This window comes from Sphingobium estronivorans, from assembly GCF_008692605.1.
Classification (GTDB): Bacteria; Pseudomonadota; Alphaproteobacteria; order Sphingomonadales; family Sphingomonadaceae; genus Sphingobium; species Sphingobium estronivorans.
Genome location: NZ_LFCT01000023.1, coordinates 57,672 through 102,435, shown reverse-complemented (window position 1 = coordinate 102,435; position 44,764 = coordinate 57,672). Strand labels below are relative to the sequence as shown.

Here is a 44,764-nt window from a genome sequence, read left to right as displayed (position 1 = left end):
GTGCCATGGGCGCTGACGGCGGACATCCCGCACCGGCCCGCTTCTGATGGTGATGGATAACTGACGCCGTGGGGTGGGGGGAATGCGGCCGCTGGAGCTTTCGCCTTCCCCCGCTTTCATCGCACAGCCCGCGTCACGGACCCCGGCCAGCGCCTCATTCAGCGGAACACATGTTCCAGCAGCGGCAGTGTGCCCGCCCATGAAATGTCGCTCGACAATTCATGATAACTCAACCCCTCCAGCTGTTGTTCATGGGCATATTTATCCGTGAAGCCATGATCCGCAGCCCCGAACAGCGTGATCTGATAGTCACGATGCCGCGCATCGATCATTTCCTGCCGAAGCGCCGCGACATCCGCATCCGGCGCCCAGGGGTCGCCCCCGCCGGTGTAGATGACGATCTGGCCTTTGATGCTGCCGGGTTGGGCCTTCTGATAGGTCGTCAGAATACCATGGTAGCTGATCGCGGCGCGCAAATCCGCGCCGCTGCGCGCCAGTTCCAGCGACGTGGTGCCGCCATAGCAGAAACCAAGAGCCGCGATGCGCCTTTCATCGACATAGGGCAGACCCTTCGCGGCATCGAACCATGCGACAGTGCGCGCGCGTTGCTTCGACGGGTTGTCCAGGAACTCCTGATAGGCAGGTCCAAAGCCTTCCGGGCCTGCGCCTTCCAGATGCGCGCCATACATGTCGGTGCAGATCGCAACATAGCCCAGAGCTGCCAGCTTCTTCGCGGCAGGCTCCACGACTTCCTTGTGCGCGATCCCCATGCCGCTGTGCATGACCAGAACAGTCGGGCGGGGTTGATCGCCATCGGGGCGCGCAATATAGCCGCGAAGCAGCGTTCCAGCATGTTCCAGTTCGATCGGCTCCATTGTCTCGAACATCTTCTTCCTTTCCGTTATTATTGTCAGTTTGGCCTACCGGACCGTCGCTCTGCCGCAGTCCGGACCGGTAAGTCGAGACACAACTGCGGCCGCGACCGCCAGGGAAAATGGCTGGGTCGGCCATTCCACGACATTGTGGGCAGGGTTAGCATCGCATGATCCTCGTTCGCACCGCATCCAGAAAGGTCAACCGCGACAGTACGGATGCTCCATTGTGCTCACAGCACTGCGCCCGAAGCCTTCACGAAGGAGGAAAGCATGAAACCTATCTTGCGAAGGGATGCTGCCCCAACGCCGTCAATACATTTGCACCGTTTCCAGTAGATTACCTTCCAAGTCGTGCCAGAACGCAATCAGGGCGCGATGCTGCCTGTCATTCCGCTGTTCGGCGATCTGCCCTCCATTCTGCACCACGCGTTCGATCAGGCCATCAATGTCGTCGGTGAAGAACACATGCACAGTCTGGTCATGCGAAACCGCCCCATCATCCAGGAACTTTATCAGAACGAGAGGGACATGGCCGCCATCGGGGAATTTGAAAAGTATTTCCTCCATCGGCCGGTGATTCATGACGGACTTGAAGCGCATCGCCGGAACAATTCCGAACACATGCTGATAGAAGGCGGCACTACGGTCGAGGTCGCGCACAATCTGCTTGGCCTGGAAGGTCCCGGGCGGCAGGCTCTCCGCGGTTGCGGCGTGCTTGCCTGCCAGATGGCCTTGCCGATCGGGTGGCGCTGTATTCCGTCCCCCATCCTCGGCCTGAGCGGACACGCCGCCAAGGCCCGCGATGGCGACCACGGGCAGGACAAGCCGGCAAGCGTCTGACAACATATTGGCGGTAATCATTTTCTCCTCCTCTTCTTCGGCATACAGGCGCATCGGCCGCAACGGGTGCCTGGTGATGCTCGCCGCCCGGCACACGGTCGAGCCGACAAAAGCCTCCACTGCACCCGATGCCGATTATCGAAAGACAGGTGCCGTAGCTTCAACGGGGTCGAAGCTTTGCTCCCCAATAGTTGAAGGGAAGGTCGGACAAGTGCCGTTGCAATCCCGTCATAAAATCAGGAGGATGAATGATTGGCTTGAACGATGATGAACTCCTCGCGGCCATGCGGCCCGATCTCCGCAATGTCGTCCGGTCCCTGGCAAACCGCCCTGGGGCACGAATGACCCCGCTGGAGATGATCGAATTTAATTGCGAACATGCCAAACGCTTCATGGCCGGTGATTTCGAAGGCATCATGAATCATTCGCTGATCGATGAGCCGGTCTATGAGTTCTATCCCAGCCGTATCCGCGTGAGCGGCAAGGAGGCTGTTCATCGCTATCACGAACTGAACTACAACATCGTGATCGCGCAGGTCGATCCGAAGCGCCGCGTGACACCCGCCGAAGAAAGCGTGACATATACGCGAACCTTTGGTGAAAACAGCTATGGTACCGAGGTCAGCGGTTTGTTCAGGCTTGGCGACGGCGACTATCAGCGCTGCTTCTTTAATGCGGTAATTCCCTTCCAGGATGGCAAGATGGTCGGTGAGCGGGTCTGGAAAGACCAGAAGCTCAGCAATTTCTTCGTCAGCGCGCTGGAAGCGGATGGGACGTTTTTCGATCTGCCCGGCGTGCAGCGATTCTAGACGTAAAAACCAGACGATGAAGGAGAGCCAACATGTCCACAATGACTTTGGAAGCCCGTTCCACGCTCAGGATCATCGATGCGGATACCCATTATACTGAACCCCATGATCTGTGGACCAGCCGCGCGCCCGCATCGTTGCGAGCCCGTGTGCCGCAGGTGAAAGTACATAATGGCGAAAAGGCATGGGTGATCGATGGCGACAAGCTGATCGGTTTTGGCGCCAATCCCGCCAGCGTCATCATGAAGGACGGCAGCAAGCTGAATTCCATGCACAGCTTCCTCGCCACCCAGATCGAGGACGTGCACCCCAGTTCCTACGACATGAAGGCGCGGGTCGCGATGATGGACAGTCAGGGCATCTATGCGCAGGTGGCCTATCCCAACATCATGGGTTTTGGCGGCAGCCGGGCGTCCGACATCGATCCGCAGCTCCGCCTTGCAACGATCCAGATGTATAATGACGCGGTCGCCGAAGCGCAGGCCGAGTCAGGGGACAGGTTCTTCCCGATGTGCATCATACCCTGGTGGGACATGAAAGCTGCACTGGCTGAGATCGAGCGGGCGGCGGAGCTTGGCCTGCGCGGCATCGCGATGGGTTCGGACCCGCACGAGCAGAGGGCCAGCAACGGCGACCAGCTTCCCGACCTGGGTGATCCGCACTGGAATCCGCTGTGGGAGATATGCGAGTCGCTCAATTTTCCGATCAACTTTCACGTCGGCGCCAACGACTCCTCCATGCTCTGGATTGGTGATCTAGGCTGGCCGTCTATGGCTGACAATCTGAAGGCCGCCCTGCAACAGCCTATGCTCAGCATGCAGAACGGGCGCGTTGTCGGAAACATCATATGCTCCGGCCTACTGGACCGCTACACGAAACTGACGTTCGTATCCGTTGAAAGCGGGATTGGATGGATTCCGTTCCTGCTGGAATGCATGGAATTCCAGTTCCACGAAACAGCGAGCGAGTTCAAATTCGACCTGACGCCCGCCGAGTATTTCAGGCGCAATTTCTTGGGCTCATTCTGGTTGGAGAACCGCAATCTTGCCAACGACATCAGGGCGGTAGGCGTCGACAGCGTCATGTTCCAGACCGACTTTCCGCATCCCACATGCCTGTATCCGGTGGGAGACGTCGAAGGCCGGGTTTCGGAACTAACGGCGGAAGAACGCGCCAAAGTGCTCAGCCTGAATGCCGCACGCGTCTATAATATTCCTCTGTCCTGACAAACCGGCGCCGGGCAGTCGGCTCTGCCGTCGCCTCCCCGGCGCCCGCTCAGGCGACCTGTTGCCCTGCATTTGGCAACGGCGGCATGGCGGGTCGCGCCGCAGAAAGCATGACCACGACCACCGCCTGCACCACTGCGAAGGCGACGAACATCATGTCGTAACTGCCCCAGATGTCGTGAATTTCACCCGCTCCAACCGCGCCAAGGGCGACGAATGCCGACTGGATCGGGATCATCAGCCCGCGCAATGTACCGTAGGAAGCGAGGCCGAAGACGTCCGCTTGCAACACCGGAAATAGTGCCGCAAATCCCCCGACTGAAAGGCCGAGCAGGGTGACGAAAATGAATAGCTGCACCGGACTGTGGATCAGGAGGAACGTCGCCGACAGAGGAATACCCACCACCAGCAATCCGATTATGAGGTTGAAGCGGTCGATGCGATCGGCAAAGACCGCCAGCAGCAGCTTGGCCGCGACGGCCGCTCCGGCGTAAGCGGACGCCATGAACGCGCCCTGCGTCATCGTCAGCCCATAGTCCAGGCCCAGCGGCACCACGGAAATGGCAAAGGTCGCCGAAATGCCGAAGGTCAGGGCGATGCTAACGGCGATCAGCCAAAACTGCGGCATCTTCAGGAAGTATCCGACGCTCGCGGGTCGCTCCGCAACGGCCGCGGCCTGATCCGTCGCTCCCGGTTCCAGTTCACCAGGGCGCGGACGTTCGCGCACGAGGATCGCTACCAGCATCAGGAAGATGATGAGGACAAGGCCGGTCACGAACAGCGCGGTCCGCCATCCGAACGCTTCCATGAGCAGCACCGTGGGCACTGGCACGATGACCTTGCCCATCGCCTGTCCGGTGACGGCGAGCGTCATGGCGCGCGCCCGATGAACCTTAAACCATCGCGCAACCAGCACGGTCATCGTCAACATGGCCGCACCGTCCAGACCGATGGCAATGCCGATCGCCAGCGCCATCATGCTGAGCCAGATCCAGTGCGACAAGGACAGGGTGATGAAACCCGCGCCGATCAGAAGGGCGGACACGCCCAGTATCAGTTTCAGGGGAAAGCGATCGAGCGCCCGACCGATAAAGGGCGCCCATATGGCGCTGCCCACATTTATCAGGACGAACGCGCTGTTCATTTCTGCGCGGGACAGACCGAATTCGGCGGACACGGGCACGACATAAAGAGAAAAAGAAGAAACTGTGGAGCCAAATACAAGAATATATATGACCGCAGCCAATATCACGATACGCCAGCCATAATATAATCGCATCCACCCCTCTCCCATATTTTCGAATAATGCATCCTGAAAATCTTATATTTATACAGGAAGCGCTCGCCAGCCATGCAGCGAACGCGTCCTTACATTACATTATTGTATCTTAGGGTTCACCGATGATTGGGAAGTTCGGGTGATCGAACGGTTCGTTGACGCCAATACCCAATCCATCGAAGGAGCGGTGCGGCGCGCCGGTATAAAGCGCATCCGACGGGAAATAGGTCATGGCAAGGCCCCAGCGAACATTATCAGTAAGGTTCGGACCGGCTGAATGCGGTGTCAGCGCATCGTGAATGGTCGCGTCACCCGCATTCAGGTGCAGCGGCGGGCTGACCCCGCACTGCTCCTCTATCCCCGGATAGGCTTCCACCATGTCCTGATCCTCGATATGTGAGTAACGGCCCATCATGCCTAGCCGGTGCCCGCGATCGATGAAACGCAGCGAACCCATTTCCGGGCTGACCGGTGCGAGCGCGAGCCAGAGCATCACCATCGATTCACGATCGAACGGAAAATAGGGGCGGTCCTGATGCCAGCCCGTCGAACCTGATCCGGCCGACGCCTGACGCCCTTTCACGAACAGCGTGTTGCCGATGCGCCGCGCCTTGCGCGGACCCGTGAACGGATTACTCATCAAACGCGCCGCCACATGACCCAGGCTGCGGGAATCGTAAAGGCGCTGGAACGCCTCGCTGGCCTTCGACGGTTCGTTATAAATGTGGAACTGCGCCATCTGGTGACCGCGTAGCCCCTTATCGGCGGCGTTGCCCACGCGACTGACATTTGATTGCAGTTCGCCGTCGGCATCACCCATCATCAGCCGCTGCGCTTCCGACCGCAACAACTCAGCATCTTCCGCGCTGATGAGCTGCGGCAGCTTGACCCAGCCATGCTCGTAAAAAAATTCGCGCTCTGCCTCCGTGACATCGCGCGCCACGATCGTCCGATCCTCCACCATCAACTCTGCCATATCGAAAATATCCTCATCCTTGTTCAGATTACACGCGCACGGCGATGCGACAGAACAGATGCCCAGCTTATGATTGCCAAAACATCTGATAGCACTCAAATTTCATATATTACATGTAATTTTATGTCAATATCTCGCCAGAATCTCCAACACCAGGAGGGCATTATTCCAGCCAGGCCCGCGTTCAGATCAGGTGGACTGGCCGCGCGTCACGGGGAGCAACGCTCCACTGATCGAACGGGCCGCAGGCGAGGCAAGGAACAGGATCACATCCGCTATCGCCTGTGGCTGCACCTATTGTGCGGTATCCGCATCTGGCATGTCGGCCCGATTGACTGGTGTATCGATGATGCTGGGCAGTATCGCATTGGCCGTGATGTTGCTGCCCGCCAGTTCAGCCGCCAGCGCTTCGGTCAACCGATGTACGCCAGCCTTGGACGCGGCGTAGGCGCCCATGCCGGCCCCCGCCTGAACGGCTGCCTGAGCGCCGATATTTACGATCCGACCTGCGGGCGAGCGTTTTAGCGCAGGAAGCGCCGCCCTGGTGATCGTCATGTTGGAGAGAAGGTTCATGGCGAACATCTTCTCCCAGGCGTCAACCCCACCATCTTCAACCGTCTGCCATGTGAAACCTCCAGCAACATTCACGAGGACGTCAACGCCGCCGTGCGCATTCGCCGCGTCAGCCACTGCGCGCTCAGCCATAGCGGTGTCGGTCAGGTCGATCCCTGCAAAATCCATCCCCCGCGCAATGCTGTCCGGGGCAACAGGCGCGAAATCGACTCGCGCAACCCTGTCGCCCTGATCGGCGAAGGCTGCTGCCACGACGCGGCCCAAAACCCCAAAACCACCCGTTACCATGATACTACGTTCACTCACGAATCAGCTCCCATCTTAAAAGTTGTGATAGATAACAGTCGACATCGTCTCCCTGTTCAATCCAAATTGCCGACGGCCGCACCGCACTTATCGACTGTCGACATCGCTCGCACAACTGCTGTTGCTCTCGATCAGCACTTTGGAACCCTCGCTTGGTCCGGTGATGAATGAAGCATCTGGCCGAAACGCTCGCAGCCAACGATCCCCGATTGACTCACCTCCGATTACATGTAATATTTGATATGTGCTACCGATGATAGGAGAGAAATCTTGCCTGAACTGATCACCCCCAAGAATCCCGCGGCCGCGCCGGCAGGCGAGCGCCCCAAAATCAAGCTTTTCCGCTTCGCGGACACCTTCCCCGTGCAGTGGCACGAAAACAAGATCGGTGCGACGCACCGCCCCTGGTGGTTCTACGACGTTCGCGACTCATCGGACTGGTTCAACATTTTCTGCATTTCCTGCCTCCAGCCGGGCCAGTCGGAAGGCTTCCACAGCCACCTGCCCGAGAATGAGGGCCCGTATGAGTGCTGGTACTTGGTCTATCAGGGCAAGGGCCAGGTGCGGACGGAATTTGCCGACTATAATGTCGAAAAGTTCGATGCTGCCTTCATTCCACCGCACGCTTCGCACCAGATGCGCAACAATTCGGACGAACCGCTCTGGTATGCCACACTGTCGTCGCGCGGCGGCCATCCGCTGCGGGTTGATACCTATCAGATGGAATGTTCCGAAGCGCGTCCGGGCTATATGGAAGAATATGAGCGCATCATGGCGGTCCGCCGCGAGAATGGCCTGCCCGTTCCATAAGCGGACCCCCCTCCAACCATAAACAAATCGAAAAGCCACTGAAAAATAACGACGCAGGAGTGGATATGGCCGGGGAACCGAACGCGATTTTCAGGGGCGTCGTGCGCAGCGCGCGACGCACACCCGGCGCAGTGGCTATTCGTTTTGTTGATCGCAGCTGGACATATGCGCAGCTGATTGCGGCCGCGGTCGCCTTTGCCGATGAACTGACCCGCCAGGGCGTTCATGCAGGCGACCGCGTCGCATTTCTGGGGCGCAACAGCGACGCCTATGCAATCGGCTATCTCGCCGTCCAATATCTGGGTGCGATCCACGTACCGATAAACTTCATGCTGCGGGAACATGAGGTCGCCTATATCCTCAATCACAGCGCGCCGCGGCTGTTGTTCACGGACGATGAATTTTCAGCCGTCGCGCGGGCCGCCGTCACGGCCACCGGCCCGCACATCGATTGCCTGCCGCTGCAGGCGCCACAGTCATTCGAGCCCTTCGACTTTGCCGAAGATCAGCGCGAACCGCCAGAACTACCGCAACCGGCGCAGATCGCCTATACCAGCGGCACAGAATCCGCACCCAAGGGCGCGTTGCTCTCGGACCAGGGGCTGGTCCATCAATATCTGAGCTGCATCGCCGTGGGTGAATATCTGGAGAGCGATGTCGTCGTCCACGCGCTGCCACTCTACCATTGCGCCCAGCTTCATTGTTTCCTGATACCGTCGCTGTTCCTGGGCAACGAAAGCATCATTCTCGATCGCGTCGACATTGGCGAAGTCATCGAAACCATCCGGTCGACAGGCGCCACTTCCTTCTTCGCGCCGCCGACGGTCTGGATCGGCATATTGGGTCATCCCGGTTTCGATCCGCAGAAATTGTCCACGCTGCGCAAGGGCTATTATGGCGCCTCGATCATGCCGACGGAGGTCATCCATCGGATGCGGGAGCAACTGCCCTGGCTGCGCTTCTGGAACTATTATGGCCAGACCGAGATCGGCCCGTTGGCGACCGCGCTTCGACCCGAAGAGCATGAAGAGCGGCCCGCTTCCGCCGGCCGGCCGGTGCTGTTCGTCGAAACCCGCGTGGTCGACGACGATATGCGCGACGTGGCACCGGGCGCGGTGGGCGAGATCGTCCATCGCTCCCCGCAACTGCTGATGCGCTATTATCGCGACCCGGAAAAGACCACGGCGGCCTTCGAAGGGGGCTGGTTCCACAGCGGCGATCTGGGAGTGATGGATGACAAGGGCTATATCACGATCGTCGATCGTAAGAAGGACATGATCAATTCGGGCGGCGAGAATGTCGCATCACGCGAGGTGGAAGAAGCCATCTACAAGCATCCCGCTGTGGATGAAGTCGCAGTTGTCGGCCTGCCCGATCCCAAATGGGTAGAGCGGGTCTGCGCAGCCATCGTATTGAAGGCTGGCAGTTCCGCGACCAGCGACGACATATTGCGTGCCTGCGAGAACATGGCCCCGTTCAAGCGCCCGAAGGACATCGCCTTTGTCGCAAGCCTGCCAAAAAATCCGTCGGGGAAGATCTTGAAGCGTGAACTGCGCCAGTTGCTTTCCGACGCGGCGAATATCTGAACAACTTAGTTTTGGGAGATCGACGATGAGTATTCATGCAAAGCCGCTTTCATCATCGTTCGGCGTCGAGATCATTGGACTCGACCCGCGCAATCTGGACGACGAAGGCAAGGAGGCCGTCAAGCTGCTGTTCGACAATCATCATTTCATTCTCTTCCGCAATGCCGGCGTGGACGAGGACCAGCATCTCAACATCGTCAAGGCGATCGGCCCGATTTCCGGCGGCGACGCGCTGATGAAGGACGGCAAACAGTTCACTTACATTTCCAACGTCCATACCGACGGCCGCCTGCCCAATGGCGAGCTTTTCTATCATTCGGACCACATGTTCCTGGAAAAGCCGCTCAAGGGCATCTCGCTCTATTCGATCGAAGCACCCAGGCAGGGCGGTGAAACCCGCTTCTTCAACGCGGCGGCCGCTTATCAGGGCCTGCCGGCCGATCTCAAGGAACGGATCAAGGTTCTGTCGGCCCGGCACGTCTACGACTACAGCGTAAACCGCGGTGACAAGCGGCCAGATGCCGAGCATCTGAGCGACAATGCCGACACCTTCATTCACCCGCTTGTCTGGCATCACCCCGAAAGCGGCACGCCGCTGCTGTTCCTGAGCCGCCTGTTCACAACCGACATCATCGGCCTGGACAAGCAGGAAAGCGACGAACTGCTGGACCAGTTGCTGGACTATGTCGATAGCCGCGGCGACGACTATGTGCACAAATGGGAAGCAGGCGACCTCATCATCTGGGACAATCTGCATCTCCAGCATGCACGCAACGACTTCCCTGCCGGGGAACGCCGCGCACTGCGACGCGTGCCGATCGCCCTGGCCGCGTAAATGACAGGTGGGGAGGGACGGATGGCCCTCCCCCGCTTATGCGGCGCAGATGTGGTCAGGCCCGGATCTGGCATAATATTTTTGTGAATCCTGCATATCGGAAATGGCCGTGCTGTCATGCGCGGCAAACAACGGTGCGCGATTAGCGTCGACTGAATACTGGCTGAAAGATAGGTTCAGCTATTTGGCATGCGCAATACCGTCAAGCGGTAGTCAAGCCGAAAGCGGCGATAAGCAGGCCATAAAAGGAGCAGATGATGATTGAACTATTTGGTGGCGATACGCCCAATGTTATGAAGGTTGTCATTGCTCTGGAGGAACTAGGTCTAGAGTATAAACACAATTATTTCGATATCGTCAACGACAAGGACGATCCGAAATTTCGTGCGGTAAACCCGAACGGCCGGATTCCAGCGATTATCGATAGCGAAGGTATTGACGGCACCCCGCTACCATTGGCCGAGTCTGGTGCAATTCTTTATTATTTGGCAGAAAAGCACGGAGCATTCTACCCTACCGATCTCAAGAAACGCTATGCCACCATGCAGTGGCTGATGTTTCAGATGTCGGGTATCGGCCCGATGTTCGGTCAGTATGTCTATTTCAGCCGTCGTGTTCAGAACCAGCAGCACGGCCACGATCGCTATGCAACAGAAGTGCTTCGCCTTTATGACGTTGTGGAAAAGCGTCTCGGCGAAAGCCGCTTCCTGGCATGCGACGAATATACGATCGCGGACATGGCGACTTTCCCGACGCTTCACTATGTCAAGGTAACGGGCATGAATCGCGCCGATTATCCCAATATCGGCCGTTGGATGGAAGAGATCGCCGCTCGGCCGGCCGTGGATCGCTCATTCAAGGCGATGGGCGATATAGACCTGGAGGCTCCCATGAGCAGCTATCCTTTGACCGAGGATCAGTGGGATCGCATGTTTGGTCGAGGCAAATATTCCCGAGCAAATACCCTCCGAGACGCCTGAACCTCTCGGTCTCGCCGGTTGTGTGGAAATGTCCGGATCACCAGAGGAGCGGTCGTCAAACTGTCGCCAGACGGTTTGGGGGCCGCCACATCATGTTATGAAGAAGGAAGGGTGCTTCCATGACTGTTTCAGGACTGACCGATCGAGAACAGATATACGACCTTAAAGTCCGCTATGGTCGCGCCGTCGATACTTACGACACGGACCTGATGCGTTCCTGCTTCACCGAAGATGCCACCTGGCGCTATGATCCGATCGGCGGCGAGGGCCAGCTCATGCGGGGCTGGGACGAGTTTTCGATCTTCTGGGCCCAGATGCAGGAACCGATGCAATGCACGCATCAGTTTACCAATTTCACCTTCGACATACAGGGCGATGACGCGGCCTATTCCTGCCTGCTGCTGGCGCAGCACTGGCCACGCGGTGCGGATTTTGCCGGCCGCAAGGTGCCTCTTTTCACTGTCGGAGGACGCTATGACAGCCGCGCCCGACGGACGAAAAGCGGATGGCGCATCTATGAGCATCGCGAGACGACGCTGTGGGAATGTGGCGATGCGGGCGCAATATGGGGTCAGCCCGGTCAGGATTCTGCCTGACCTCGCAGACAGTCCCGAGCGCAGCGTGCCGAGCGCGATATGACCGCGAGGGCGCAGCGTCCCTCGCCTTTCATTCGCGACGCCGCATAGTCATCAGGCATCCCAAGAGGAAGGTGCGCCGATGAAACGATATTCGCGGGCGTACAATGCGTCGCCAGCATCCGCACCCACGCTCTCCATGTCGGCGAACCAGGACATGCGGATGATCCGGGCAGCCGATTCCACCTTTTCCCAGTCATAGCTTTCGGTCATGACAAGCTGGTGGGCGACCATATTGTCCACGACCCTGCGTGCGGGGGGAAGCGGCGGCGGCACATTGCCCGCGTCGGCAAAGGTCTGGATCAGCTTGATGCCGGGCGTCCGCTGCTCCAGCGCGGAATCGATCGGCGGTCCGGCAACAATGATTTTCTCCGCGGTGACGACATAAAGTTCGAAACCGCTGAACAGCGACTGGTCGTCCACCAGAACCTGCTGGAAATCCTCCATCGACTTATAGGCTTGAGCGGGCGTCAATAGATGCATGACATCGGGCACGACCCAATGTTCCGTGACGGCAGCGGGAAACCCGTCACCGTCGACGATGTTGACGGTGTAACCGCGCAGCCCTTGCGTCAGCTTTTTCCCCAGTGGCGCATGATTGGTGATATAGTGATGGGCAAAGTTTTCAGTCGTCCTATCGGGATGTCTCTTGAAAAAAAAGATGCTCTTTTCCATGATAATCCTGCTCCTTTTCTGTCATTTGATTTTCCATGGACCTTCCCGGAAAATCATATTGTCGAGCGCGTAGTTACTTCCTTCCCATATAAGCCAGGATATCGATCTTTCCTTCTGGTATGAAGCTCTCGGCCAGTTTGAACTTCTGGATTTTGGTCGCGCTCATCGGCCATTCGTTGACGAAACGGACATAGCGGGGGACTTTGTAGCTCGCGATATTGCCCGCACAATATTCGATGACTTCGGCCTCCGACATGGTTTCGCCGAATTTGAGCTCGATATAGGCGGCTACAACTTCGACCAACCGGTCATCCGGTGCGCCAATGATCTGGGCCATCTTGATCTTGGGATGGCGGGACAGGAAGCCCTCCACCTCAACTGCCGCAACATTTTCGCCGCCGATCTTCAGCATGTCCTTGATGCGGCCGCCATAGGCAAGCTGGCCGTCCTCATCGATCCAGCCGGTGTCGCCGCTACGGAGCCACCCGCCGGGCAGCATCGTCTTGGCCGTCTGCTCCTCATCCTTGAAATAGCCGGAAAAGAGAGGTCCCGCGATCTGGATTTCGCCCTTTACCCCGGTGGGCAATTCTTCGAGCGTTTCCGGGTCGACGATGCGGATTCGATGCGTGCGCAGCGGCTTGCCGACACGCTCGACCCGCTGGTCCAGCGTATCGTGCGGACTTGCCATGGTGCTGATGCCCCCGCTTTCGGTGAGGCCATAGCAGGCAATCTGCGTCGCCTGCGGAATGTCCGCGGCGAATTTGCGGAGCAGGTCGGGCGCGCCGATGTTGATCATCAGGCGCAGGCGCGAAAGGTCACGACGCTTGAAGTCACGATGGTCCGTCATGGCCGCAGTCAGCGCCGGGAAAGCCGAATAGCAAATGGTCGCCCCGGTTCGTTCCATTTCCTCCAGTGCGGGACCGGCCTGGAAATGGGTCTGGCACACGAAGGTCGCGCCCACCTGGCGGCAGGCGTTGAGCGGCAGATGCGACGACAGGTGATAAAGCGGAAGCGGATCCCAGAAAACGTCCTCCTCTGCCAGTTCCAGACGTTCTGCAATCGCCCCCGCCACCTCCACAACGACGCGATGGCTGATCATGCACGCCTTGGGTTGGGCCGTGGTGCCCGATGAGAAGATGATCATCGCGGTGTCATCGGGCTGAACCGCTGCGACACGCTCGGCCAGCATCTCGTCCGAAATGTTGAGGCCACCCTTTTCGAATTCGGCTTCGGTCGGCCACCTGTCTTCATCATGCGCGTTAAAGTGAAAGACGCTGAGAAGCCGCGGCGCACCCTCCACACGCAATTCTTCGCCTGCGCGCCATTTGCCAAGTTCCGGGAACTGACTGCACAGCAGCGCACGCAGGTCGAGATGCGGGCGCGCGGCGCCGGTGATGAACAGTTCCGTGATTTCTGCGTGGCGCAGGACATATTGCAGGTCTTCGCCGCGATAGCGCGCATTGAGAACGACCGCGCACGCGCCGATCATGTTGATGGCGCCGACAAGGACGGCATATTCCCAACTGTTGGGCATCAGTATGCCGATATGTTCTCCCGGCTGGATCCCCAGTGCAAGCAGGTTTCGTGCGCAGGCGATCGTCTGGCGCGCGAATTCGGCATGGCTGGCCTGCCGGTCGCCCAGGATGAACGCGGTCCGATCAGGCCATTTTTGCGCGGCCTGCAAGATGGAATGGCCGATAGTATTGGGTCCCGCATGGAGATCCAGCGCAGAAGACATATTTTATTCCTTGGCTGCAAATATTGTGTCGCGATAGCCGATCTTCCATTCGCCATGCTCGACCACGAACTTGTCGACATATTTCGCGACGACATAGGGTGCTTCCAGCTTCGGCAGGCCGGTCGCATTTTCGCGATAGCTACGATAGACCGTCACATAGGACACCGCTTCGGCCGTTTCGGCGCCGGACACGGTTACCAGCAGATTGGTCGCCGCATGGATCAGCGGATCGGTCGTGAGCTTGTCGAAGAAGGCGCCGATCGCGGCATGGCCCTTGATCTCGCCCGTGTCGGTGCGGTTGAGTACCCCGTCCCGCGCGAACAGCGACACCAACCGTTCGAACTGGCGCGTGTCGACACATTCGCAATATTCCAGCATCAGCCTTTGGCACGCGCGTTCGGCCAGAAGTATGTTCAGATCAGTCATTATCTGTCTCCCAAGTTGCAAGAGCTCACCCCGAATGAGGTCACAGAGATAAACCACCGTCGGCGATGATTGTCTGCCCCGTGATAAAACTTGCCTCGCTCGAACACAGGAAGGCGGTGATGCCGGCGACATCGTCACCGGTGCCGAAACGGCGCAGCGGCGTATTTTTCCTGGACTGTTCCCAGATTTCGTCGCTGTAGATCGAGTCCATCAGCGCACCGCCGATGCCGACCTCCATAATGCCGGGCGCGACCGTGTTGGCGCGTACGCCGAACCGCCCTTCCTCCTTGGCGACGGCGCGGCAGAGCGTTTCCGATCCCGCCTTGGGTACGGCGGACAGGGCGTCGCCAACGACGAACCAGTGCGGCGCGACCGATCCGATATTGACGATGCTCCCGTGCGTCTCGCGCAGCACGGGAAGGACTTGCCGGACGAGGGCAATGAAACCCATCAGTTCCGCCTGCACGGCCTCATGCCACTGGTCAGGCTGCAATTTCGATACATGGATCTGAGGGATGTGAACGCCGGATGAGAAGATCACAGCTCGCAGCGCCCCGCTGCGCGCATGGGCGGCCCGGACGATCTCGGCCAACGCCTGCTCATCGGCGACATCGAGCCGGTGAGACGCAACATCGGCGATCCCACCAAGCTCCTCGCGCAGCGCCTTCGCCTTCGCCTCGTTGGAGCGATAGGTGAAGTCGACATGATCCCAGTCCTGGGCCAGACGCCGCACGATTGCGCTTCCCAGCCCCCCCGTGCCGCCCAGAACCAGAGCGCCGCCTTCCTCTTTGCTCACCCCTCACTTACCTTCCCGAGGGCGTGGGCCGCCCCCCCTTCCAAACCTTTGACGCCAATCTATCGCGATCGCCGCGTCCAAAACCTATCTTGCGACGAGTATCGGCGGGGGACGGCGAATCCGGCGCCCGCAATTCCTTCGTTTCACGGGCCGGGGTGAATGATGACCTTTCTTTGGGAAGGTCGCGCCAGGGAAACCATCGCCATTATGAGCGGATGAAAACGACTATGCCCCCTCACCAGCAAGTGCGCCTGCGCGGCGACGGTCTGTCGCTGGCGGCCGACATATATGGCCCGACATCGGGGCAGCCGGTGATGTTCTTTCACGGCGGCGGGCAGAGCCGCCGGTCCTGGCGCGGCCCGGCGCGCCGCCTGGGCGCGGCAGGATACCAAGCGATCACGGTCGACCTGCGCGGGCACGGCGAGAGCGATTGGGCGACGGACGGCGACTATCTGCTAGACGCCTATGCGCGCGACGTGGAGGCGTTGATCGATAGGCTGGAAGCGCCGGTCGTGCTTGTTGGCGCTTCGCGCGGCGGGCAGTCGGCGCTGGTCGGCGGGTCCCGCAGGCCGGGCCGCGTTGCGCTGATCATGCTGGCGGATGTCGCCCCAGCGATGCGCGACGAAGGGATTGACGAGATCCGCGCCTTTTTTGCCGCGAGCATGAAAGGATTTCGCAATGCCGATGCAGCGGCGGACGCACTCTCTCTTCATCTGGGCCGCGAACGGACCGCCGATACATCGGGCCTGCTGGCGGCGATGCGCCGGGGCGAGGATGGGCTGCTCTACTGGCGCTGGGACCCCGCGACGGTGCGGCCCGAATTCCTCCATCCGCCATCGGAGGGGGAGGCTCTGCTGGCCGCCGCCGGCCGGCTGCGCGATCCGGTCGTGCTGGTACGGGCGGAGCTTTCCAGCATCGTCACCGATGGAAGCGTCGCCCTGTTCCGCGAACTAACGCCGCAGCTCGAGGTCGTGGTCGCCCATGGTGTCGGCCATATGTTCACCGGCGACCAGAATGATGCCTTTGCCGAGACGCTGCTGGAGCGGTTACGGGGAATGGCTGGTGGCTGACGATTCTCTTCGCCTATCGTCGGAAAGGTGCGCGCGCGCCCTGCCCGGCGCCATGCCATCCGATGTTGAAATGCCCTTCGCTTCACTGGCGACGGCAGCAAGAAAATTACCCGAGATTTTTCTGATCACGAAGGGAATGTAAATTGGACCCCTTAAGCAAATTGATGCAGAGATACTGCTTCGCCTATACGGCCACCCATGACTTCAGCGTCGCCGACAAGATCATGGCCGACGACTACACATTCTATATGGGCGAGCACGTCTTCACCGGTCGTGAGGAAGCCTACAAGCCCGCCGCCGACCGCCAGTTCAAAGCCTATCCGGGCCTTGGCTTCACAGTGCATGATTTCTTTTCGAATGGTGATCGCTGCGCCATGTTCTTCAGCGAACATGGTCATTCGCTGCAATATGACACGCCGACCGCGTGGCACGGCGTCAGCCTGTATCGCTGGAATGGCGAGCGGCTGACGGAATGCCGGATCGAGCAGGATTACTATGGCCGCCGCCGTCAGTTGACCAGCAAGCTGCCCGACCCGATCGGCCAGGCCGCCTACGCGCCCTGGACCGTGCCGGTCGAAAAACCGAGCGCAGAAAATGAGCGGATCGTCACCGAATGGATCGAAAAGGGCGGCCTGCTGCGCAGCGCGATCGGCAGTCTGGACGATGAGAGCGTCGCGCCGTCCATCGACCGCGTGCTGTTCAGTGACGAAAGCGCCAGGGTCGTCGACATTCTCTCGGCGGGCAAGCGGGTCGCCTTCCAGGTCGCGATCGACGGTGCCTATGCTGGCGGCCTCCCGGCGCTGGCCGGCCATGAAGGCACCCGCGCGTCGCTCTATGCCACCGGCATCGCCTATGTCGAAAATGGCGCGATCACCAAGATCCGCGCCGTGACCGACCGCTATACGATGGAACGCCGGGTGCTGGCGGTGGCCAAAGGCTGAAAACGGGAAAAATGGGGCCGTCGCTGCGCAAATGGCGACGACCGTCGGGGAGAGTGACTATGTTCCAGCTGGACCTGATCGCGCCGATCGGCGATCTGCTCGGTCGGCAGGCGGCCAAGGCCGCGACCAAAATCGCCTATCAGGATGCGACGCGCGGCGTGACCTATGGCGACCTGCAACACCGGACCGGCAATCTGGCCGGACATCTCGCCGACAACGGCGTCGAGATGGGCGATTGCGTGGCAATCCTGCTGCCCAACTCGGTCAGCTGGGTTGAATCCTGTTTCGCCATCGTGCGCGCGGGGGGCATCGTCGTGCCGATCAGCGTCGAGGCCAGCCAGAGCGAAATCCTGTACCGGCTGACTGACGCGAAGTGCCGCGCCGTCATCACGACGGCGACGGTCGCCTCAACCGTCAGAGCGATCGCCGCAACCGCGAAGATCGACCTGCTCGTCGTTCCGACAGGCTCGACGGAAGCAGGCGACGCGTCCTTTGACAGCTGGAGCCAAAGCCCTGCACCCGCTCCCGCGCGCGACCCTGCAGACATCGACGCGACGACGTTCATCATCTACACCTCCGGCACCACCGGTCAGCCCAAGGGCGTGCAGTTGTCCCTGCGCAACATGCTGTGGGTCACTGCTGCCTGCTGGTCGCCGATCCTGGGGCTCAATGACCAGGACAAGCTGCTCTCGCCGCTGCCGCTCTATCATAGTTATGCGCTGAACCTGACCGTCATCTCCATCCTGGCAACGGGCGCGTCCATCCATCTGATGGAAAAATATTCGACCCGGGAAGCGGTAGACCTGCTTGCGAGCGGTGAATTCACCGTCTTTCCCGCCGTGCCGACGATTTTCCACTATCTGCTCGATACAGCGAAGAAGAACCCGGTCGCGCTGCCGGGCATCCGCGCTTGCGTGACGGCGGGGGCGATCATGGCCGGAACCGCCAATGCGGAGTTCGAGGCGATCTTCGGCGTGCCGCTCCTGGACGGATACGGCATCACCGAAACCGCGACGATGGTGACGATGAACAGCGCCTCGGGCGGACGGATCATGGGGTCGTGCGGCCTGCCCATTCACGGGCTGGCGGTGCGGGTCGTCGACCCCGTGAGCCTGAAGGACAGCGCGCCGGGCGAGGAAGGCGAACTGATCGTTCGCGGACCCAATGTCATGGCGGGCTATTTGAACAAGCCGGAGGAAACCGCCAAGGCCCTGCGAGACGGCTGGTATCATTCGGGCGACCTTGCCCGCGTGGACGCCAACGGCTTCCTGACGATCACAGGGCGGATCAAGGAGCTCATCATCCGGGGCGGCCAGAATATCGCGCCGGCCGAGATTGAGGAAGTCGTGCAGACGCTCGACATCGTACTGGACTGCGCCGTGGTCGGCCTGCCCCACGCGCATCTGGGTGAAGTGCCCGGCCTGTTCATCATCCCGCGAGACAAGGAATTCGACGAGGCAGTGGTTATCGACCATTGCCGGGCGCACCTGTCGTCCTACAAGGTGCCGCAGGTGATCCATATCGTTACGGAAATTCCCCGCACCGGATCGGGCAAGATCATTCGCTACAAGCTGAGAGAACTGGTTTCCTGACCGAAGCCGAACCGCCGCGGTGCGGGACCGAAAAATAACGCGCGATGCGCGACGGGAGAGGAATGACATATGCTGGGACGACTATCCCATACCGTCATCTGCGTTCGCGATCTGGATGTGTCGGTGGCCTTCTATGAAAAGCTTGGCCTGCACAAATTTTTCGAATTCACGCATGATGATCCGATCGCTGGTGCGGTCGTCGGAGTCGAAACGCGAAAGGTGCGGATGGCCTTCATGCGGCTGGGCGCCGACCCCCATGAACCGTTTCTGGACATTGTTCAGTTCGTTGATCCTCCGACGTTTGGCGAACCCTATCCGACGCTGAACAATGTCGGGATTTGCCGTGTCGCCTTCGCGGTCGACGATATCGATCCGGTTTATGAGCGGCTGAAGGCGATGGATGTCGAATTCGTGACACCGCTCCACCGGCTGACGACGCCAACTGGCGATCCGCTAGCCATGGTCTGCTTCAAGGATCCGGACGGAAGCTTCCTGGAGATCATTTCCGGACTCAAGGTCGAATAGTGCGGGATCAGCAGATCCGTACGCTGCATTCGGACGAAGCGGATATCCGCCGCCTGATAATCCTCTACGGCTTTCTGCTGGACGATCGCCGGTTCGATGAGTGGGCGGATCTGTTCACGCCGGATGCGACCTGCATGGGCCATGCGGGTCGCCAGGCCATCGTCGAGGCGATAGCGCACATGCAGACCTCCACCGGCAACAAGCATATCGCCTGTTCCAGCCTCATCAATCTATCAGGCGACAGGGCGCTGGCCTGGACTGATGGTTTTGGCCTGGTCGATGCAGGGCCAGGTGATGGCGATGCCCGAAACTACGCTTTCTTCCCGCTCCGCTACTATGACCAATTCGTGCGGGACAGGGATCGCTGGCGCTTTGCCCGGCGCGATGTACGCTTGGCCGGCCACCCCCCGCCCGAAGGGGCGGTGAAAGTGCCGGCGAGCTGACCGGCCGCGCTCTGCCCTATCTGATTGACGCGCGAAGTCCTGTGACGAAAATGGCCCGGCACCCCCCTTGCGTGCCGGGCCTGCTGCCGCATCGGCCGCCTCAGGCGATCGTCACGGCAGGCGACCGTCGCGTTACCACGGTCTGCGTATTGGTATATTCGGCAAGCCCCTCCAGCGAGTTTTCCACGCCTATGCCCGACTGTTTATGACCGCCGAAGGCCGCGTGCGGGGAGAAGGTGTGGATCTCGTTGATCCAGATCACGCCCGCCTCGATTCGCTCGCCGATGGAGCGGGCAAGATCAGCGTCCGCCGACCAGACCGACGCGGCCAGGCCCATGTCGGTGTCGTTGGCGCGGGCGACGACATCGTCGATATCGTTAAAGCGTAGCAGCGGCAGCACCGGACCGAACGCCTCTTCCTTAACGACGCGCGAGTCTTCGGGCGGGTTGTCGTAAATGGTGACCGGCACGAAATAGCCCTGCCCTTCGGGCACATCGCCGCCCAGCACGGCGTTGAGGCCGTTCGCCTTGGCGTCGGCCAGCAGGTCCTTCACCTTTTCGAACTGCATCTTGTTCTGGATCGGTCCCAGATCGGTGCCCTGCTGCAGGCCGTCGCCGACCTTCACCGTGCGCGCATAGGCAACCAGTTCGTCGCGCAGCGCATCATAGATGTCGTCATGGATGTAGAGCCGCTTGGCCGCGCAGCAGAATTGCGCACTGTTCTGAAACGCGGCCCAGAACAATTCCTTCGCCATCTGCTTGGGATCGACGTCGGGCAGGACGATAGCGGGATCGTTGCCGCCCAGTTCCAGCGTCACTCGCTTGAGGTTCGAGGCGGCGGACGCCATCACCTTCTTGCCCGTGGCGGTGGAGCCGGTGAAGGCGATCTTGGCGATACCGGAATGCTCGGTCATCCAGGCGCCAAGGTCATTGCCGCCCGATATGACGTTCAGCACGCCCACCGGCAGCACGTCGCGCAGCAGTTCGCCGAGCTTCAGCGTACAGAGCGGCGTGTAGGGCGAGGGCTTCAGCACCATCGTGTTACCCGCCACCAGCGCCGGCGCGATCTTCCAGATCGCCAGCAGGATCGGGAAGTTCCACGGCGTGATCGCACCGATGACACCCAGCGGCACATGCCGCATCTCGACCGTGCGCTCGTCATCCTTTTCGAGCACCGTCGTGGCAAGCGACTGGGTCGCGATGCCGCCGCACCAGGCGGCCGAACCACCGACTTCCCAATCGGCACCGGCCTTTGCCTTGCCCTGTTCCAGTGTCAGCAGGCGGGAAAATTCCTCCGCATGGGCGGTCAGCACGTCGCCGATCTTTGTCACCAGCGCCTGCCGTTCCTCGATCGGACGCGCGCTCCAAGCGGGAAAAGCGGCCTTGGCGGACGCCACCGCTTCGTCCAGTTGCGCTTTCGACGCGTCGGGCACGGTGGCGATGACGGCCTCGGTCGCGGGATTATAGGCTTCGAAGCTGGCCGAAGCGCCCACGGCCTTGCCATCGATCGTCATCGAATAATCGGAATAGAAATCGACAGACATCCTGCTGCTCCTATCAAATACGTCGCTTTTTCGGCCCCTGTTACGGCGCGCGCACGGGCAGTGCGCCTATCCTAAGGAGGGAACGGCCTTTGCACTGCGATTTCCTCGGCATGACGTTCCGTTGCGTGGGCAGATGCCGGGGCCGGGCGCCTTACGCGCCCCAGCGCGCAGCCGCCTCCGCCATGGACAGCAGCCCCGGCTCACTGATGGACGGCGGCGTGCCCAGAGTGCGGGGCGCGGGCGCGGGTTGCGCTATGCCGCCGCGCTGGACAAAGGTTTCCCGCGCACGGTTATGGGGATGCAGCGGCGCTTCCGCCATAGACAGAACCGGCGTCACGCAGGCATCGCTCTCCGCGAAAATATCCGCCCATTCGTCGCGCGTCCGGGTGGCGAAAACGGCTGCGAGTTCGGCCTCCATGGCGGGCCAACCGGAGCGGGCATTCTGGTCATAGCCACGATCCTCCAGTCCCAGTCCTCGCACCATCTGCGCGAAGAATTGCGGTTCCAGACAGGCCACGGCCACGTCCCGCCCATCCGCGCAGCGATAGCAGCGGTAAAAGGGTGCGGCGCCGTCCAGCAGGTTCGAAGCGGGCGCGTCCTGCCACAGGCCCTTGGGCGCCCAAGCGTAGAAGAGACTCAACAGCGAAGTAGCGCCATCGCTGATGCAGGCATCGACGATCTGCCCCATGCCCGTCCGCCGCGCCGAGAGGATCGCGCCCAGCACGCCCGCGATCAGGAACATCGCGCCCCCGCCATAGTCACCGACCAGATTGAGCGGCACCGGCGGCGGGGCATCCGGCGTGCCCATGGCGTGCAGCGCGCCCGTGATCGACAGATAGTTGAGGTCGTGCCCGGCGCGCAGGGCGAGCGGACCTGACTGGCCCCATCCGGTCATGCGGCCATAGACCAGCCGCGGATTGCGCGCCAGACATACGTCCGGCCCCACGCCCAGCCGCTCCATCACGCCGGGCCGGAACCCCTCGATCAGCGCGTCAGCCTGTTCGATCAGCTGGAGAAGGCTTTCAACATCACGCTCATCCTTAAGGTTCATGTGCACGACGTTACGGCTGCGGTGAAGAATGTCGCCGCCCACATCCTCCCATGCGCCCACACCAGCGCCGGCGGCACGCGCGACACGGATGATGTCCGCTCCCATGTCCGCCAAGATCATTGCCGCCAGCGGCACCGGACCGATCGCGTCAATCTCTATGATGCGGATGCCCGCCAGCGGTCCTTGGGCGCAGTGTATCACGGGCTATCCTCGCTTTATGGCAGATAGCGATGCTGCATGGGCGAGAGGGCGCGGACTAGAACCTGCTTTTCGATAGGCGCCCCTTCCCTCACACGAACAGGCCCATCCGCTTGGCCCGCAGTGCGGCCTGCGACCTGCGCCGGACGCCCAGCTTGTCGTAGACCTGTTGCAGATACCATTTGACCGTTCCCTCGGTCAGGCCCAGCCGTTCACCGATTTCCCGGTTGCGCAAACCGCCGGCGACCATCGTCAATATCTCCTTTTCCCTGTCCGCCATGCCGGACATCAGGCAAGAGTCGGATGCATCGTCATCATCATCCTCGGTTTCCAGGGCCGGTTCGCCATGGATGAACGACACAATGCGCGATGCGAAGACATCCGCCGGAGTTTCGATATCCGCCTTGCATCCATAGGTTTCGCTTAGGAGCGAGCAGATCACCTCTCCTTCGTCCAGGAAGATGCGGATCCAGCCACAGGGTTCGGCAAGCTCGATCGCGCCGCGAACCGCTCGCCGTGCCTTGAAACGGTCGCCCTGCTGAACCGCAATTTCCGCCAGCAGCAGATAGAATATGACCATGGAGCGTTTCGCGCCGTTGCGCTTCGCCAGTTCGAACCAGCGCGTCGCTACCTTCTGCGCGCGCGCCAGATGGTGACGCTGGATCTCTATCCTGATCCAAGCGATCGCTATCGCCTCGTTCTTCTTTGTCGGCGTCAGCGTGGGCACTGGTTCCTCATCCACCCGGATATCGCCGGCCAGCAGCGCCGCCTCGGCTGCGGCGACCTGCCCGGTCTTGACCAGCACCCGCACCTGTTCGGCAACGACCAGCGCCCGCAGCCTGTCGAGACCACATTCGATGGCAACGAGATGCGCTTCTTCCAGACCCGCCAGCGCTCCTGCCACATCGCTCCGTGCGCAGGCGAGGCGAGCCCGGACGATATATCCCGCCGCGACTTCGTCGACCAGGCCCCACTGGCGGATGACCGGCTGATACTGGTCGATCAGTTGAGCCGATCGGTCCAGGTCTCCCGCATCGTAGAGCAGTTCCGCCAACGGAAGCGCAGGGACTGCGGCAACGCTCGATCCGCGACCGACATGCTCCTCAGCGTAGGACAGCGCTTCTTCCAGGAATTGGCGCGCCACGGCCGTCTTGCCTTGTTCAACCAGCGTCGGCGCCACCGTGGCCTTGAGCGCAATCGAGGCAAATTCCGATCCCGGACGCGCCAGCGCGCGCTTCGTTTCAGCTTCAAGCTTCAATATGTCGTTGAAATGATAAAGTTCGCGCCGGGCCGACATGAGCTGGGCTACCAGCGTGCAGCTGAGATAGGGTTGATCATCGCCCAGTTCGAGCAGCAATTTCCCCGCATCGGCCTCGACCAGATGCAGATTGTCGCGCGCCGATTCCAGCACCAAGCGGCGATGCCGAACCAGATGCCCAAGCAGGACATTGTCGGGCTCGCGCTCGGCGATTTCAGCGGCCGCGTTGATGAAGCGCTCCGCCGTCGCATAGGCAAGCGAACGGGTACGCCGCCATGCCAGCGCGAGTAGCAACATCGGCCGCGTGCTCAGCACCGACCAGGGTAGGTCCGTCGCCAGTTCATCGATATAATAGAGATAGCCCGCATTGATCATCTTGTTCGCCAAGACATCGAGCCGGTCGGCGATGAATTCGCGGTCCCTGGTCAGCTGGGCATGCTGCAGCGCTAGGAAGCCTTCTCCGTTTTCCGCATAACAAAGACTGGCGCGTCGATGGAGCTCGGCCGCCAGTTCGGGCATGCGCTCCGCCATGAAATCCGCCGTCATCTTGCGAAACAGCGGATGATAAACATAGCTGTGCCGCTTGTCTTCTACATTGGTCAGAAACAGGCCGCCACGGTACACCATGTCTAGCGTCTCGCGCGCGCTTTCGTCCGCCATGACCGCCGCGCAAGTCGAAGGCGTGAGTTCCGTCAGCACCGAAGTTTCGAGCAGGAAGCGGCGGATTTGGTCGGGCAGGTCGGCGACGACCTCCTCCTGAAAATAGCTCGTCAGCTCCGCATGCAGGCTTTCCGAAGGCCGCTTCCAGTTCCCCCCGCGTGCCTTTTGCCAGAGATAATTTTCCCCGGCCATCACTAGCCCTGAAGCCCAGCCGTCCATTTCCTCGATGATCTTGTGCATCGCTTCCGCATCGATCGGAATGCCGGCGACGCGCGATACCAGCTCGGTCGCTTCATCAGGTTTGAAACGTAGATCGGCGGGGCCCACTTCCACCAGAAAGCCCAGCGCGCGGATACGGGAAATCGGGATAGCGATGGCCGCGCGCGAAATCAAAATGGTCGTGATGGCATCACGCGCGCCGGCGATAAGCGCGCTGAGAAAATCCCAGACATCGGGCGGCAGCAATTGCGCGTCATCGATGATGAGAATCAGCTTGTCGGTATATTGAACCGCGAGCCGTGCAAGCCAGATGTCGATATCGTCGCTCGCGTCAAACGCGGGCCAGTCCAGACCGGCTGCCCTGCCCGCTTCCTTCAGCGCAAGAAGGAAGGAGGGAAAATCGCGGATGCCTGCCCTCACCGCCAACCAAAGCGCAGGCCGGCCCTCGTTTCTCAGGCTTTCGAACCATTGGAGAGCCGCCGTGGTCTTGCCGCTGCCCGCGTGCCCGATGATCGTGGTGAGGCGAGACTCCGCGACTTTGCGGGTCAGTCCTTTCAAGGCGGTACGGGTTACCAGAACCGTCCTGGGCTGCGGGGCAACGATCGCCGTGGGCACCAGCGCCATTTTGACCTCTCCTATCTTTCGCCGGGTTTCCCGTATTTGAGCATCAATCAAGCACCTTCAACCGCTTTCTACTCCTATCTTTAGATATGATAAATACAGGTGAGGCTGTTCGGCAAGGGAAAGCTTTGCCTCGCCCGCAGCAAAATATGGGACGACGCGTGCAAGCCTATCCGCCGACAGGTCCGCTTTTTTAACATCCCGGCATCAAGGGAAGCTGACATTCAGGGAGAACCGCGATGACCATCTCATGCCGAAAGGCCGACAAGGAATGAGCCAGGATCTGTTCCGTCTAGACAATAAGGTCGCCTTGGTCACGGGCGGCGCTCAGGGGCTCGGCCGTATGATCGCCGAAGGGCTGCTGCGCGTCGGTGCCACCGTGGCCATCACCTCGCGCAAAGCCGACATTTGTGAAAAGGCGGCGGAGGAAATGACGGCACTGGGCCGCTGCGTGCCGCTACCCGCCGACCTGTCCACGCCGGAAGCCGCCGTCGAGCTGGCTGCGCGCTTCCGCGAAACGCTGGGCGCCTGCCATATCCTCGTCAACAATGCCGGCAAGACCTGGGGCGGCGCGATCGACAGCTTCCCCGACAAGGCATGGCCCAGCGTCATGAGCGTCAATGTGCAGACGCCCTTCACGCTGGTGCGCGAACTGCTGCCCGAACTCAGCGCAGCGGGCACCCCCGACGATCCGGCGCGGATCATCAATATTGGGTCAGTGGCGGGCGTGAAGACAGAGAAGCTGCAAGCCTATAGCTATGCGGCATCCAAGGCCGCGATCCACATGCTAACCCGCGATCTCGCCGGCGACCTAGCGGCACGCAACATCACGGTCAATGCCGTCATCCCCGGCTATTTCCCGACTAAGATGACTGCCCATATGCGTGAAGAGGACGCCGTCGATCCCACATTGCTGTCGCATATCCCGGTGAAGCGGCTCGGCAGGCCGGAAGACATCGCAGGCACCGTCATCTTCCTTTGCTCGCGCGGCGGAGGCTATGTGACGGGGACTCTGCTGCCGGTGGATGGTGGCCTGGTGGGTTGCGGATAAAGTAATCGCCCGACCCCGTCGGAAACTATCCCGTTCGGGCTGAGCCCTTCGACAGGCTCAGCCCGAATGGAGGCTGAGGGTCAGGGCAGGTTCTTCAAAGCGACCATCCGCCGCCGGCGACGATGGTCTGGCCGGTGATATAATCCGCCTCGGGCAGGCACAGCAGGTAGACCGCGCCTGCCGCTTCCTCCGGCGTGCCCGCGCGGCCCAGCGGGATGCCGCTTTCCATCGCGTCGAGAATCTCCTGGCTGACCCCAGCCTTGATCTCCTTGCCTTTCATGGTGATGGAGGATTTGCCCGCCTCGCCCGCCGTCATGCGCGTCATGATGACACCGAAGGCAACCGCGTTCACTGTCACATTATAACGGCCCCATTCCTTCATCAGCGTGTTGGTGACGCCCACGACGCCCATCTTGCCCGCCGCATAGGCGACCTGCCCCGCATTGCCGCCAAGACCGGCCACGGACGAGATGTTGACGACGGTACGGCGCTTCGCCCGGCCGGTGGCGGCGATTTCCGCCTTGGCTGCTTCCGCAATGACGGGCTGTGCGGCGCGCAGGATGCGGAAGGGCGCGTTCAGGTGGACGTCGATCATCGCCGCCCATTGTTCATCGCTCGTCTTCTGGATCACCGCATCCCAGGCATAGCCCGCATTGTTGATGATGATGTCGATCGTGCCGAAGGCGTCTATGGCCGCTTTGACGAATTTCTGCGCGAAATCGGGCGCGGTTACGTCACCGATACAGGCGACCGCGCGTCCACCCGCTGCCTCGATCTCGCCGACCGTCTCATCCGCGAACGTCGCGTCCAGATCATTCACCACGACGCTGGCGCCGGCGCCCGCCAATTTAAGCGCGATCGCCTTGCCGATCCCCCGACCCGAACCCGAAACCAGTGCGACCTTATTCTGTAGAACCTTCAACCAAACTTCTCCCTCGCCCGCTCTCGGGCCCCTATCAACTGAGCTTGCGCTCATCCAGCCCCAGCGACCGGCCGATGATCTCGCGCATGATTTCCGATGTGCCCGCGAAAATACGGCTGATCCGGGCATCGGCATACATGCGGCAAATGCGATATTCGTTCATATAGCCCGCGCCGCCGTGCAACTGGACACATTCGTCCATAACCCGGCCTTCCAGTTCGCTGGTCAGCAGCTTCGCCGCCGAGGCATCCTCGGCCTTCAGTTCGCCTGCGTTGAGCAGCAAGACGCACTGGTCGACATAGGTCTGCGCCATGTCCAGCTCGGCGCGGATCGTCGCCATCTTGAAGCGCGTATTCTGGAACGCTCCAATGGGTTTGCCGAAGGCACGGCGTTCCTTGACGAAGTCCAGCGTGATGTCGAACGCCGTCTGCGCTGTCGCCAGAAAGCCAATCGCCGCGACCAGCCTTTCCTGCGCAAGAAAGCGAGCGAGATAGCCGAAGCCCTGACCCGGATCACCCAGCACATTGGCCTTGGGCACCTTCACATCGTTGAAAAACAGCTCGGCGGTGTCCTGTGATTTCAGGCCCATCTTGTCGAGCTTGCGCCCACGCTCGAAACCTTCCATCCCCCGTTCGACGACGAACAGGCCCAGGCTGTGCTTCACATCGGGATCGGTGCGCGCGGCGACGACCACCAGATCCGACAATATGCCGTTGGAGATATAGGTCTTCGCCCCATTGAGCAGCCAGTGATCGCCCTTGTCTTCGGCCCGCGTGCGGATGCCCGCCAGGTCCGATCCGGTCGACGGCTCGGTCATCGCCACGGCCAGGATCTTCTCGCCGCTGACGATGCCGGGCATCCAGCGGTCCTTCTGCTCGTCGGTCCCGAGCTTGGCTATATAAGGCGCGACAAGATCATTATGCAGGTTGATGTAAAAGCCGATGTCGCCATGGCGCATATTTTCTTCGATGATGATCTGCTCGAAGCGGAAGTCATCGATGCCCGCGCCGCCATATTTCTCATCGGCCCAGGTGCAGATCAGCCCCTGCGCCCCGGCCTTCAGAAACAGTTCGCGGTCAACGATGCCCTCTTCGCGGAACCGATCGACATGCGGCGCCACTTCGGCCTGCATGAATTTGATGACGCTTTCCCGGAACTGCTCATGCTCCGCTTCAAAGATCAGCCTTTTCATGCCATTTCCCGCTCCTTGATCGGCGCAGCCTCTCCATAGAAGGGCTCGCGCCGCTGCGCCTTATTCCGCAGCCAGGCGGAAGGCAGAAAGCGGTCCCCGAACTTCATGGCCAGTTGGTCCGCCCGCGCCACGAAATTCTCGATGCCAACGGTGTCGATATAGCTGATCGTGCCGCCGGTCCAAAGCGGGAAGCCCCAGCCATAGACCGCGCCCAGATCCGCGTCCTGCGGCGTTTCGAGCACGCCTTCCTCCAGGCAGCGCGCGGTTTCCATCGCCTGAGCGTAGAGGAAACGCTGCTTCAGCTCGTCTTGATCGGGCTGTTGCGCCGCGACCGGGAAATGCTCGGCAAGGCCCTTCCAGATACGCTTCGACCCGCCTTGGGGATAATCATAGAAGCCGCCGCCGGCCTTCCGGCTGCCGCGCCCCATGCCGATCATCTTCCTCAACACCGGCAGGCCGCTCTCGATCGTGTAAGTGTTGCCTTCCGTGCCGGCCGCGTCGTCGACGATCTTGACCGGCAGTTCCATCGTCACCTCATCAAGCAGCGCCAGCGGCCCGGTTGGGAAGCCGGCAGCCTTCGCGGCATTTTCGATACGCGCCGGATCGATGCCCTCCTCCACCATCGCCACGCCTTCGAAGATGAACATGCGGAACACGCGGCTGGTGTAGAAGCCCCGGCTGTCGTTCACCACGATCGGCGTCTTGCGCAGTTGAGCAATGAAGTCCAGCGTGCGCGCCAGCGTCTCGTCCGAGGTCTGCTTGCCGCGGATCACCTCGACCAGGCCCATCCGGTCGACCGGCGAGAAGAAGTGGGTGCCGATATATTTGTCGGGCCGGCTCGATGCCTGCGCCAACTGGGAAATCGGCAGCGTCGACGTGTTCGATCCGAATATGGCGCTCGGCGGGATCACCGTCTCGGCCTTGCGGGTCGTGTCGGCCTTGATGCCGATATCCTCGAACACGGCCTCGACAATCATGTCGCAGCCGTCGAGCAGCGCATAATCGTCGGTCGGAGTGATCCGTCCCAGCACCTCGTCCGCCCTGGCCTGGGTCAGCTTGCCTTTTTCGACCAGCTTGCCCTGCACCTTGACCGAATAATCCTTGCCCTTCTGCGCGGTCGGTACGTCGCGGTCGAGCAGCACGACCTCAATCCCCGCACTGGCCGAAACATAGGCGATGCCCGCGCCCATCATGCCCGCGCCGAGCACGCCGACCTTCTTCACCTCGCTCTTTGCCACACCTGCGGGGCGGCGGGCGCCCTTTTCGGCGGCTTGCTTCGAAATGAAACTGGTGCGGATGATGTTGGTCGCGACCGGATCGCTCAGCAGCTTGGCGAAATACTTGCCCTCGACGGTCAGCGCCTTGTCGAACGGTAGCTGGAGTCCTTCGAATACGCAGGACAGGATGGCGAGCGGCGCAGGCGTGTTGTAGCCCTTCTTGGCGATGTTCGCCGCCGCGAGCGTATAGGCCAGCGCGTCCTCGGGCACGGTCATGCCCTTCTTCTGCGGCGGCACCCAGCCCTTGACGTCCCAGGGCTTGACCGGAGCAGGACCAGTCGCCAGCCAGGCGCGGGCATGATCGATCAGCGCGTCCCCCGGCGCGACTTCGTCCACGATCTTGAGCTTCAGCGCCTCTGCGGGCGCGACGGTGCGGCCCGACAGCAGCAGGTCGAGCGCGGTCTTCATGCCCGCGATGATGCCCAAGCGCACCGTGCCGCCCGATCCGGGCAGCAGCCCAACATTGACTTCAGGCAGGCCGACCACTGCCTTGGCATCGTCAACCAGGATACGGTAATGGCAAGCCAGCGCCAGTTCGAAACCGCCGCCCAGCGCGAGGCCGTTGATAGCCGCAACCCAGGGCTTGCCGGACATTTCCATCGCGCGGTGCATCTGCGTCGCCTTCTGCGAAAAGGCATAGGCTTCCTGCTTGCTATAACCGCGTACAAGCTGCTTCAGATCCGCACCCGCCATGAACGCCTTCTTCGCGCTGGTCAGGATCACGCCCTTGATGCTGTCGTCGGCGGCAATCGCGGCGGTCGCCTCCGCCATGTCGGCGATGAAGGCGTCGTTGACGATGTTCATCGACTCATCGGCATTGTCGAGGATGAGGGTAGCGAAGCCGTCGGCGGCCTTTTCGATCTTCATGTGTCGCATGTTCTTGGCTTTCCGCTTCGCGCTCAGACGCGCTCGATGATGCAGGCTGTGCCCAGGCCGTTGGCCGCGCACAGGGAAATGGCTCCGGTGTTGAGGTCACGCCGTTCCAGTTCGTCGAGGACGGTGCCCACCAGCATCGCGCCAGTCGCGCCTAACGGATGGCCCATGGCGATGGCGCCGCCATTCACGTTCATCCGGTCATGCGGCACATCCATCTCTTTCATGAAGCGCATGACGACGCTGGCGAAAGCCTCGTTCAGCTCCCAGAGGTCAATGTCGTCCTTGCTCATGCCCGCGGACCTCAGCGCCTTCTGGCAGACCGCCGTCGGGGCGGAGAGCATGATGGTCGGTTCCGATCCGATATTGGCATAGGCGCGCACGCGGCCACGCGGCTTCAAGCCCGCCTTCTCCCCGAACTCCTTCGATCCGATGAGGACGAGGCCCGCGCCATCAACGATGCCGGAGCTATTGCCGCCATGATGGACATAGTTCAGTTCCTCGATCTGCGGATAACGGTCCTTGACCACCGCCTCGAAGCCCGCCTTGCCGAACCCTTCGAAAGAGGGCTTGAGCTTCGCCAGATTGTCCAGCGTCGTGCCGGGGCGCATATGCTCGTCATGGTCGAGGATCACGTCGCCCAGTACATCCTTCACCGGCACGATCGCGCCCTTGAAGCGTCCCTCGGCCCAGGCCTGCGCCGCCCGGTTCTGGCTTTCGACCGCGAATGCGTCCACATCTTCGCGGCTGAAGCCGTCCAGCGTCGCGATCAGGTCCGCGCCGATGCCCTGCGGCGCATAATGGTTGGTGTAGGCGATCGTCGGGTCGGCGGTCCAGGCGCCGCTGTCATAACCCATGACGGTGCGGCTCATCGATTCAACGCCGCCGCCGATGCCCGCTTGGATCATGCCCGAATGGATCTGCGCCGAGATCAGGTTGACCGCGTCAAGGCCCGTGGCGCAGAAGCGGTGGATCTGCTGGCCGCCGACCGTTTGGGCATAGCCAGCCTGCAGCACCGCCGCGCGGGCAAGCACGCCCCCCTGTTCGCCGACCGGCTGGGCCATGCCGATGATCACATCGTCCAGCAGTGCAGTGTCGAGCGCATTGCGCTCCCGCACCGCCTGCAGCAGTTGCGTCGCCATCTGCACGGACGGAATTTCATGCAGCGCTCCGTCCGGGCGACCCTTGCCACGGGGGGTGCGTACATGATCGTAAATATAGGCTTCCATCGATCTATCCTGCTAAACGCTGGGCCTTGTTGAGCCAGGCCATACGCTCACATTGAATCGACCGACGCTCTCGCCACCTATCGAAGGGCGGGTCGAGAGCTGCTCGCGCAGCGGTTTCCCCTATTCGGTGTATAGAGCGCGAAGACGCGCGATCTTGAGCTGGTCGAGTCCCAGACGGTCCCGCAGATAGGCTTTCGCGCCGCCGGGATAGCCGTCGATGAGCTTGAACACCGCCTCGATCGATGGCCGTGCCGAACTGACCATCACCTTCGTCATGGCGGGGGGAAGCTTCCCCCAGGTCTGCGCAGCAGGGCCGACTTGAGCCATCTGAAAATAGCGATTCGTCAAAAGATAATCCTGGATCACGGTTTCGCGCGGAACGCCGAGCGCCGTCAGCACGAGGGCGGCGGCAATGCCCGTGCGGTCCCGCCCGGCAGAACAATGGAAGGCGAGCGGCACCTTCCCTGCCAGCAACTGGTCGAACAGCCGTCGATACTGACCATTGAACTGGTCGAGGATAACCGGATACATCTCTACCATCTTGGCCTGGACTTCGTCGGGCGTCATGTCCTGGAGGTTGGTCATGTGCCGGCCCAGAATGGCGAAATCATAATCATCGGCCAGGATTTGCGGCGCCTGACCCGTCGGCCAGTCTGTCGGTTCCGCCGCACGTTCCTGCGTCGACCGGAAATCGACCTCCGTCCGCAGGCCGAGCATTTTGAGGTAGCTGAAATCCGCCGGGGTCAGCGCATGCAAGGACCCCGAACGGAACAGCAGGCCCCAGCGAACATGGCGATGGTCTTCGGTCGGATAGCCGCCCAGGTCTCTGAAATTCTGCCCACCGTCCAGAGGCAGCGCCCGATCGTAGCTGTACTGCGCCGGCGGCTGAGGCAGCGCGGCAGGGGCTTCAGCGGCGGCGATCTCAAACGGCAGCGCCAAAACCAACAACAATCTGGAAAAGCACCCGGCTGCGGATCGGGAAAATTTCATCATCTGACCCTTACTCAAACTGCTGCTTTGTCGCCTGGCCGATTTCCGCGCTTTCGCCACTCGTGCGTCCATACCACGCAGCCCCATCGAAAGATGCCATGATATGGACTGAGAACTTATTCCAACCTATCGTGTGATAGTGGCCTCTCCCCCTGCTGTCATATTGGGAGTTTGACCGTCAGGGCAAGCCAAGCCTTTGGTCCATCCAACCGCTTTAAGGGGGGGGAATCGTGCAAACTCGGTCAAATCGTGAAGATTCTGACAGCGGAGCCCCCCTTGGTCCGCTGCGAGAGCGGACCTTCCGTAACATCTGGTCGGCCAGCATCTTCAGCAATCTAGGTCAGTTGATGTTCGGTGTTGCCGCAGCCTGGGAAATGACCCGGCTCAGCCATTCGCCCACGATGGTGGCTATGATCCAGACCGCAATGATGCTGCCCATAGTCGCAGTCACTCTCCCCGCTGGCGCGCTTGCCGATATGCTGGACCGCCGTAAGGTGGCAATGGCAGGGCTTGGCTTTTCGGCGCTGGCAGTCAGCGTTCTGGCCGCCATTGCCATTCTGGGCGCCACCACATCCTGGCTTCTCCTGGCTTTCTGCGCAATGGTTGGCATTGGTACGGCCCTCTTCTCGCCATCATGGCAAGCATCGATCCCGGAACAGGTTTCGCGGCCCAATCTCACTGCCGCCATTGCCCTGTCATCGATCAGCTATAATATTGCCCGCAGCTTTGGCCCGGCGCTGGGCGGCATTGTCATCGTTCTATCGGGAGCGAAGGCGGTCTTCGTGCTTACCGCAGGGTGCTATCTTCCCCTGCTTGCAGCCTTCTTCTGCTGGAAGCGAAACCAGATTCCTTCCCGCCTGCCACCGGAACGGATTGACCGCGCCATTCAATCGGGCATGCGATACGCCCTCCACTCTCCGGGCATCCGCGCTGTTCTCGTCTGCACGCTGCTGTTTGGCTTTGGGGCCAATGCTACAATATTGGCGATGGCCCCCCTCATCGTCAAAGACCTGCTTTCAGGAAACGCGATCACGCTTGGTGTCCTGCTAGGCTCGCAGGGAGCGGGCGCAATCGCGGGCGCGACAATGGTGAGCCGCATCCGCACGCGGTTTGAAACGGAGGCCGCGATTCGAATCGCGGCCGTGGTCGCCGGGTTATCGCTGATGGTGATTGGGTTCAGCCACTCGACAGCCCTTACTGTTGCGGCGTTCTTCATTTTCGGCATCGTGTATATCATCACGGCGGCTCTGCTGAATGTGAGCCTCCAACTCTCCGTGCCCAGATGGGTGGTCGCACGCACATTATCGCTGTTCACATGCGCGATGACTGCGGGCATCGCCGCCGGTGCCACAGTTTGGGGTATGATTGCGGCCGCGCATGGCGTGGGTATCGCCATCATCTTGTCAGGCGTCTTCTCAATCCTCACTTGCGGCGCCGGATACTTTCTAGCTCTCCCCGGCAACATGGAAGAAGTGCAGGCGCCAGCTAAGCTCACGCACGAACCCGACGTCGGGATGCCGCTGACCATGCGCTCGGGGCCAATTGTGATTGAGGCCGAATATGACGTCGATCCGGAACAGGCCCGCGCCTTTTATGAAATCATGATGAAGCTGCGACGCGCGCGGCAGCAAATCGGCGCCTTCAACTGGTCGGTCGCACGGGACATTGCCAATCCTGCCATATGGACCGAGCGTTATCAGTGCCCGACATGGGGGGACTATCTGCACATGCGCGATCGCTATTCCGGAGCGGAGATCGAGTTGCAGTTGCAGGCCAATGCCTTTCATCGCGGGGGAACGCGGAAAGCCACTCGGCGCCTGGAGCGCCCCTATGGCTCGGTACGCTGGAAGGCGGATTCGTTGGATTCAAAGCAAGAGCTGCTTCCGTATTTCAGTCCCACGGGTTCGGTTTAGCGCCTTCCCAGACACCAACATCGCACTTGGCGCGAACGAAGAGCGGTACGAACGGTGGGCGTATCCGAGCCGGACTCGGCGGTGTCTATGGCATCCGGACCTCGCTCCCGACCGAGCGCATGATAGATCCCGATTGTGTCCGCGCATACAAAGGGCTGGCGACAGGATGGAAATATCCGCCATCGTCATTTTCCGCTCTTAAGTCTGACCTGAGACGGAAGGTTGGCGAGGCCCGGCAATCTTCCACTCAGCCCTGGCGGGCGTGACATTCGCTCAAACCCAAATCTGCCAGTATCTTCGTCGTATGTTCACCCAGCTTTGGCACGGGGTCCATACGGGCAGCGGTTTGTCCAGGCGGCAATAGGGCGGGTATGGAACCTACGCCGCTTCCAACCTGTGTCCATCGACCCCGCGCCGCCAGTTGGGGGTGCGTCCACAGGTCCGATACCTGACTGACGCTGGCGTTGGCGATCTTCGCCGCATCGAGCCTTCGAAGAACTTCCTCGCGAAGCAGTTCGGCGAACGCCTTTTCGATGATGGCTTTCAAGGCGCCGCGGTTCGCCGAGCGGAGGGAATTGGTCCGGAAACGCTCATCATGGGCGATGTCCCGATCCAGCAGGACGACGTCGCAGAAGGACGCCCATTCCCGTTCGTTCTGGACGCCCAGCATGACGCTACCGTCATTGGCCTGAAACGGCCCATAGGGATAGATTGTGGCGTGGCTTGCGCCCGCACGGGGCGGCGGGGCAGCGCCTTCAAATCCGTAATACATGGGAAAAGACATCCATTCCGCCATCGCTTCGAGCATGGATATGTCGATATGTCGCCCCTCACCCGTTTCCCGACGCAAGAGGAGCGCCGACAGGATGTTCGAATAGGCGTACATGCCGGCGGCTATGTCGGCGATGGAGCATCCCGCCTTCGCGACGTCGGCGGCATCGCCGGTCACCGACAGGAAGCCGCTTTCAGCCTGGATCAACAGGTCATACGCCTTGCGATCTCTGTGCGGTCCGTCCTGGCCGTAACCTGAAATCTCGCACATTATGATGCCAGGATTGATGGCCTTCAACGCCTGATAGTCCAAACCGAGACGCTGCATGGAACCGGGGGCAAGATTCTGGACGACGACGTCCGCTTTGCGGATCAGCGCGCGCAGCGCTTCCAGCCCGAAATCGGACTTAAGGTCGAGTTCGATGCTCTCCTTGGAGCGGTTGCACCACACGAAATGGGAGGAGAGTCCGCGCACCCGTTCGTCATAGTTACGCGCAAAATCCCCGGAGCCGGGCCGCTCAACCTTGATCACTCGGGCGCCGAGGTCAGCCAACTGACGCGTCGCGAACGGAGCCGCAATCGCATGTTCGAGGCTAACGACGGTAATCTCCTCAAGAGGTTTCATTCGTTCCATCCATGCTGCACAGCAGCGTTATCCCGCGCTACCATTTCCAAAAAATGTATTGCGCGCAGCGTTAGCCGTGATTGAACACGGTGGTCTTGGTCTTCGTGAACTCGTGCAGCGCCGCGAAACCCTTTTCGCGGCCATGCCCGCTCTTGCCTGAACCACCAAAGGGAAGCTCGATGCCCGCGCCCGCGCCGTAGCAGTTGACGAAGACCTGGCCCGATCGGACCCGGTTGGCGACGCGCATTTGCCGCGCGCCGTCGCGCGTCCAGACCGCCGCCACCAGGGCATAGTCCGTAGCATTGGCCAGCTTTATGGCGTCCGCTTCATCATCAAAGGGAAGGACGACCAGGACCGGTCCGAAGACCTCTTCCCTGGCGATCTCGCTCTCGCGCGGGACCGGGCCGAATAGCGTCGGCGCGACGAAGAAACCGCCAGCGGGCGCACCATCCGCAATCGTTCCTTGCGCGAGCACCGGGATACCCTGCGCCCTCGCCTTGTCGATAAAGCCTTCGACGCGCCTCTTCTGCTTGGCAGTTATGATCGGGCCACAGTCAAGATTCATTTCGGGCACACCGACCCGAACTTTGCCGAAAGCTTCCACCAGGCGCGGAACGAAGTCGTCATAAGCGGACCGTTCGATCAGAACACGGCTGCCCGCCGAACATGTCTGACCGCTATTCTGGATTAACGCCTTCACGATCACGGGGATCGCAGAATTAAAATCCGCATCGGCGAACACGATCTGCGGCGATTTCCCGCCCAGTTCCAGCGTGCAGTTGATGAAATGATCAGCGCACAGTTTTTGGATGATCTGGCCAACTTCCGGTGAGCCGGTGAAGGACATAAAGTCTATCCCGGGGTGACTGGCAAGTGCTGCCCCCGCCACCGCTCCCTGGCCAGTGACGATATTAATCGCTCCCTTCGGAAAGCCCGCCTCCATGGACAGCTCCGCGAGGCGGAGCGATGTCGCGCAGGCATCTTCAGCAGGCTTCAGAACAGTGGCGTTCCCGGCGGCGAGCGCCGGTGCCAATGTCCGCCCGAACATCTGCGCCGGATAATTCCAGGGTAGTATATGGCCTGTCACACCGTGGGGCTCCCGCGTGACGCCGACGTGATAGCCCTCGACATAGGGAATGATCTCCCCATGCAGCTTGTCCGCGCCGCCGCCATAAAATTCGAAATAGCGGGCGAGAGCGACAATGTCGGCCCGCGCCACGCCTTGCGGCTTGCCCGTGTCCTTTGCTTCGATCTCTGCCAGCTCATCGGCCTTGGCCAGAATGACTTCCGCAAAACGGCTGAGCAGCCGCCCGCGCCGGGTGGCGGTAAGGCGGCCCCACTCGCCATTATCAAACGCATGGCGGGCCGCCTGCACCGCCAGATCAATGTCGGCTGCCGTGCTGTCCGCGACCTCCCCGAAAATGTCCCCCGTCGCAGGTTCCCGGATGGGCATAACGGCGCCTTCGACGGGCTGGACCCACTCGCCATCGATAAAATTGAGCGGTTGCGTAGTGATCATATGATTCCTCGAAAGAAGACGCCCCTCCTGGTTACGCAGGGTAAGGGCGGCTCTGTTCATCGCAGGCGGAAGGCAGTGTTGGAGCGTGATAGCATTTTGCTTCGAACCGGCCCAATATAGAGATGTGGCGGCCCCTATCAAAATTTTGGATAGGGGCCGCCCCGCCAAGCGCTAAATCGCGCTGTCGCTTGGCGACTGTTCCTCTTCGAAAACAATCACCTGTCGCACGGCTTCACCCCGATGGAGCCGGTCGAACCCTTCGTTGATCTCTTCCAATCGGAGGATGCCGGTGAGCAATTTGTCCACCGGCAACTTGCCCGCTCGGAACAGGTTGATGAAGCGCGGTATGTCGCGCTTGGGGATGCACGATCCCATATAGCTGCCCTTCACCGTCCGTTCCTCGGCGACCAGGTTCACCGCCGGGATGCTGAATTGCGAAGTCGGCCGGGCCAGACCGCCGGTCACCGTCGTTCCTCCACGCTTCGTGATCTTGTAAGCGAGTTCGAACGCAGGAACGGCGCCGGCCAGTTCAACCGCATGATCCACCCCTCCCCCGCTGTCCGCCCTGATGCGATCCGCCACGCCGGCTTCCGACGCATTGTAGCAGCGGCTCGCCCCCAGTTCGCGCGCAAGCTTCAACTTTTCATCCGAAAGGTCGATTGCGATGATGTCCGTCGCGCCTGCCGCCAATGCGCCCAACAACGCCGCCAAACCGACCCCGCCCAAGCCCACGACCGCCACGCTCTCGCCGGGCTGAACGCGACATGTGTTCAGAACCGTACCGACGCCGGTTTGAACGGCGCAGCCGAAAAGCGCCAAATGGGCAAAGGGAATATCGGGAGCGTCGACCTTGACCAGTGAATTGCGAGACACGACGGCATAATCGGCAAACGCGGACACGCCGCAATGATGAAATATGGGATCCTGGCTGGTGTCGTGCAGCCGAATGCCGCCCGACAGCAAAACGCCTTTGCCATTGGCTTCGGCGCCGGGAATGCAAAGAGCGGCGCGACCCTGTGCGCAGGGAAGGCACTGCCCGCAGGATGGCTGAAAGGTCATGACCACGCGGTCGCCCGCAGTGAGATCGTGAACCCCGGCTCCTATCGAGACCACCGTGCCGGCTGCTTCATGTCCCAGAGCCATCGGGATGGGGCGCGGACGGTCGCCGTTGATCACAGACAGATCGGAATGGCACAGCCCCGCTGCCCCTATGCGGACAAGCACCTCGTCCTGACCGGGAGGATCGAGTTCAACTTCCTCAATCCGCAAGGGCCGGGTTTCAGCGAAGGGAGCGTCGATCGGAGATCGTTCGAGTATAGCCGCGCGCGTTTTCATGTCCTCTCCTATTTCGACAGATAGTAACCATGGTCATTCCCGAGGGAGCTATTCTGTTGGCCGTGCTTCCGCGCCAGTCAGAGATCGTCGGTCCAGCAGATCGAAGGCAGATGGCTGAGCCACATTCGCAACGCCCATCCACCCGCCATTGCCGGGCAAGTCCCTCAGGCATTCATAGATGCACCGCACCACTGCGGCGACGGCGTTGGTCGCCGGGCGATCGACCGAGAATAGGAGATTAACGCTACGTTGCAGGGCAGGATTTTCGACCCGCCAATATGTCAGTGACCCCGACGCGACTTCCTGCTTGATCGCGTTCAGGGGCAGGACTGAATAGCCAAATCCAGCCTCCACAAGCGACTTGATGTTGGAATAGGCGTCCACTTCCATCGCGATGTTGCAGCTAATGCCGGCCGCCTCGGCCTTCGCATCCAGAAGATGACGAAGACCGTGGGCTTCCCCTGGAACGATCAAGGGAAAGTCACACAGTTGCGCAAAAGACATCGCATCGCCCGAGGCAGCAATCCCGGCGGGATCATTTGCGGTGCGGCCGAAAAAAACCAGTTCTTCATCCAGAAGGCGACTAGTTGACAGTCCTTCTTCGGCGACATGGCTGTAAATCACGCCCAGATCGGCTCGCCCTTGTCGCATCCATTCCAGGACGAACCCGCTCATCGCCTCGGCGATCCTCAATTTGACCTTGGGATAATTTTCTCTGACCGCAGACAGGAGAGGAACGGCAAGAATTTCGGAAATCGTGCCAGGAAGAGCCAGCCTGACGTCGCCCGCAGGCTCTCGTTCATGACCCCGTATTTCCTCTTCCGCAGCGGCCAATTGCCCCAAAATCGTCCGCGCGTGCCGCGCCAGGGTTTCGCCCGCCTCCGTTGCTCGAACCCCCTTGGGGCCGCGCAGCAGAAGGCGCGTGCCCAGATACGCTTCCATATTCCGCACATGGTGCGAAAGGGCGGGTTGGGCGACGTTGAGGCTTGTGGCGGCCCGCGCAAGGGAGCCCCGCTCCAATATGGTGATGAAATAGCGCAGTTGTCGCAAATCTATCGACACGTCATTATCCCGAAGTCATCGCTTCGCCGCTTGGGAACGGCCGACTCAAATGGCAATGCCAAGCTTAGCCCCGTTTTTGTGGACATAAAAAGAAGATATCGCCGCGCGAACAAATATATATTTTATCTCTATCTTGCCTTGGCTCATGGCTGCGAGATGGAGGTTTCATGAAAGCTACGCTGACTGATCTTGCGCTGCCGCTCTTCGTGCCTGCGGACCGGCCGGAACGTTTCGGTAAGGCCGACGCGGCGCGGCCCGACGCGCTGATCATCGATCTGGAAGACGCCGTCGCGCCCCAGGCGAAGGAAAGGGCGAGGGAAGCCCTGAAGGACAAACTGTTGGCCGCTCAAGTCCAGGCGCCCATCATCCTGCGCGTCAATGCGGCGGGAACTGACTGGCACGCCGCAGACCTGGCCCTCGCTCGCACCCTTCCTCTATCGGCCGTCATGGTCCCCAAAGCCCAATCGCAAGATGAAATGGAGCAGATTGCGGAGGCCACGTCGCACCCTGTCGTCGCGCTGATCGAAACGGCCCAAGGCCTCGCCGCAGTCAACTCCATAGCTACCAGGGCCGCTCGGCTCGCATTCGGCTCTTTCGACTTCGCGGCAGACATGGGGATGGAGCACACGCGCCAATCGCTCCTGACGGCCAGGTTCCACATTGCGCTGGCGTCGAGGGCTGCAGGATTGCTCGCGCCTCTCGATGGGGTGACGACGGCGATTAACGATAACGCCGTGCTGCAAGACGATTGCCGCCATGCCAGAGAGCTTGGCTTCGGCGGCAAGATGCTAATCCATCCTGCCCAACTGGAGCCTGCGCGTCAGGCTTTCGCGCCCTCCCGATCGCAAGTTGAGTGGGCGGATCGCGTCCTTTCCGCGTCGGCAGCGCAGGGGGTCGTTCAGATCGACGGCATGATGATCGACGCTCCTGTGCTGGCCCGCGCCCGGCAGATCAAGACGCAGGTGCAAATTTACTCTCCGAAAGAAAACCAATGAGCTATACCAATGACATAGCCAGCTTTGCGGCGACGTTCGACCTAAGCGATATTCCGGATCATGTGAGCGGACGCGCGCTCGCGCTGGCGACGGACCTGATCGGTTCGGCGATCCGAGCCGCAAAAGAATCCGAATCCACCCCAGCGGTATTGGCCATGATCCAGCGCCTGGGTCTGACCGGGGGCGCCGATTGCACGGTGTTCGGCATGGACCGCCGCTATGGCCCTGCGGCGGCTGCGCTGCTCAATGGCGCGCTGGGGCATTCGCTCGACTTTGACGACACACATGCGGAAAGTTCGCTCCATCCCAGCGCGCCGGTTGTTCCGGCCGCGCTGGCGGCGGCCGAAATCACCGGCGCAACGGGCAAGGAATTGCTTGGCGCGATCGTCCTCGGTCTGGAGATCACTTGCCGGCTCGGCGTCGCGCTCGATCCCGCCGCGCACTATGCCCGGGGTTTTCACCCCACGGCGACCGCAGGGGTCTTTGGCGCCGCGGTCGCCGCAGGCCGGTTGTTGAAGCTCGAGACGCACCAGATGATCTCCGCCTTCGGGACGGCGGCCAGCCAAGCCGCAGGCTCATTACAATTTCTCGTCAACGGGGCCTGGAACAAACGGTATCAGGTCGGCGAAGCGTCGATGAAGGGCTTGATCGCGGCGACCTTGGCCGCAGAGGGGTTCGAAGGCGCGATCGACGCGATTGACGGCAAGCATGGCTTCCTTTCCGCATACAGCGATGGCGCCGATCCGCATCGAGCCGCAGCAGGGCTGGGCCAGATCTGGGAAACGATGCGCATCGGAGTCAAACCCTACCCGGCCTGCCGCTACACCCACGCGGCGGTCGACGGCCTGCTCGCCCTGCGGCGACAGTTGGACCTGACGCCAGCCGACATAGAATCCATCACCATCGGACTGCACCGGAACGGCATCGTGCTGGTCGGCGACCCCATGGGGGAGAAACGCCGCGTCAGGGCGATCGTGGATGGCCAGTTCTCCATGCCCTTCGCTGCGGCCGTTGCCATCATACGCGGACGGTTCGGCTGGGACGATTATGATCTGATCGGCGCGGAAGTGGCCGATGACCTCTCGGACCGGGTCACCGTCGTACGGGACGAACTGCTCGAAGGCCACAGCCATCCCTTTGGCGCAATCGTGAAGCTGCGCGCGCGGGGCGAGCTTCACCGGATGCTCATCGCCGACCCCTCGGGCGAGCCAGCAAGTTTCCCAGACGATGACGCCATCGCGACCAAATTCCACATCCTGGCGAGCCCTGTGATGAACGGCGAAGAAGGAGCGCTTCTCTTGAAAATCAGGAGCCTGCCCGAGGCCGACAACATGCGCAACTGGTTCAAATAACACGCTGACAGAGGTTCAGATCAGATGACCGACATTGATCCGTTTCAGGAAAGTTACAGGGATATTCGCGAAGGCGTCCGATCGCTTTGTGCGGAATTTCCGGCTGAATATCATCGCGATGTCGACCGGCAACGGGCTTATCCCGAGAAATTCGTCGATGCGCTGACCCGCGCAGGGTGGATGGCCGCGCTCATCCCACAGGAATATGGTGGGGCGGGCCTCGGTCTCACCGAAGCATCGGTGATCATGGAGGAAATCAACCGGTCGGGCGGCAATTCAGGCGCATGTCACGGCCAGATGTACAATATGAACACCCTGATCAGGCACGGGTCGGAAGAGCAGCGCCGGACTTACCTTCCCAAGATCGCCACGGGCGAATTACGGCTCCAGTCGATGGGCGTCACCGAACCCACCACCGGAACGGATACGACGAAGATCAAGACGGCGGCAGTGCGTGTCGGCGACCGTTATGTGATCAACGGGCAAAAGACGTGGATCAGCAGGGTCCAGCATTCCGACCTGATGATCCTGCTCGCCCGGACGACGCCGCTGGACCAGGTCAGCAAGAAGTCGGAAGGGCTGTCGATCTTCATCGTCGACATCAAGGAGGCGATGACCAAGGGAATGACGGTTCGACCGATCGAAAATATGGTGAACCATGAAACCAACGAAATCTTCTTCGACGACCTGGAAATTCCAGCGGACAATCTGATCGGCAGCGAGGGTCACGGCTTCAAATATATCCTGACCGGACTCAATGCGGAACGCGCGCTCATCGCGGCGGAGTGCGTCGGGGATGGCTATTGGTTCACTGATCGCGTGACGGACTATGCCAGGAATCGCGTCGTCTTTGGCAGGCCGATCGGCCAGAATCAGGGTGTGCAATTCCCGATCGCGGAGTCCTACATCGAAATCGCGGCGGCCAACCTGATGCGATATGAGGCCTGCCGCAAATTCGATGCAGGTCTGCCCTGCGGTGCGGAAGCAAACATGGCGAAATATCTGGCGGCCAAGGCCAGTTGGGAGGCGGCCAACGCTTGCATTCAATTCCACGGCGGATTCGGTTTCGCCTGCGAATACGATGTGGAACGCAAGTTCCGGGAAACTCGCCTCTATCAGGTCGCGCCGATTTCGACCAACCTGATCCTGTCATATGTAGCCGAGCATGTGCTTGGTCTGCCGCGTTCCTTTTGAGCATGTCCATGAACCTTGACATCGACCATTTGCGGCTGTGGATCGGATCAGAGCGTGAATATCACGACATCATCACACCACGTCTAGCCAACTCGCTATCCGCGATTCTGGACGGGGCGGTGGACCTCAAGCATGGCGACCCCGCTCCGGCCGGCATCCACTGGTGCCTGGCGCCGGACATTGCGCCCATGCACTTGCTGGGGAGCGACGGCCATCCCCCGCGCGGCGATTTCCTGCCGCCGGTGCCCTTGCCAAGGCGCATGTGGGCAGGCGGACAGCTCCGGTTTCGGGGCGAGTTCTTGGTAGGGCAAAGCATCCTCTGCCGCTCCCGCATTGAAGATGTTTACATGAAGCAGGGGAAAGGCGGGATCCTCTGCTTCGTCACCGTGGAGCATGACTATTTCTGCGACGGTGACATGATCCTCAACGAACGACAAGATATCGTGTATCGAGAAATGAACGGATCAATTCTCCCTCTGGCAACGGCCGCCTCCGGGCCTTCAGCGACTGTCGAGGCGCAGGAAAAGCGCGAGGTCATTTCCTCCTCTACTCTGTTACAACGCTATAGCGCCGTCACTTTTAACTCGCACAAGATCCATTATGATCGAGAATATTGCAGAGGGGTAGAAAATTATCCAGATCTTGTCGTGCATGGTCCGCTTCAGGCCACCTGCCTTTTATCCTTGGCCTGCGGCATGGCAAACGGACGATACCCCTCCATCTTCGACTATCGGGCTGCGCGTCCCTTGTTTCTGGGTCGTTCCTTTCACGTGCAAGGCGACATGGAGGGTGAAAAAGGAGCTTTCGCGGCTATCGATCATACCGGCGCGATCACCATGAGCGCAATCGGCGCGTGGACGGATCCGATGTGCTGAGCCTCTTGCAGACGCAGATGCCCGAGGGAGAGTCATGAATCTTCACGACAAGATCGCCTATCCCTATCAACAGCAAACCGAGTTTTGGCTCGCAGGAGAGCAA

The 44,764-nt window shown here is 60.8% G+C and carries 39 protein-coding genes; 18 read left to right on the top strand and 21 right to left on the bottom strand.

Annotated features, from left to right (window positions below; translation table 11 throughout):
- Nucleotides 1–158: 158 nt before the first annotated feature.
- Together F7P65_RS16345 and F7P65_RS16340 are read right to left on the bottom strand one after the other, a co-directional pair.
- Nucleotides 159–887 carry a dienelactone hydrolase family protein gene (locus F7P65_RS16345; RefSeq protein ID WP_150293511.1) on the bottom strand — a complete coding sequence of 243 codons (729 nt, stop codon included), beginning with the start codon at nt 885–887 and terminating at the stop codon, nt 159–161.
- 297 nt (nt 888–1,184) lie between these two features.
- A complete protein-coding gene (locus F7P65_RS16340; RefSeq protein WP_150293509.1) occupies nt 1,185–1,769 on the bottom strand; it encodes a VOC family protein in 585 nt (194 codons plus the stop codon).
- A gap of 194 nt (nt 1,770–1,963) precedes the next feature.
- Here F7P65_RS16340 and F7P65_RS16335 point away from each other — a divergent pair, with 194 nt between their 5' ends.
- Both F7P65_RS16335 and F7P65_RS16330 read left to right on the top strand, forming a co-directional pair.
- The gene (locus tag F7P65_RS16335; RefSeq protein ID WP_150293507.1) at nt 1,964–2,524 is read left to right on the top strand and encodes a hypothetical protein; all 561 of its coding nucleotides are present in this window, start codon (nt 1,964–1,966) and stop codon (nt 2,522–2,524) included.
- A gap of 32 nt (nt 2,525–2,556) precedes the next feature.
- Nucleotides 2,557–3,750, top strand: a complete 1,194-nt coding sequence (locus tag F7P65_RS16330; RefSeq protein WP_150293505.1) for an amidohydrolase family protein — start codon at nt 2,557–2,559, stop codon at nt 3,748–3,750.
- 49 nt (nt 3,751–3,799) lie between these two features.
- On the opposite strand, the gene F7P65_RS16325 is transcribed toward F7P65_RS16330, so the two are convergent.
- From F7P65_RS16325 to F7P65_RS16315, 3 genes are all read right to left on the bottom strand, one after another.
- On the bottom strand, nt 3,800–5,029 hold the full coding sequence (locus tag F7P65_RS16325) for an MFS transporter (protein ID WP_162854674.1): 1,230 nt from the start codon (nt 5,027–5,029) through the stop codon (nt 3,800–3,802).
- A gap of 109 nt (nt 5,030–5,138) precedes the next feature.
- The gene (locus F7P65_RS16320; RefSeq protein WP_162854673.1) at nt 5,139–5,993 is read right to left on the bottom strand and encodes a phytanoyl-CoA dioxygenase family protein; all 855 of its coding nucleotides are present in this window, start codon (nt 5,991–5,993) and stop codon (nt 5,139–5,141) included.
- Nucleotides 5,994–6,299: 306 nt separating this feature from the next.
- On the bottom strand, nt 6,300–6,884 hold the full coding sequence (locus F7P65_RS16315; protein WP_420853321.1) for an SDR family NAD(P)-dependent oxidoreductase: 585 nt from the start codon (nt 6,882–6,884) through the stop codon (nt 6,300–6,302).
- A 270-nt stretch (nt 6,885–7,154) separates the two neighbouring features.
- Here F7P65_RS16315 and F7P65_RS16310 point away from each other — a divergent pair, with 270 nt between their 5' ends.
- From F7P65_RS16310 to F7P65_RS16290, 5 genes are all read left to right on the top strand, one after another.
- Entirely contained in the window at nt 7,155–7,694 is a 540-nt protein-coding gene (locus F7P65_RS16310; protein WP_162854672.1) for a cupin domain-containing protein, read from the top strand.
- A 65-nt stretch (nt 7,695–7,759) separates the two neighbouring features.
- On the top strand, nt 7,760–9,280 hold the full coding sequence (locus F7P65_RS16305) for a fatty acyl-CoA synthetase (protein WP_150293497.1): 1,521 nt from the start codon (nt 7,760–7,762) through the stop codon (nt 9,278–9,280).
- 25 nt (nt 9,281–9,305) lie between these two features.
- The gene (locus F7P65_RS16300) at nt 9,306–10,115 is read left to right on the top strand and encodes a TauD/TfdA dioxygenase family protein (protein WP_150293495.1); all 810 of its coding nucleotides are present in this window, start codon (nt 9,306–9,308) and stop codon (nt 10,113–10,115) included.
- Between the two features lie 254 nt (nt 10,116–10,369).
- Complete coding sequence (locus F7P65_RS16295; RefSeq protein ID WP_205452126.1) at nt 10,370–11,095, top strand: glutathione S-transferase family protein; 726 nt, start codon at nt 10,370–10,372, stop codon at nt 11,093–11,095.
- A gap of 119 nt (nt 11,096–11,214) precedes the next feature.
- Nucleotides 11,215–11,691, top strand: a complete 477-nt coding sequence (locus F7P65_RS16290; protein ID WP_150293493.1) for a nuclear transport factor 2 family protein — start codon at nt 11,215–11,217, stop codon at nt 11,689–11,691.
- A 93-nt stretch (nt 11,692–11,784) separates the two neighbouring features.
- On the opposite strand, the gene F7P65_RS16285 is transcribed toward F7P65_RS16290, so the two are convergent.
- The 4 genes from F7P65_RS16285 to F7P65_RS16270 form a co-directional block, all read right to left on the bottom strand.
- Nucleotides 11,785–12,405, bottom strand: coding sequence for a hypothetical protein (locus F7P65_RS16285; protein WP_150293491.1), 621 nt, complete (start codon nt 12,403–12,405; stop codon nt 11,785–11,787).
- A gap of 73 nt (nt 12,406–12,478) precedes the next feature.
- Nucleotides 12,479–14,143 (bottom strand): class I adenylate-forming enzyme family protein, encoded by a 1,665-nt coding sequence (locus F7P65_RS16280; protein ID WP_150293489.1) that lies wholly within the window; start codon nt 14,141–14,143, stop codon nt 12,479–12,481.
- Nucleotides 14,144–14,146: 3 nt separating this feature from the next.
- Nucleotides 14,147–14,569, bottom strand: a complete 423-nt coding sequence (locus tag F7P65_RS16275; protein WP_150293487.1) for a nuclear transport factor 2 family protein — start codon at nt 14,567–14,569, stop codon at nt 14,147–14,149.
- Nucleotides 14,570–14,609: 40 nt separating this feature from the next.
- Nucleotides 14,610–15,365: an SDR family NAD(P)-dependent oxidoreductase gene (locus F7P65_RS16270; protein ID WP_150293485.1), complete on the bottom strand. Its 756-nt coding sequence runs from the start codon at nt 15,363–15,365 to the stop codon at nt 14,610–14,612.
- A 227-nt stretch (nt 15,366–15,592) separates the two neighbouring features.
- Here F7P65_RS16270 and F7P65_RS16265 point away from each other — a divergent pair, with 227 nt between their 5' ends.
- The 5 genes from F7P65_RS16265 to F7P65_RS16245 all read left to right on the top strand — a co-directional run bounded on the left by F7P65_RS16265 (nt 15,593) and on the right by F7P65_RS16245 (nt 19,936).
- A complete protein-coding gene (locus F7P65_RS16265) occupies nt 15,593–16,435 on the top strand; it encodes an alpha/beta fold hydrolase (RefSeq protein WP_240334335.1) in 843 nt (280 codons plus the stop codon).
- Between the two features lie 164 nt (nt 16,436–16,599).
- Entirely contained in the window at nt 16,600–17,376 is a 777-nt protein-coding gene (locus F7P65_RS16260; RefSeq protein WP_240334334.1) for an ester cyclase, read from the top strand.
- A 59-nt stretch (nt 17,377–17,435) separates the two neighbouring features.
- The gene (locus tag F7P65_RS16255; protein ID WP_150293479.1) at nt 17,436–18,968 is read left to right on the top strand and encodes a class I adenylate-forming enzyme family protein; all 1,533 of its coding nucleotides are present in this window, start codon (nt 17,436–17,438) and stop codon (nt 18,966–18,968) included.
- Between the two features lie 69 nt (nt 18,969–19,037).
- A complete protein-coding gene (locus tag F7P65_RS16250) occupies nt 19,038–19,493 on the top strand; it encodes a VOC family protein (protein WP_150293477.1) in 456 nt (151 codons plus the stop codon).
- Nucleotides 19,493–19,936, top strand: a complete 444-nt coding sequence (locus F7P65_RS16245; RefSeq protein WP_162854671.1) for a nuclear transport factor 2 family protein — start codon at nt 19,493–19,495, stop codon at nt 19,934–19,936. The genes F7P65_RS16250 and F7P65_RS16245 overlap by 1 nt, the downstream gene beginning before the upstream one ends.
- A 100-nt stretch (nt 19,937–20,036) precedes the next feature.
- On the opposite strand, the gene F7P65_RS16240 is transcribed toward F7P65_RS16245, so the two are convergent.
- From F7P65_RS16240 to F7P65_RS22510, 3 genes are all read right to left on the bottom strand, one after another.
- Nucleotides 20,037–21,479 carry an aldehyde dehydrogenase family protein gene (locus F7P65_RS16240; protein WP_150293473.1) on the bottom strand — a complete coding sequence of 481 codons (1,443 nt, stop codon included), beginning with the start codon at nt 21,477–21,479 and terminating at the stop codon, nt 20,037–20,039.
- 151 nt (nt 21,480–21,630) lie between these two features.
- Nucleotides 21,631–22,731 (bottom strand): CaiB/BaiF CoA transferase family protein, encoded by a 1,101-nt coding sequence (locus F7P65_RS16235; RefSeq protein ID WP_476749604.1) that lies wholly within the window; start codon nt 22,729–22,731, stop codon nt 21,631–21,633.
- Between the two features lie 88 nt (nt 22,732–22,819).
- Complete coding sequence (locus F7P65_RS22510; protein WP_150293471.1) at nt 22,820–25,489, bottom strand: winged helix-turn-helix domain-containing protein; 2,670 nt, start codon at nt 25,487–25,489, stop codon at nt 22,820–22,822.
- Between the two features lie 268 nt (nt 25,490–25,757).
- On the opposite strand from F7P65_RS22510, the gene F7P65_RS16225 reads away from it, so the two are divergent.
- Nucleotides 25,758–26,537: an SDR family oxidoreductase gene (locus F7P65_RS16225; RefSeq protein ID WP_150293469.1), complete on the top strand. Its 780-nt coding sequence runs from the start codon at nt 25,758–25,760 to the stop codon at nt 26,535–26,537.
- 94 nt (nt 26,538–26,631) lie between these two features.
- Here the strand turns inward: F7P65_RS16225 and F7P65_RS16220 are convergent, their stop codons facing one another.
- The 5 genes from F7P65_RS16220 to F7P65_RS16200 form a co-directional block, all read right to left on the bottom strand.
- Nucleotides 26,632–27,459: an SDR family NAD(P)-dependent oxidoreductase gene (locus tag F7P65_RS16220; protein WP_150293467.1), complete on the bottom strand. Its 828-nt coding sequence runs from the start codon at nt 27,457–27,459 to the stop codon at nt 26,632–26,634.
- Between the two features lie 34 nt (nt 27,460–27,493).
- Nucleotides 27,494–28,651: an acyl-CoA dehydrogenase family protein gene (locus F7P65_RS16215; RefSeq protein WP_150293465.1), complete on the bottom strand. Its 1,158-nt coding sequence runs from the start codon at nt 28,649–28,651 to the stop codon at nt 27,494–27,496.
- Entirely contained in the window at nt 28,648–30,804 is a 2,157-nt protein-coding gene (locus F7P65_RS16210; protein WP_205452125.1) for a 3-hydroxyacyl-CoA dehydrogenase NAD-binding domain-containing protein, read from the bottom strand. Before F7P65_RS16210 ends, F7P65_RS16215 begins: the two co-directional genes overlap by 4 nt.
- Before the next feature lie 23 nt (nt 30,805–30,827).
- Nucleotides 30,828–32,030 carry an acetyl-CoA C-acetyltransferase gene (locus tag F7P65_RS16205; protein WP_150293461.1) on the bottom strand — a complete coding sequence of 401 codons (1,203 nt, stop codon included), beginning with the start codon at nt 32,028–32,030 and terminating at the stop codon, nt 30,828–30,830.
- Nucleotides 32,031–32,150: 120 nt separating this feature from the next.
- The gene (locus tag F7P65_RS16200) at nt 32,151–33,023 is read right to left on the bottom strand and encodes a tyrosine-protein phosphatase (protein ID WP_162854670.1); all 873 of its coding nucleotides are present in this window, start codon (nt 33,021–33,023) and stop codon (nt 32,151–32,153) included.
- A 227-nt stretch (nt 33,024–33,250) separates the two neighbouring features.
- Here F7P65_RS16200 and F7P65_RS16195 point away from each other — a divergent pair, with 227 nt between their 5' ends.
- Nucleotides 33,251–34,933: an MFS transporter gene (locus tag F7P65_RS16195; RefSeq protein WP_150293457.1), complete on the top strand. Its 1,683-nt coding sequence runs from the start codon at nt 33,251–33,253 to the stop codon at nt 34,931–34,933.
- Nucleotides 34,934–35,180: 247 nt separating this feature from the next.
- Here the strand turns inward: F7P65_RS16195 and F7P65_RS16190 are convergent, their stop codons facing one another.
- The 4 genes from F7P65_RS16190 to F7P65_RS16175 all read right to left on the bottom strand — a co-directional run bounded on the left by F7P65_RS16190 (nt 35,181) and on the right by F7P65_RS16175 (nt 40,245).
- Complete coding sequence (locus tag F7P65_RS16190) at nt 35,181–36,329, bottom strand: CaiB/BaiF CoA transferase family protein (protein WP_150293455.1); 1,149 nt, start codon at nt 36,327–36,329, stop codon at nt 35,181–35,183.
- A gap of 70 nt (nt 36,330–36,399) precedes the next feature.
- Nucleotides 36,400–37,848 (bottom strand): aldehyde dehydrogenase family protein, encoded by a 1,449-nt coding sequence (locus F7P65_RS16185; protein ID WP_150293454.1) that lies wholly within the window; start codon nt 37,846–37,848, stop codon nt 36,400–36,402.
- 171 nt (nt 37,849–38,019) lie between these two features.
- On the bottom strand, nt 38,020–39,183 hold the full coding sequence (locus F7P65_RS16180; protein ID WP_150293452.1) for a zinc-dependent alcohol dehydrogenase family protein: 1,164 nt from the start codon (nt 39,181–39,183) through the stop codon (nt 38,020–38,022).
- A 48-nt stretch (nt 39,184–39,231) separates the two neighbouring features.
- The gene (locus F7P65_RS16175; protein WP_205452124.1) at nt 39,232–40,245 is read right to left on the bottom strand and encodes a LysR family transcriptional regulator; all 1,014 of its coding nucleotides are present in this window, start codon (nt 40,243–40,245) and stop codon (nt 39,232–39,234) included.
- Between the two features lie 167 nt (nt 40,246–40,412).
- On the opposite strand from F7P65_RS16175, the gene F7P65_RS16170 reads away from it, so the two are divergent.
- The 4 genes from F7P65_RS16170 to F7P65_RS16155 are packed head-to-tail and all read left to right on the top strand — an operon-like array spanning nt 40,413 to nt 44,661.
- Nucleotides 40,413–41,240, top strand: coding sequence for an HpcH/HpaI aldolase/citrate lyase family protein (locus tag F7P65_RS16170; RefSeq protein ID WP_150293443.1), 828 nt, complete (start codon nt 40,413–40,415; stop codon nt 41,238–41,240).
- Nucleotides 41,237–42,592, top strand: a complete 1,356-nt coding sequence (locus F7P65_RS16165) for an MmgE/PrpD family protein (RefSeq protein WP_150293441.1) — start codon at nt 41,237–41,239, stop codon at nt 42,590–42,592. Before F7P65_RS16170 ends, F7P65_RS16165 begins: the two co-directional genes overlap by 4 nt.
- 24 nt (nt 42,593–42,616) lie before the next feature.
- Nucleotides 42,617–43,786: an acyl-CoA dehydrogenase family protein gene (locus tag F7P65_RS16160; protein WP_150293439.1), complete on the top strand. Its 1,170-nt coding sequence runs from the start codon at nt 42,617–42,619 to the stop codon at nt 43,784–43,786.
- Nucleotides 43,787–43,794: 8 nt separating this feature from the next.
- Entirely contained in the window at nt 43,795–44,661 is an 867-nt protein-coding gene (locus tag F7P65_RS16155) for an HTD2 family dehydratase (RefSeq protein WP_162854669.1), read from the top strand.
- Nucleotides 44,662–44,764 lie beyond the last annotated feature (103 nt).

Coding starts and splice junctions, on each gene's coding strand:
- F7P65_RS16345 (WP_150293511.1), bottom strand. CDS start 887: ATGTTCGAGACAATGGAGCCGATCGAACTGGAACATGCTGGAACGCTG.
- F7P65_RS16340 (WP_150293509.1), bottom strand. CDS start 1,769: ATGCGCCTGTATGCCGAAGAAGAGGAGGAGAAAATGATTACCGCCAAT.
- F7P65_RS16335 (WP_150293507.1), top strand. CDS start 1,964: ATGATTGGCTTGAACGATGATGAACTCCTCGCGGCCATGCGGCCCGAT.
- F7P65_RS16330 (WP_150293505.1), top strand. CDS start 2,557: ATGTCCACAATGACTTTGGAAGCCCGTTCCACGCTCAGGATCATCGAT.
- F7P65_RS16325 (WP_162854674.1), bottom strand. CDS start 5,029: ATGCGATTATATTATGGCTGGCGTATCGTGATATTGGCTGCGGTCATA.
- F7P65_RS16320 (WP_162854673.1), bottom strand. CDS start 5,993: ATGGTGGAGGATCGGACGATCGTGGCGCGCGATGTCACGGAGGCAGAG.
- F7P65_RS16305 (WP_150293497.1), top strand. CDS start 7,760: ATGGCCGGGGAACCGAACGCGATTTTCAGGGGCGTCGTGCGCAGCGCG.
- F7P65_RS16300 (WP_150293495.1), top strand. CDS start 9,306: ATGAGTATTCATGCAAAGCCGCTTTCATCATCGTTCGGCGTCGAGATC.
- F7P65_RS16295 (WP_205452126.1), top strand. CDS start 10,370: ATGATGATTGAACTATTTGGTGGCGATACGCCCAATGTTATGAAGGTT.
- F7P65_RS16290 (WP_150293493.1), top strand. CDS start 11,215: ATGACTGTTTCAGGACTGACCGATCGAGAACAGATATACGACCTTAAA.
- F7P65_RS16285 (WP_150293491.1), bottom strand. CDS start 12,405: ATGGAAAAGAGCATCTTTTTTTTCAAGAGACATCCCGATAGGACGACT.
- F7P65_RS16280 (WP_150293489.1), bottom strand. CDS start 14,143: ATGTCTTCTGCGCTGGATCTCCATGCGGGACCCAATACTATCGGCCAT.
- F7P65_RS16275 (WP_150293487.1), bottom strand. CDS start 14,569: ATGACTGATCTGAACATACTTCTGGCCGAACGCGCGTGCCAAAGGCTG.
- F7P65_RS16265 (WP_240334335.1), top strand. CDS start 15,593: ATGCCCCCTCACCAGCAAGTGCGCCTGCGCGGCGACGGTCTGTCGCTG.
- F7P65_RS16260 (WP_240334334.1), top strand. CDS start 16,600: ATGCAGAGATACTGCTTCGCCTATACGGCCACCCATGACTTCAGCGTC.
- F7P65_RS16255 (WP_150293479.1), top strand. CDS start 17,436: ATGTTCCAGCTGGACCTGATCGCGCCGATCGGCGATCTGCTCGGTCGG.
- F7P65_RS16250 (WP_150293477.1), top strand. CDS start 19,038: ATGCTGGGACGACTATCCCATACCGTCATCTGCGTTCGCGATCTGGAT.
- F7P65_RS16240 (WP_150293473.1), bottom strand. CDS start 21,479: ATGTCTGTCGATTTCTATTCCGATTATTCGATGACGATCGATGGCAAG.
- F7P65_RS22510 (WP_150293471.1), bottom strand. CDS start 25,489: ATGGCGCTGGTGCCCACGGCGATCGTTGCCCCGCAGCCCAGGACGGTT.
- F7P65_RS16225 (WP_150293469.1), top strand. CDS start 25,758: ATGAGCCAGGATCTGTTCCGTCTAGACAATAAGGTCGCCTTGGTCACG.
- F7P65_RS16215 (WP_150293465.1), bottom strand. CDS start 28,651: ATGAAAAGGCTGATCTTTGAAGCGGAGCATGAGCAGTTCCGGGAAAGC.
- F7P65_RS16210 (WP_205452125.1), bottom strand. CDS start 30,804: ATGCGACACATGAAGATCGAAAAGGCCGCCGACGGCTTCGCTACCCTC.
- F7P65_RS16205 (WP_150293461.1), bottom strand. CDS start 32,030: ATGGAAGCCTATATTTACGATCATGTACGCACCCCCCGTGGCAAGGGT.
- F7P65_RS16200 (WP_162854670.1), bottom strand. CDS start 33,023: ATGATGAAATTTTCCCGATCCGCAGCCGGGTGCTTTTCCAGATTGTTG.
- F7P65_RS16190 (WP_150293455.1), bottom strand. CDS start 36,329: ATGAAACCTCTTGAGGAGATTACCGTCGTTAGCCTCGAACATGCGATT.
- F7P65_RS16185 (WP_150293454.1), bottom strand. CDS start 37,848: ATGATCACTACGCAACCGCTCAATTTTATCGATGGCGAGTGGGTCCAG.
- F7P65_RS16180 (WP_150293452.1), bottom strand. CDS start 39,183: ATGAAAACGCGCGCGGCTATACTCGAACGATCTCCGATCGACGCTCCC.
- F7P65_RS16170 (WP_150293443.1), top strand. CDS start 40,413: ATGAAAGCTACGCTGACTGATCTTGCGCTGCCGCTCTTCGTGCCTGCG.
- F7P65_RS16165 (WP_150293441.1), top strand. CDS start 41,237: ATGAGCTATACCAATGACATAGCCAGCTTTGCGGCGACGTTCGACCTA.
- F7P65_RS16160 (WP_150293439.1), top strand. CDS start 42,617: ATGACCGACATTGATCCGTTTCAGGAAAGTTACAGGGATATTCGCGAA.
- F7P65_RS16155 (WP_162854669.1), top strand. CDS start 43,795: ATGAACCTTGACATCGACCATTTGCGGCTGTGGATCGGATCAGAGCGT.